Origin of the sequence: Vibrio sp. N418 (assembly GCF_000222565.1) — a bacterium.
Lineage (GTDB): Bacteria > Pseudomonadota > Gammaproteobacteria > Enterobacterales > Vibrionaceae > Vibrio > Vibrio scophthalmi.
This window is the reverse complement of sequence record NZ_AFWD01000039.1, coordinates 1-57,671: the sequence shown is the minus strand read 5'-3', so window position 1 is coordinate 57,671 and position 57,671 is coordinate 1. Positions and strand designations below refer to the sequence as shown.

Below are 57,671 nucleotides of genomic sequence, written 5' to 3'. Positions count from 1 at the left end.
AAGAGGGTTTCAGGCAATGGCATGGGGCTTCCTTGTAATTTACTGGCTGAGATATCTTATCTGAGCTTGATTGCGGCTTTGAAACGCTAGTTATAGCAAACTTTACGCAATAAAAAACGCCTGCTAATTGTTAGCAGGCGTCTATTCACTCAGTCTGTGAGATTACACTCTAAATGCGCTGATCTTCTTATCTAACTCTTCGGCATTTTGCTGCATGATTTCTGAGGTTTCGAGCAACTCTCCCACCACCGTCACCGAGGCTTCAACGAGTTCTCGAACATTGGTCAGGTTTTGGTTCATCTCTTCCGCCACGCTGCTTTGCTGGCCAGCGGCGGTAGCAATTTGGAAGTTCATATCATTGATTTGATTCACTTGCAGAACGATACCATCCAGCTCAGTACCAGCGTTAGTGACCAGTTCAACGCCTTCCGCTGCTTCCACAACGCTTTTTTCCATCAAATCAACAGCTGAACTTGCGCTTGATTGCAGTTGCGAGATCATTTCTTGGATTTCGATGGTCGCTTGTTGGGTGCGTTGAGCAAGATTACGTACTTCATCAGCGACAACAGCAAAGCCACGGCCCGCTTCACCAGCACGTGCCGCTTCAATCGCCGCGTTCAATGCTAGCAAGTTAGTTTGCTCCGAAATACCTTGGATAGTACCCACAACACTACCAATCGCATCAACGCTCTCTTCCACTTCATTTACCGCTTGAGCCGACGCTGAAATATCTTGTGACAGCTCACTGATCTTACTCACGGTATCTTGCACAAAACGTTGACCTGTCGCCGCTTGAGTAGAGGCACTTTCCGTTAATGAAGAAGCGCTTTGCGCATGATCTGCAACAGTTTGCACCGTTGAGGTCATTTCGCTCATTGCGGTTGCCAATTGGTCAATTTCTTCAAACTCTTCTTGAGCTGATTCTTTGGTTTCCGACATGCTCAAAGTCATCACTTCCGTTAGCCCCGCTAACTCTTGCGAAGAACTTAGCTGCACCTTGATTAACTCTTGCAACTGAGAGCGGGTCTTTTCCAGCTCACGCGCCACATCACCATATTCATCTTTGCATTGCAGTAGGATTGGAGAAGAGAGATCGCCACTGGCCATCTTTTTAATCGCTTCATTGAGATAGTGGGTTTGACGTAGCATCACTCTTGCGGCAAACAACAAAATAACGACAAAGACTCCAATTAACAGCATGGTTTGCCATACTACTTGTACTAGGTAGGCTTCATAATGTTCACGAGCAACTTCAGCGCTGTCAGTGACCATCAAAAGTGAGTCGTAGAACGTATTAGCGTCCCATAGCTGCTTGCCGACGATCAGTAAGGTACTGAACACCATCAGCAACGCCATTTTAGGAACCAGTCGAATATCCGTAATCACTCGTTCCCACGGCTTAAATGCCATTGTCGTCATATTAGTTCTCCGCTAAGTCATATATTCTAAATAGAATAAAATTACTGCCGCCCACCTTTTTGGTACTTTTTTACTAGCACCAACAATTTATTTTGAGCCTCGTATGAATACAAATGATACCAAAGACGACACGAAGCCGATGAGCTTGTTATCACTAATTCTTTCTTTTATGGCGTTATTTGTGATCTCTGGCTTATTGTTTATGCCGATCAGTGATGAAACACGTCAGGTTCTTATCGGCCTGGATTTCATCATCTGCAGTATTTTTATACTGCAACTATCGATTGATTTGATCCGCGCCACAGATCGGGTGCAATTTTTGAAACGCCATTGGATCGATTTCCTTGCGAGTCTGCCTATGATCGAACCATTACGTTTTGCTCGCCTCTTTCATATTCTGCGCGTGGTGTTGGTTATTCGCTCCAGTCGTAGCGTGGTTAAGCAACTTTTAAGCAATCGCAAAGAAACCACCATTGCATCGATATTGCTATTGCTGGTGATCTTATTGACGTTAGGTTCTAGCATGATGTTGTTTCTTGAAGGCCATTCGCCGGATGCCAATATCAAAACGGGCGGCGATGCACTGTGGTGGGCTCTAGTGACAATTTCTACCGTCGGCTACGGTGATCACTATCCAGTCACTGATGCAGGTAAAATCCTCGCCTCCGGTGTGATCCTTTGTGGCGTGGGGTTGTTTGGTATGATTTCCGGCTTAATCACTTCGATGATCACCTCGCCAACACGAATGCAAGCGCTAAAAGCGGAACAAAAAGAGCAGCAAATGATCGCACTATTAGAACAACAACAAACGATTTTGACCCGATTAGAAAAACTCGAACGCAGAATGACCCGCGATATCGATAAGCTACATCAAGATAACGACCACAAAAAAGGAGAGCAATAGCTCTCCTTTTCATTTCAGTAAGTCAACAAAAATTATTCTTGCCAGTAAGGCTCAGCTTCAATACTGATGGCACGAGTTTGCTCCATCGCATGTAAGATTGAACTTTCTTGACGAAGCAACCAGCGTTCAAGCTGCTCACGCTCATCACCTTCTAACTTATCCACCAACTGCTTTAATGGTTTCAAGGTTAGTAAGTCATCAATACCTTGTAGCAGATCAGCCCAAGGTAGACGGAAGCGGTTTCGTTCATCGGCATCATATAAACTGGCAAAACCAACACCAGTGTATAAGTTACGCATTAAATGATACTGCTGATCGATGTAATCTTGTGACACCAACTCTTTTTCTGGTGGGAACGCGGCCATTAACTCATGCCACGTACGTTCTAACTGCACGACCGAGAAAGGTAAGATGTTTTGCGAAATCGCACTGCGTGACTTGTCATCCAAGAATGGCTGCCAGCCGCGGGTTAAAATCCAACGACTAAGATCCAGCAACAAAGCGGTGTAACGCGCCGAATTAAATTGCTCAAGCATCTCTTCACGAGAAGGAAGATCTTGTTGCAAGTCAGACAGCTCTTTAATCAAGAACTTGCGAGCATCAAGTTTACGTAACGCATGACCTTTGTCTTCTAACAGATCATCTAAATAGTCGAACTGCTTTATCCATGCCAGATCCTGCTCAAGCCACTTCAGCTCTTGGCGAATCAAAGCGCTCGCTTTACGCGGTACCACATCACCGAAAATGGTAAAGGTTTGACGAATAAAACTGATGGCATTTTTGATCTCATGCAGTGCATCAATCGACTCACGCTCAGAGTAGATCTGTTCGTGGTAATGCCAATGAGACAATGCGTGCTCAAGAGAGTTAATCAGGCAAGATTCTAGTGAGTCATTTTTATCCGTATCCACTAGCGCCATCGGCTTGACTTGATCACCTTGATAGCCCAACGCTAAGCGATAGCCGCGTGCGGCTTTGCTTAAATTGCCCAAACGCATCCCGCCTGCATCACTGAAAGTGCGAGCCAGCGTAAATAAAGCGTCAGTCTGGCCTGATTTAAGCTCCAACTCCACTTCACAGATGGTATCGGTTAGATCACCAGAGATAACCACACCTTGGTCAAAAGCGACTTCAACTTGACTGCCATCCGCCATACAAACCAACCACTGTTCACGCGTGAAGTTGGTCGAAAATAACGGAGATAATTCACTTTGCAGTGTGTCGATACTTTTGCCATTTGGCCAAATATCACTCGGATGCAGGGCAAGCACTGGATCGTTACAGTTATGTTCGGCATTATATTCAGGTCGTTGATGCAAGCCAGCGACGACGCGTCCTGCCGTCTTGACTGTTTGAACATAGACTTCATCGAAGCGACGAATGCGGAGACCAATATCATGCTGTCTCAACCAGTTATCAGGTGTGTCAAAGTAGGTGTTACCTAGCTCTCGACAGCTGTGCTGAAGAACCTTTGTTTCGGAAATCTTATTACGTAAAGTTTCTGAAAATTCTGGAGAAACAAAAAACTTCAGTTCTATCTCGGTTTCCATAGTTATACCTTTCAAAGCAGATAGAGACAGGATATTGCCTAATTTCTCACTCGGCAAGAGCGAAATATCGCTCGAATGATGATCTAAAACAGTTTTAATGACAGATTTAATGCGTTACCATGCGCGCCTTTATAGCCATCGTTCAACATTTCATCTTCAAAAGGGTGTATGTTATTTATAGGTTATATTAATTAGGTTGAATGACCATGCCAGTAAATACAATTATGGGGTTATTTGCAAAGTCCCCTATTAAGCCTTTGCAGCGCCACGTAGTGTGCGTAAATGAATGCTGTTCTCACCTTGTAAACTTCTTCGAAGTTTGTGCGCAAGGAGACTGGGAAAAAGCATCTGAAATTCGTGCTCAAATTTCTCACCTTGAGAAAGAAGCGGATGTGCTAAAGCGCGAAATTCGTCTGAAACTTCCTCGTGGTTTGTTTATGCCTGTGGATCGTAGCGACATGCTGGAGCTACTAACGCAGCAAGACAAACTTGCAAACCTTGCAAAAGACATCGCAGGTCGTGTTTATGGCCGCCAACTGTCTATCCCTGCTCCTCTTCAAGAGAACTTTATCGCTTACGTGAAACGTTGTTTAGACGCGGCACAACAAGCGCAAAAAGTGATCAATGAGCTGGATGAATTGTTGGAGACAGGATTCAAAGGCCGTGAAGTCACTCTGGTTGCAGAGATGATTAATCAGTTGGACATGATTGAAGATGACACTGATGCGATGCAAATCCAACTTCGCCAACAGCTAATGTTGATCGAACAAGATTTGAATCCAATCGATGTGATGTTCCTTTACAAAATTTTAGAATGGGTAGGTGGTATTGCCGATCAAGCACAACGTGTTGGTGCTCGATTAGAAGTAATGCTGTCACGCTCATAACGTTAAGTTAAACTCAATAACGAAGAGTATTTTTTAGCACACCCCAGTTAGGCAATGAATATATCGGCGCCGATGGGGCTTTCTCGTGTCAAAAATTTGCTCCGCTTGTTATCAAACAACTAGGTATTACGATGGATATCCTTGCGAACTACGGCACTGTCCTGATTATTGTTGCAGCTTTATTCGGTTTCATGATGGCAATTGGTATTGGTGCGAATGACGTTGCCAATGCGATGGGTACATCAGTAGGCTCGAAAGCACTGACAGTAAAACAAGCAATCATCATTGCGATGATCTTTGAATTTGCAGGTGCTTACCTTGCCGGTGGTGAAGTAACCGATACAATCCGTAAAGGCGTCATCGAAACGTCTCTTTTCGCTTCTCAACCTGACGTGCTTGTGTACGGCATGATGTCAGCGCTATTAGCCGCTGGTACATGGCTATTACTGGCCTCTTACATGGGTTGGCCGGTATCAACTACACACTCAATTATCGGTGCAATCATCGGCTTTGCTTGTGTATCAGTCGGTACTGAAGCGGTTGACTGGAGCAGTGTTCAAGGCATCGTTGGTAGCTGGATTGTTACCCCTGTTATTTCTGGCTTCTTCGCTTATGTGATTTTTGTCAGCGCACAACGACTGATCTTCGATACTGAGAAACCTCTTCTCAATGCGAAGCGCTTTGTACCTGTCTACATGTTCATTACCACTATGGTGATTGCGCTAGTAACGATTAAGAAAGGTCTTAAACACGTTGGTCTACACCTATCAAACGGTGAAGCGTGGGTCTGGGCTGCTGCGGTTTCAGCATTAGTAATGGTTGGCGGTTACTTCTACATCCAGAAGAAATTTGCTAACCGTGAAGATGACCACGGCTTTGCTGGCGTAGAAGGTATCTTCAGCGTATTGATGGTAATCACCGCGTGTGCAATGGCATTTGCCCATGGTTCAAACGATGTTGCAAACGCAATCGGTCCTCTAGCAGCTGTTGTATCAACGGTTGAACATATGGGAGCGGTTAGCGGTAAGAGCGAAATCGTATGGTGGATCCTTCCACTAGGTGGTTTTGGTATCGTGGTTGGTCTAGCAACGCTAGGTCACAAAGTAATGGCAACTGTAGGTACTGGTATTACCGAACTAACGCCTAGCCGTGGCTTTGCCGCTCAGCTAGCAACAGCCTGCACTGTGGTACTTGCTTCTGGTACTGGTCTACCAATCTCAACCACACAAACACTGGTTGGTGCGATTTTAGGTGTTGGTTTTGCTCGTGGTATCGCGGCGCTAAACCTAGGTGTTATTCGTAACATCGTGGCATCTTGGATTGTAACATTGCCAGCTGGCGCACTATTAGCGGTCGTATTCTTCTACGCTATTCAAGCGTCATTTGGCTAGTCAATAGGTCAGGACTGTGTAAATGCACTGTCATTATTGACTCAAGACCGCAGAAAGGGAGGCTTAGCCTCCCTTCTTTGTTGCACCAGAAAAAAAAACTTCATACTATTTGCAGTTCGGGAGTATCTCCCTCGCTGAAAGCTTGATGACTGTTAAAGGATTTACCGTGAAAAAATTGGTTTTTTTGATCTTAGCATGTGTAATTGCCGTACCTGCTGCAATGGCTAAAGATCGCTTTATCTCTGATAATCTCTTCACCTATATGCATGCTGGTCCAAGCAACCAGTTCCGAATCATTGGTAGTGTCAATGCTGGCGAGAAAGTGAATCTTGTCAGTGTGGACAAAAAGTCGGGCTATAGCCAAGTTGTAGACAGCCGTGGTCGTAAAGGTTGGGTATCCACCAGCTTTATCACCACTCAAGAAGGCATGTCGACTCGCCTACCTAAGCTGGAAAAAGAGCTCTCGGTAGTGAAAGAGAAGCTGGCTAACGCTAACGACATCGCTAACCGCGAAAAAGAAGGTCTGGTCGATTCTCTCAATACCCGTAACAGCCAGATTTCTGAGCTGGAAAAAAATTACGGCGACATGAGCCAGCAGTTAACCGCGTCTCAAACAGAAGTTCGTAACCTACGTGCGAAGCTTGATACGCAAAAAGATGATTTACTGCTTAAGTACTTTATGTATGGCGGTGGTGTTGCTGGTATCGGCTTGCTATTCGGCTTGGTGTTACCTCACCTTGTACCGCGCAAGCGTCGCTCGCCAAACGGTTGGGCATAAGCATTCATTAAAAAAGGTCACGCTGGCGTGACCTTTTTTATTATCTGATGATCGGCAAGCTTTCTTGAACAATGGATGATAACGATTAGCCTTGCCAATCGTATAACGCCGGTACTCGTATCATCTCGCCTTGGAAGTCAATCACACATGCTTGTGGCTCAATCGCAATCAAAGCGACATCATGACCAATTCGATCACCTTGTTTGTACTCGACACCATTAATTTTCACCCAACGTTTCGCTTCATTACTTGAGTAAACATGGGTTTGGAAATTCAACGGCGGTAATCTACCCGCCCACTGACGGCTGTTTTCCGCTAATGCCTGCGCCGCGATACCTTGCTCTACGTCGACCTCCGCCTCTGGAGACGCCATCGCCGCTTGTAGACGCTGAGCGATATCAGGAGATAAGCCGCTTAAATCGAGTCCACTCAGTAAGTCATCTTCACTCACCTCTTGCTCATCAAGTGCTTGCTTGCTCGGTTCCATATTCGATGGGCTACTCACTTGATTCGCCACTTTACTCTCAACTGACTCCGTCGATGAGAACGTGTCATCAACCAGCATGTTATCGTTCACATCGAACTGATGATGAGTCGTCTCCGCCAATTCTAAAAACTGCGGATACGGCAAAATAGCCAAGGGGGCAGAGCGATCCACAATCTCAACCTTACCCTGATTGTTAGCCAACCAAGCCTCTCGCTGAGCTTGATAGTCGCTATAAGCTTGCCAGCCCAGCACCACAACCGGAGGCATTAATAGCAAGCTCAGCATCATTGGCCAGCGACGATGACGAATTGGCGCTGGCTTTAAATGGTATTGCAATGGCGCAGAATGATGACTCTGATAGCCTTGCTGCGACACGCTAAGTTGCTCAATTAGGTTTGCCATTATAATGCCTCACTTAACATCAAAGACGGCGCTTGATCTTGCGATAATAGTTCTAGGCGCTGTAACGTACGCTGCCCAGCAATACCATCAACACTCAACCCCTGCCATTGCTGAAACATAGTGACTTTTTGCTTCAATACTTCGCCGTAGCGCTCCGTCTCGCCCATTGGTAAACCAAGCACTTCAGACAGTTGATAATCTAAACTCGCCACTGGATGACCGCTCATGCCCGGTTTAAGTGCTTGATGCCACAATTTTTGCCAAATCAAATAATATTCACCTGACCAGATTTGATCTAGCCATTGGCGCTCAAATGCCACTCTCTGGCCATCAATCAATAATTCTACCTGTTCATTACTGGCTTTATACAACAACGCATAATGGGTCGCTTGGTCAACGGTTAAGGTTAACACCGCCGGTAAATTAGTCGCTAACAGTTGCTCAAACGAACCCTGAAAGCTCTGACAATGAAACTGGGACTGTGCGTTATCTAGGCACATTGTATCGACCACAGAGGCGCGATATCCCCACACCTTATACAACTCATCTATTTGGCTCGCTAACGGCTTACTGTGACTTAGCAGCGCTGTCAGCTCGCTAGGGAACACCTCTTGTTGCTCCACACGATTTGGTTTAGCTGGGTAGTGTTGTTCAATATAGATTTGAGCTTGCTGCTGAAAAGGCTGTTGCAGATACTGTGGAGCGTAAAACCAAGCACACAATGCCAAAGCTCCACCCAAGGAAGCATACAGTAACGTCGATAAGCCGTAACGCAGCGCAGGTTGGTTATCGCTTACCGCGGGTGAAGCATAACTGGCTTGAAAGCTCATCACCTCTTCACACGCCGCAAGAACGGTTTGCTGAGATGGCTGCGCTTCACCGAGGTGATAAGCGCGCTTGAGCGCGGCATCGCACACCAAATTCACCAACCGCGGAATGCCCAGCGTGGCTTGCGCGATATGTTTAAGTGATTTAGTAGAGAAGAGATCGCGGTTACCACCGGCAAGCTGCAGGCGAAATTGAATGTATTTCGCCGTTTCATCACCATCGAGTGGCAACAAATGATAGCGACCAGTGATCCGTTGCGCGAGTTGACGCAACTGCGGCATTTGTAATTTTTGCTGCAATTCAGGCTGACCAATCAATAGTACCTTGAGCAGTTTTCGTTGCTCCGTCTCTAGATTGGTCAGTAACCTTAGTTGCTCTAACACTTCTGCCGACAGGTGCTGCGCTTCATCAATCAAAAGTAAGGTCTGCTTGCCCTGGGCATAGCTATCGAGTAAGAACTGCTTAATTAGCTGAGTCAGTTGCTTGAGGCTTGCCTGTTCCGGATAGGCTAAACTAAATTCATCACAGATCGCTTCCAACAGTTCACTATTGCTAAAGGTCGGGTTGAGTATACAGCCAGTTTGAGTCGTGCCATCGAGCGCCTTGAGCATCGCTTTTGAAACAGTGGTTTTTCCGGTACCCACTTCCCCTGTCAGCATCGCAAAACCACCACCATCTCCCAACCCAGCTTGAAGGTGATGCATTGCTTCTTTATGACGTTGACTTAAATAGAGAAACCGTGAGTTCGGTACAATGGAAAACGGTAACTCGACAAATCCAAAATGAGTGTTATACATGATAATGGTCGCTGGGAATTTATTGAGAACGAAAGTAACATTGCTGGCAAGAATAGCCAAAGACAATTCAAATAGATAGAGAGGCCATAGTGCGAAGATTCTTAGTTGGCGGCGCGGTTCGCGATCAGTTACTCAATCTGGATGTATACGACCAAGACTGGGTGGTCATCGGTGCAACCCCTGAGCAGATGCTGCAATTCGGCTATACTGCTGTGGGTAAAGACTTCCCCGTATTTCTCCATCCAAAGACCAAACAAGAGCATGCACTCGCGCGTACTGAGCGTAAAACAGGCGCTGGCTATACCGGCTTTGATTGTTACTTTGCCCCTGATGTCACATTAGAAGAAGATCTACTGCGCCGCGATCTGACCATCAATGCGATGGCGCAAGATGAACTCGGCAACATTATTGATCCTTACGGTGGCCAGCAAGATCTGCTCAACCGTAAGTTGCGCCATGTATCAGATGCATTTATCGAAGACCCATTGCGGGTGCTGCGCGTGGCACGCTTTGCAGCCAAGCTCGCTCATTTAGGTTTTACCGTTGCCGAAGAAACCATGATCTTAATGGCGCAAATTGTTGACGATGGCGAACTGGAGCATTTAACGGCAGAACGCGTTTGGCAAGAGTGGCAAAAATCACTGAGTTGCCAAGATCCACAAGTGTTTTTACAAGTATTGCGAGATTGCGGCGCTCTAGCGGTGGTGTTACCCGAAATCGATCGGTTGTTCGGCGTTCCACAACCCGAGCAGTGGCACCCTGAAATCGACACCGGTATTCATACCTTAATGGTGGCAAAACAAGCCGCGTTATTGAGCCACGCAACCACGGTACGCTTTGCCGCCCAAGTGCACGACTTAGGCAAGGGCGTGACACCTGAGAAAGAGTGGCCAAGCCACAAAATGCATTGCCACACTGGCATCAAGCTGATCAAACAACTGGCGGAACGGATCCGAATTCCAAATGAATACCGTGATTTAGCGCTGTTAGTCTGCGAGCAGCACTCCAACATACATCGGGCTGCGGAACTAAAACCGGCTACCAAGCTCAAGATACTCAACAAATTTGATGTTTGGCGCAAAACAGAACGCCTCGACGATATCTTGCTCTGCTGCATGGCCGATAGCCGTGGCCGAACGGGATTTGAAACCATCGATTACCCACAAAAAGGGATTTTTGAGCAAGCGTTTCAAGCCGCTTTATCGGTCGATGTCCAAGCCATCATTGCCGATGGATTCAAAGGTGTCGCGATTCGCGAAGAGATGGAAAAACGCAGAGTGGCCGCGATCGCAGAGGCATAGAGAAGCGAGAAGCGAGAAGCGAGAAGCGAGAAGCGAGAAGCGAGAAGCGAGAAGCGAAAATAGAACACGTTAGGGATCGAGTCAAACAGTTCGAGATCAAAGAAAGATTCCCTACTCCTTCCTTCGTCAGTCTATGGAATGACAAACTAAAACAGACAAAATGAATGAGGCTCTCGCTTCTCGAAAGCGAAGCGTTCTAAACTCTCGATTCTTATTTCGTCAGCCTCAGGCATGACAAACTGATACAGACAAAACGAGTGCCGCTCTCGCTTCTCGAAAGCGAAGCGTTCTCAACTCTCAGCTCTCACCCCCCAACCCTCGATTCTCATTTCTTCAGCCCAAAAAAAACGCCCCACCGAAGTGGAGCGTTTTAAAAAGCTATCTAGCTAAGTTAACTCAATTAAGAATTAAGCTTGACCTTTAACTTCTTTAAGACCGTTGAAAGGAGCGCGCTCACCTAGAGCTTCCTCGATACGGATAAGTTGGTTGTACTTAGCAACACGGTCAGAACGGCTCATAGAACCAGTTTTGATTTGACCTGCAGCTGTACCTACCGCTAGATCAGCGATAGTTGCATCTTCAGTTTCGCCTGAACGGTGAGAGATAACTGCTGTGAAACCAGCATCTTTAGCCATCTTGATTGCAGCTAGAGTCTCTGTTAGTGAACCGATTTGGTTGAACTTGATAAGGATTGAGTTAGTGATACCTTCTTCAATACCACGAGCAAGAATCTTAGTGTTAGTAACGAATAGATCGTCACCAACTAGTTGGATTTTGCCGCCTAGAAGTTCAGTTTGGTGTTTGAAACCAGTCCAATCAGACTCGTCAAGACCATCTTCGATAGAAACGATTGGGAATTGCTCAACTAGACCAGCTAGGTAGTGGTTGAACTCTTCAGCAGTGAACGTTTTGCCTTCACCTTTCAGGTTGTAGATACCTGATTCTTTGTCGAAGAACTCAGATGCAGCACAGTCCATAGCAAGAGTGATGTCTTTGCCTAGCTCGTAGCCAGCAGCTGCAACAGCTTCTGCGATAACTTCTAGCGCTTCAGCGTTAGATTTTAGGTTAGGAGCGAAACCACCTTCGTCGCCAACTGCAGTGTTGTAGCCTTTAGACTTCAATACTTTAGCTAGGTTGTGGAATACTTCAGCACCCATGCGAACTGCTTCTTTAAGAGTTTTAGCGCCAACTGGTTGGATCATGAACTCTTGGATGTCAACGTTGTTATCAGCGTGCTCACCACCGTTGATGATGTTCATCATTGGTAGAGGCATTGAGAACTGACCAGCAGTACCGTTTAGCTCAGCAATGTGCTCGTATAGAGGCATGCCTTTAGCAGCTGCAGCTGCTTTAGCGTTTGCTAGAGAAACCGCTAGGATAGCGTTCGCGCCGAATTTAGATTTGTTTTCAGTACCGTCAAGCTCGATCATTACTGCGTCGATTGCAGCTTGATCTTTAGCATCTTTACCAACTAGTGCGTCAGCGATTGCGCCGTTAACAGCTTCAAGAGCTTTAAGAACGCCTTTACCTAGGAAACGTGATTTGTCACCGTCACGTAGCTCAAGAGCTTCGCGTGAACCAGTTGATGCGCCAGATGGAGCAGCAGCCATACCTACGAAACCGCCTTCTAGGTGTACTTCAGCTTCTACAGTTGGGTTACCACGTGAATCGATGATTTCACGACCTAGAACTTTAACGATCTTAGACATTGAATGTTTCCTTCTCGTTGAATATATAATGTCAAAATTAACGGCAGCAACATATAACTGCTACTGCCTGTATTCCTTACTTCTCTAATTCGCCGCGCTGGAACTGACCAGCTGCTTTTACGAAACCGGCAAACAGTGGGTGACCATCACGCGGTGTCGATGTGAACTCTGGGTGGAATTGAGCCGCAACAAACCATGGGTGGTTCGGGTTCTCAATCACTTCTACCAGTTTCTTGTCCGCTGAAAGACCAGACACTTTTAGGCCTGCTTTTTCAATTTGTGGACGAAGATTATTGTTCACTTCGTAACGGTGACGGTGACGCTCATGAATGGTTGCGCTGCCGTACAGTTCGTGAGCTTTAGTGCCTTTTTCAAGGTGACATAGCTGTGAACCAAGACGCATAGTACCACCTAGATCTGAAGTTTCAGTACGTTCTTCAACTTTACCTTCACCATCAACCCATTCAGTGATCAAACCAACCACTGGGTACTTCGTCTCTTTATTAAATTCTGTTGAGTGTGCACCTTCCATACCCGCAACGTTGCGCGCGTATTCAATCAGTGCCACTTGCATACCTAGACAGATGCCTAAGTAAGGTACTTTGTTCTCACGAGCGTATTGCGCTGCAAGAATCTTACCTTCTACACCACGGTCGCCAAAGCCACCAGGTACTAGGATTGCATCAAGACCTTCTAGGATTTCAACACCTTTGCTCTCAACATCTTGAGAATCAACGTATTGAATCTTAACGCTTAGACGGTTCTTAAGACCAGCGTGTTTTAGCGCTTCGTTAACTGATTTGTATGCATCTGGTAGTTCAATGTACTTACCAACCATACCAATCGTCACTTCACCCGTTGGGTTCGCTTCTTCGTAGATTACTTGTTCCCACTCAGAAAGGTTTGCTGCTGGTGCAGTGATACCAAAACGAGTACATACAAGATCATCAAGGCCTTGAGCATGAATAAGTTGAGGGATTTTGTAGATAGAATCTACGTCCTTCATTGAGATTACTGCTTTTTCTTGTACGTTACAGAATAGAGCAATCTTCTTACGCTCGTTCGCTGGGATCGCACGATCACTACGACAAACTAGAATGTCAGGCTGAATACCGATTGAAAGAAGTTCTTTAACAGAGTGTTGAGTCGGTTTTGTTTTCACTTCACCTGCCGCAGCAAGGTAAGGAACCAATGTTAGGTGCATGAACATTGCACGTTCACGACCTAGCTCAACCGCTAACTGACGAATCGCTTCCATGAACGGTAGAGATTCGATATCACCAACAGTACCACCAACTTCAACGATCGCAACGTCGTGGCCTTGAGAGCCAGCGATTACACGGTCTTTGATCGCGTTAGTGATGTGAGGGATAACCTGAATGGTGGCGCCTAGGTAGTCACCGCGACGCTCTTTTGCTAGAACGTCTGAGTAAACACGACCTGCCGTAAAGTTATTGCGTTTAGTCATCTTGGTACGAATGAAACGTTCGTAGTGACCAAGATCAAGGTCTGTTTCTGCGCCATCTTCCGTGACGAACACTTCACCGTGTTGAGTTGGGCTCATTGTGCCTGGGTCAACGTTGATGTAAGGGTCAAGCTTCATCATGGTCACTTTAAGACCACGAGCTTCTAGAATAGCCGCAAGTGATGCAGCTGCAATACCTTTACCTAGAGAGGATACAACCCCGCCAGTAACAAAAATGTAATTTGTCGTCATGTTTAACCTGAAATTGGTTGAATGAGGGAAATAGATTTCTTCTGGACGGGATAAAAATATACCAGAAGCACCTAACCGCCACAACGTGAAATCTATCACACCACTATTTTTTATTTTTTGCTTCAAATCAAACTGGGTGGATACGACTGCCCCAACCACTTATTAGATGGGTCAATCTTGCCCCAATTTATCACTGAGCGAGAGTTCACCTACGCTCGTCTTGCTTCACTTCATCCCACCAGCCATCCAATTGTGCTAAATCGCACTGCTCAATTTGCAAGCCATTTTGTGCGACTTTTTGTTCAACCAATTGAAAGCGTTTAACAAACTTCAAGTTTGCTTTTGCAAGTGCGACCTCAGGGTTGACCTGCAGATGGCGGGCAAAATTCACCGTCGCAAACAGCAAATCGCCCAGCTCTAATTCCACTTTGTCTTGCGCAACATTAACTTGCAGCGCTTCTTCCATTACTTCATCAATTTCTTCACGAACTTTGTCGACCACCGGGCCAAGCGAATCCCAGTCAAATCCAACGCTGGCGCACTTTTTCTGGATCTTTGTAGCACGCGAAATAGCAGGTAGAGAATTTGGTATTGAGTCTAGAATACTTTGCTCAGATTTGCCCACTCTTGCTTTTTCTTTGGCTTTTTCGGCTTCCCAATTTGCATTAATTGCTTCATCAGAATCAAACTCAACCGCTGAAAAAACATGCGGATGACGACGGGTCAATTTTTCATTGACCGTTTCCACCACCTCAGAAAAATCGAACAAATCTTGCTCTTTGGCAATCTGGCTATAAAAGATCACTTGGAACAATAAATCCCCCAATTCTTCCTTGAGATTTGGCCAATCTTGATTATGGATTGCATCCACCACTTCATAGGTTTCTTCAATCGTATGCGGAACAATTGTTTCAAATGTTTGCTTACGATCCCAGGGACAACCCTTCTTTGGATCGCGCAATGTGGCCATAATCTGTTCTAACTGTTCAATTGGGTGGCTCATTTTCATTTTTTCCTTAAACAAAAAGGTGAGCAGCATAACCACTCACCTTTCATTATTTCTTTTAAATATTGTCGACGCTATCCCAATCTCTTGACTGACATTACATCTTTAATTTGCTCAACTCGCTTCGATACTCGCGCTAACACTTCGACATTATTCACTTCTAAATCAAAGTCTAATATCGATAATTGCGTGCGGTAATCAACACGACTCTTCATGCTGTTTACTTTGACTTTTTCGTTGGCAAACAAGGTGGTGATTTCTTTAAGCAAGCCACCACGTTCCATCGCTTCAACACGCAAAGTCAATAAGTAAGAGCCGGCAAAACCACTGCCCCACACAGTATCGATAATACGCTCTGGTGCGTGGTGACGTAGCTCTTCAAGCTGTTCACAATCAGCACGGTGCACTGAAATTCCGCGACCTTGAGTAATGTAGCCACAGATTTGATCGCCTGGGATCGGTTGACAACAACGTGCCAAATGATTCATCAGGTTATCGACCCCTTCTACCACCACGGCATCTTTATTTGGACGCGTAGGCGTGGACGGTTTGTTTTCCGCTTCGAGGAGTTTTTCAAGCGCCTGCTTGTCTTCTTCTTCCGCGGTTGGTTTGTTCACCAAGGCGTTGATGTGATTGATAATTTGATTAATACGTAAATCACCACTACCAACACCGACATACAATTCATCAGCAGAATTAACGTTAAAACGTTTCAACGCGTATTGCTCAGCGTGTTTTAACGTTGCGCCAATTTTACCCAGTTCATGCTCAAGGATTTCACGCCCCGCTTCGAGGTTCTTCTCACGGCTTTGTTTGCGGAACCAGGCATTGATTTTCGCGCGGGCGCGACCGGATGTAACAAACCCCAGTGATGGATTTAACCAGTCGCGAGAGGGATTTGGCTCTTTCTGGGTGATGATTTCAACTTGGTCGCCCATCGATAGCTTATGGGTGAATGGGACGATACGTCCGCCCACTTTGGCACCGATACAGCGGTGACCGACCATAGAGTGAATGTGATAAGCAAAATCGAGCGGTGTGGCCCCCATCGGCAAATCGACCACATCACCACGCGGAGTAAAGGCATAGACGCGATCATCAAACACTTGGCTACGCAGCTCATCGAGCATTTCACCAGAATCTGACATCTCTTCTTGCCAATCAATTAGCTTACGCAGCCAAGTGATCTTCTCATCGTAACCACTGCGACCAGCGCTGGCACCTTCTTTGTATTTCCAGTGCGCAGCCACGCCCAATTCAGAATCTTCATGCATGTCTTTTGTACGGATCTGAATCTCGATAGTTTTGCCTTCAGGCCCTAAAACAACAGTATGAATCGATTGATAACCATTCGGTTTTGGGTTGGCAACGTAATCGTCAAACTCACTTGGTAAGTGTTTGTATTTCGTATGAACGATACCTAATGCTGCATAGCAGTCTTGCAGTTTGTCGGCGATGATACGCACTGCGCGCACGTCAAACAGCTCGTCAAACTCCAAGCTCTTTTTCTGCATTTTGCGCCAAATGCTGTAGATGTGTTTAGGACGGCCACTCACCTCAGCATTAATGCCGGTGGCTTGCATCTCATTGGTTAGGTCATCGACAAAATCTTTGATGTATTGTTCACGAACAATACGTCGTTCAGAAAGCTGCTTGGCGATCTGTTTGTAGGTTTCTGGTTGCTGGTAACGAAAAGCGTAATCTTCGATTTCCCACTTTAACTGACCAATCCCAAGACGGTTCGCCAGTGGTGCATAGATGTTGGTACATTCTTGCGCGGCGGCTCGACGGACTTCATCCGGTGCTTTTTTTACTTCAATCAGATTACAAATACGTTCAGCCAACTTAATGACCACGCAGCGGAAATCATCCACCATCGCCAGTAACATGCGGCGCACGTTATCTACTTGCGATGATGCCGCGCTGCCTTCAAGGGTGACGTTCAGTTGGCCAAGAGCGGCCATCTCTTCAACGCCATCAATCAGCTTGATAATTTCTTTATTGTATTCTTCTTCAAGTTTCTCACGCTGCAACGCACCACTAGAGACCAATGGAAACAGCTGCGCTGCCACCAGCGTTGGCTTATCCATCGATAAGGTGATGAGAATTTCAATCATCTCACGACCACGCCACAACAACAGTTGTGCGTCATCGTTGTCTTGCAAAAACGTTTCGCACTGACGATACACTTCAGTTAAGCGCTGAGCAGTTTTGACATCTTGCTTCAAGCTAGCGATCCACTTCTCTAGCTCAAACTGTTCATCTTGATTTAAATGCGCGCTTCTTACCGCAACCATCTTTTTTCGTCCTAGTTCTTATTTTTATACCGACTAACCCTGTCTAATAGGCTATTTTACCTAGCGTTAGTTCCTTTATTTATGCTTTTGCATAACAAATAGAGCCATCGACTCTAGATGAGCTGTATGTGGGAACATATCCAACATACCCAACTTTTCCAGCTGGTAGCCTTGTTTCAGCAAGCTTTGGCTATCTCTGGCAAGCGTAGCAGGATTACATGAAACGTAAACCACACGTTGTGCACCCAGTCGAGATAACTGGTCTACTATACCACTTGCACCCGCTCTAGCTGGATCGAGCAGTATCTTATCAAACTTTTCTCTAGCCCACGGCTGAGATGACAAATCTTGTTCTAAATTTGCTTGGTAGAACAGAGCATTATTTAGGTGGTTTAGCGCTGCATTGCTTTGCGCCTTTTCTACCATCGCCTCAACACCTTCAACACCGACAACAGTTTTCACTTGTTTTGCCAGTGGTAAGCTGAAGTTACCCAAACCACAGAACAGATCCAATACGCGGTCATTTTCACTCAATTCAAGCCAGTTAAGCGCCTGTTCAACCATCTGCTGGTTTACTTTCTGGTTCACTTGAATGAAGTTGTTGGGTGCAAAAGGAATGGTTACGCCCGCTTCTAAATAATGCGCTTCATCACCTAACACTAAGTCAAGTTGTTCAGCCTGCGGCATCAAATACAAACTGGTGTTGTGCGCTGCGGCAAACGCTTCAAGTTGCTGCTGTTCTTTGTTGGTCAGAGGTTTTAGATGACGTAAAACCATCACATTGGTGTTATCGCCTTTCACCAATTCAATATGGCCAATGGACTCTTGGCGTGTAAACCCTTGCAATAATTGATAAAGCTCTGGCAACATCACATTCAATTCAGGCGCTAAAACCGGACAGTTCGTCACATCAACAATTTGCTTACTCTGCTTGCGGCGGAAACCAAACTGCAACTGACGCGTTTTTTTATCCACCATCACGCTAATACGCGCTCGACGACGATAGCCTAGACCATCCCCCGAGATTGGCGATTCAAGAGCTAAGCTTTGGCCAGAGAACTTACTCATCAATTCTGACAAAGTTTGTTGCTTATATTCCAGCTGAGACTCCAAACCAAGATGCTGCATATTACAGCCGCCACACTGCTCATAAACCGGACAAAATGGCTTAACTCGCAACTCGCTGGCCTTTTGCACTTTGATTAAGTTCGCGCGCGAAAACTTACTTTTGTCTTCTGTTAGTTGCACCAAAACCTGCTCACCCGCGAGTGCACCATCGATAAACACAGGCTTACCGTTTTGGTAGCAAATGCCAGCACCTTGGTGATCCAATTTATCCACGGTCATGGATTGATGCTTGGTGTTGAGTTGTGTTTTCTTTTTCGGTTGGAAAAAACGCGCCATGCTTTGTGCCTGCTATCTATGTGCTGCAAATAGTCCAGGCGTCACCTTTTAGAGCCTGGATCATTGTGTGAGCCGAGTGAGTTGATTATGCTTAACTCTTCGACGGCTCATTTTATGATGGCTATTTTCCCATATCCACACCACGATGTTTAGACAATAATGACCAGATATGGCTTACGCGCCCGCGTTATTACTCTCACTCTAGCGCCAACCCTAATAATTGGTTTGCTTCTGAGCGCGATTTTCTCTTTCAACCGCTATCACGACTTAGAAAGACAAGTGATCAATTCTGGTCTAAGTATTATCGAACCACTGGCTATCGCCAGTGAAGATGGGCTAAAAAACAATAGCCGTGAATCAGTGCGACGCATTATTGGCTATGCGCACCGAAAAAATTCCAAATTTGTCCGCAGTATTGCGGTGTTTGATTACAACCACGACTTATTTGTTACCTCAAACTTCCATCCGAATTTTGAATCACTGACGTTTCCGCGCAATGAACCAATCCCTTTGTTAGTCACTTCTAACTTAAATGACAATACATTGGTTTTAAGGGCGCCGATCATCAGTGAGTCCGGCATCATTTCTAGTCCACGAGGTCAACAAAACAACCCAGCAATGGGCTATATCGCGATTGAGCTCGACTTATCTTCGCTACGTCTACAGCAATACCAAGAAATTTTCTCCGCGTTTTTAGTGCTGCTTACCGGCTTAGGCCTATCCGGCTTTTTCGCGATGCGCTTAATGCATGACGTCACCCGACCAATTTCGCACATGAAAAATATGGTCGACCGGATTCGTCGCGGCCATCTTGATGTGCGAATTGAAGGAAAGATGCATGGTGAATTGGATCAGTTGAAAAACGGTATCAATGCGATGGCGGTATCACTGTCTGAATACCATGTTGAAATGCAACACAGCATTGATCAGGCCACCTCCGATTTACGTGAAACGCTAGAGCAGCTCGAAATCCAAAACGTCGAGTTAGACATTGCTAAAAAACGTGCTCAAGAAGCCGCGCGAGTAAAATCCGAATTCTTAGCCAACATGTCGCACGAGTTACGCACCCCACTTAACGGTGTCATTGGCTTTACTCGTCAAATGCTCAAAACCAAGCTTTCCAATAGCCAAACCGATTATTTGCAAACCATCGAAAAGTCGGCCAACAACTTATTAACCATTATTAATGACATTCTCGACTTCTCCAAACTGGAAGCGGGCAAACTGGCGCTAGAAAATATTCCATTTGAATTCCAAGAGACCTTAGAAGAGGTGGTGAACTTGCAAGCCACCAGCGCACATGAAAAAGGCTTGGAAATCACCTTGAAGATTGATCCTAAAGTGCCGATTGGTCTGGTGGGCGATCCACTGCGTATTCAGCAAGTCCTCACCAACCTCGTTGGCAACTCGATCAAATTTACCGAGCGCGGCAACATCGACATCAGTGTTGAACTACGTTCGCAAAAAGAAGATGTGGTCGAACTGCAATTTATGGTTCGAGACACGGGCATCGGCATTTCAGAGCGCCAACAGGCGCAGCTATTCCAAGCCTTTAGTCAAGCGGATGCGAGTATTTCGCGTCGTTACGGCGGTACAGGCTTGGGCTTGGTTATCACCCAGAAGCTGGTTAGTCAGATGGGCGGTGAAATTAGTCTCACTAGCCGCCTCCACCAAGGTTCAACCTTCTGGTTCACCTTACGCTTGCATGCTACCGACATGCCGATGAGTGAGCTGATTGAATCACAAGTGCTCAATCAGCGCTCACTGCTCTTGGTGGAGCCAAACATGCAGGCCGCTTCAATTACACGCCAAACTCTGGCACAGCAAGGGCTGGTTGTTACCTATCGCTCTTCCATGCCTGATGAAGTCGAGACGTTTGACTATGTACTGCTTAACCTTGCACCAAACCGTTCTAACGAGGTAGGCAAAGTCGAGAAGCAAGTTGAGCAAGCGCTACTCTGTGCGCCACACGTGGTGGTCGGTACACCAAGTACCGCATTGGCGCTCTCTGATCATTTGATTCAGAAATATCAGATCCACTGTGTTACCAAGCCGCTATCTCGTAAGAAGCTATTGCAAACCTTGGCCGCGAACCAAGAAAGCCTACCTGAGATTGAAATTGAAATACCGATCAATACAGAAACCTTGCCATTAACAGTGATGGCGGTGGATGACAATCCAGCCAACTTAAAACTGATCAGCGCGCTACTTGATGAACGTGTTGAACATGTCATCACTTGTACCAATGGTAAAGATGCCGTCAAACAAGCCGAAGTACGCCATTTCGATATCATTTTGATGGATATTCAGATGCCGCATATGGATGGTGTCACCGCTTGTAATGCCATCAAGAAAACCACCCTCAATGGCAATACTCCCGTGATTGCGGTGACCGCTCATGCGATGAGTGGCGAACGCGATCGCCTGTTGAAAGCGGGTATGGATGACTATCTGACTAAACCAATTGAAGAGCATGTGTTGCAGCAGGTATTGATGCATTGGAGTCCGCACACTAAAGAAGACGAACTGCAAAAGCTGACGATTCCCGCCCAGACAGAAGTGATTCAGCAGCATCTGATCAGTGAGCACAGCAATATGATCATTGATTGGCAAGCGGCATTAAAGCAGTCAGCCAACAAAGAGGATCTCGCTAAAGAGATGCTGCAAATGTTGCTCGACTATATGCCAGAAGTCAGCAGCATCGTAGAACAAGCATTGGAAAATGAAAACTTTGAGGTTGAACAGTTGATTCACCACGTGCACAAGCTGCATGGCAGCTGTTCTTATTGTGGTGTGCCGCGCTTGAAGAACGTCTGCGCCACGATCGAGAAAGCTCTGCGCTCTGGCAACACAATCGAAGATATTGAGCCGGAGTTATTCGAGCTGCAAGATGAAATGGAAAAAGTTACGGCTAGCGCCCAGCCCTACCTGGTGGAAAGCGAGAGCTAGACGCTGACCGCTAAACCCAAGCGAACCAAAACAAAAAAGAGCGCAGAAGCGCTCTTTTTCTTTAGCCACCATCTCTACATCGTTTCGTAAATCACTGTCGCCATAGCGTAATGACGTTCATCTGAGATAGAAAGATGGATATGAGCAACCCCTTTAGTGGTCGCAATCTCAAGCGCTTTACCGCTCAATGTTAATATTGGCTTGCCCAGTTCATCATTCGCGATGGTGAAGTCTTGAAAACTCACGCCCATCGCAATACCGGTACCTAGCGCTTTTGATGCCGCTTCTTTGGCAGCAAAACGCTTAGCCAAATAACGCCCTTGCTGTTTCAGTGAATCAAACACGACAAGTTCTTGCGCAGTTAAGATCCGCTCCGCAAATGCCATTCCGCTACGAGACAATGCTTTTTCTACCCGCTCAATTTCAGCGATGTCTGTGCCTAGACCAATAATCGCCATTGCTTATTTACGCGCTTCAACCATCAAAGCTTTCATATCCGCCACCGCTTTATTCAAACCGTCAAAAGCAGCACGGCCAATAATTGAGTGGCCAATATTTAACTCATAAATCTCTGGAATTGCCGCAATCGCAGCCACATTATGGTAAGTCAAACCGTGTCCAGCATTGACTGTGATGCCCAGATTGTCAGCATAGCTTGCACCTGCGGCAATTTTTTTCAGCTCATCCGCTTGATCGGTTTCACTTTGTGTATCCGCATAATGACCGGTGTGCAGCTCAATAAATGGTGCGCCACACTCTTTCGCCGCATCAATTTGCTCGCGATCGGCATCAATAAACAAAGAAACTTTGATCCCCGCAGCTGAGAGCTTTTGCGTCGCCGCTTTGACTTTTTCTAGCTGACCCGCAACGTTAAGCCCACCTTCAGTGGTTAACTCTTCACGCTTTTCTGGAACCAAACAAACGTATTCAGGTTGAGTTTGCAGTGCAATCTCAATCATCTCATCCGTGACAGCCATTTCTAGGTTCATTCGAGTTTGCAGCGTCTCACGCAGAATACGTACATCACGGTCATTAATATGACGGCGATCTTCACGTAGGTGAATAGTAATGCCATCCGCACCGGCACGCTCTGCAATCTCAGCAGCATGAACAGGATCTGGGTACTTGGTACCACGGGCATTACGTAGCGTTGCAATATGGTCGATGTTAACACCTAGGTAGATTGAGCTCATTTTTCAATACTCCGTGCTCGGGGGGCTCTTGAGATAAAGAGTTCCCTACTTTTTAATGGTTTACCACCAAGATAAGGCTTTAACGCTATACGTGTAAAGCGCTTTGCGGCGTGTAATTGTTGTTTGGTAACAAATCGACGCTCACTGATCGCAATCAGTTCATCGCCTTTGAAAGTGAGATTATCAAAGCGTACCGAGGCTATAAACCCCTTCTGCTCGCGGTAGCGATAGGTCATGTTTGGATCAATCGGCTCACCGGTACCGGCACAATGGAGAAAATCAACACCGTAACCCAATGCAGAGAGCATCGCTAACTCAAAACGGCGCAGTGCTGGCTCAGGGTTATCCGCTTGGGCTAATTCCGTCAACGCATGCAAGTAATCATGAAACAACCCTGGCATTGGCACTTCGGCCATCAACACTCGCCCAATCAACTCGTTTACATACATCGCTGAATAGAGAAAGATGCCCGAAAGTGGCAACCCCAAGCTGATCGGTTCGGCTTGGCGTAAGGTTTTCATTGAGCTATTGCCTGACCACTTGAGTAACAAAGGGGTAAACGGCTGTAATGCGCCTTTCAGGTTCGAACGCTTACTGCGTGCCCCTTTAGACATCAATGTGACACGACCATACTCCTCACTAAATACATCAAGGATCAAACTCGATTCACTGTAAGGGCGGCGGTGCAATACAAAGCAGCGCTGTAAGCCTTCTGAAGACATAGTTTTCTATACGTATTCCATAATAAAAAAGGAGCCATTAAGGCTCCCTTTAAATACGAACTCGGAGCGACACACTATCGCCTAAGCTCGTTACAAATCGTCGATGTAACCAAGTGAACGTAGGGCGCGTTCATCATCCGCCCAACCCGATTTCACTTTTACCCATGTTTCTAGGTAAACTTTACGACCGAACAACTCTTCCATATCAAGGCGTGCTTCGCGACCGATGGTTTTGATTTTCTCGCCACCTTTACCAATCACCATTTTCTTCTGACCGCTGCGTTCAACAAGAATCAATGCATTGATGTGGAAGCCATCGGTGTCTGGGTTGTAATCGAAACGTTCAATCTCAACCGTCACTGAGTAAGGTAATTCCTCACCAGTAAAGCGCATCAATTTTTCACGAACGATTTCAGACGCCATAAAGCGCTGTGAACGGTCTGTCACATACTCTTCAGGGAAGTGGTGCGTCGCTTTTGGCAAGTGCGCACGTACGTGCTTACGCAGTACATCAACGTTCTTACCATGTTTCGCTGAAATAGGCACGATATCGACAAAGTCCATCAACTTCGACAAATCAGCCATGTGCAGCATAACGTCGTTACGATCGTTTACTACATCAACTTTGTTGACACACAACACCACTGGGAAATTCGCGTTGCGTAGCTTGTTAAGTACCATCTCATCGTCGGCAGTCCAATGAGTACCATCGACAAGGAAGAACACCAAGTTCACATCGCTTAGCGATGAGTTGGCCGCACGGTTCATCAAACGGTTGATAGCGCGTTTTTCTTCAATGTGTAACCCCGGTGTATCAACGAAAATCGCTTGGTAATCGCCTTCGGTGTCAACACCCATAATGCGGTGACGGGTGGTTTGTGGCTTACGTGAAGTGATCGAAATCTTCTGACCAAGAATATTGTTCAGTAGCGTCGATTTACCTACGTTAGGACGGCCAACAATGGCGATAAAGCCACAGTGTTGGTTGGTTGGCGAGCTTGTTTTTTTCTCGCCGCCTGATGCGAAGTACGCATCGATATCAAATTCGTTGTTGTCTGTTGAATCAGCCATTGGTCAATTGCTCTAATGCCGTTTCCGCAGCCGCCTGTTCTGCCTTGCGACGACTGGTACCTTTACCAATTACAGGTGATCCAGTACCTGCAACCTCACACGACACAGTAAACTCTTGGTTGTGTGCCTCACCTTTAATATTAGTCACTGTGTAGACAGGCAGCGGTTTTCTGCGACCTTGCAAAAACTCTTGTAGGCGAGTTTTTGGATCTTTCTGTGACGCACCAGGCTTAATCTCATCAAGACGAGTTTGGTACCAGCTCAGCACAATACCGCGAACCACTTCGATGTCACTATCTAGATAGATAGCGCCAATGATAGCTTCGACAGCATCGGCCAGAATAGAATCACGACGGAAACCGCCACTTTTCAATTCACCTGGACCTAATTTTAAGTAATCTCCTAGAACAAATTCGCGTCCTAGTTCCGCCAATGTATTTCCGCGTACCAGCGTTGCACGCATACGGCTCATATCACCTTCGTTTACTTTCGGAAAGCGGTGATACAGTTCATCAGCAATGACAAAACTTAAAATTGAATCGCCCAGAAACTCAAGACGTTCATTGTGTTTCCCATTAGCGCTGCGGTGTGTCAGCGCTAAATTGATAAACTCGGCATCATTAAATGTGTAGCCGAGTTTTTTCTCTAAAATTGCGATTGGAGAATTCATACTCTCTCGATTTGGTTAGTTAATTCCACCGATGCGGTTGAAGCGCACACCAGTTGGGATCCAAGTAGGCAAAACACTATCCTGATCACGCTCAAATTCAAAGCTGATCCAAATAGCGACGGCTTTACCGACTAAGTTGGCTTCTGGAACAAAGCCCCAGTAGCGACTGTCAGCACTGTTGTCACGGTTATCACCCATCACAAAGTATTGACCTTCTGGTACCACCCACTCGGCAACACCGCTACGAGGCTCGTACGCCTCAATGCGATCTTCACGAAGTGGATTGATAAGAATTTGATGATCATGCTCACCCAGTTGCTCGTTCATTTGAATCATGTGCACGCCGCTTTGCATTAGCTTGCTCTTTTCAACATTGAACAGTTTTACTGGCTTACACTCGCCTTCACCTGGCTTTTGAATACAAATCTGTTTATCGGTGCTGTAACGCACGATATCACCCGGTAAACCGACCACACGCTTAATGTAATCAACACTTGGCTGAGGTGGATATTTAAAGACGATTGGATCGCCACGCTCAGGTTTACCTGTTTCAACTAATTGAGTACGCCATACAGGATCTTTTAGACCGTAAGCGTATTTTTCAACCAAGATAAAATCCCCAACAAGCAATGTTGGCATCATGGAGCCTGAAGGGATTTGAAATGGTTCATAAACAAACGAACGCAGTATCAGAACAAAAGCAATTACAGGGAAAATCGACACACTATTTTCAATCCACCATGGCTGCGCGGAGACTTTTTCTCTCGCCGCCGCATCCAAGCCGTTAGTTTGCGCTTCAACTTCAGCCAATTTCTGCTGACGTTTTTTTGCAAAAACCAACTTCTCTAGCACCCATACAATACCAGTAACTAAGGTTACTAGAACTAGGATCAGTGAAAACGTATTCGCCATTGACTTCCCTTACTTTCAAAAACACGAAAGTGAAAGAGCCGAAACCCTTTCACTTATTTTGATCATGATACTGAGCGGTTGCCCAATTTTTTAATCTTTACCAACATGAAGAATCGCTAGGAACGCTTCTTGAGGCAGTTCAACGTTACCGATCTGCTTCATACGTTTCTTACCTTCTTTCTGTTTCTTCAACAGTTTTTTCTTACGGCTGATATCGCCACCGTAACATTTAGCGATTACGTTTTTACGCAACTGCTTAACGGTAGAACGAGCGATAATGTGGTTACCAATTGCCGCTTGAATTGCGATATCAAACATTTGACGAGGGATGAACTCTTTCATCTTCTCAACCAATAGACGACCACGGCTTTGTGATTGATCTTTGTGAGTGATGATAGCCAATGCATCCACTTTGTCGCCGTTCAATAGTACGTCCACACGTACCATATTTGATGCTTCAAAGCGTTGGAAGTTGTAATCCAATGATGCGTAACCACGTGATGTTGATTTCAAACGGTCGAAGAAGTCGAGAACCACTTCTGCCATTGGAATATCGTAAGTCACGGCAACTTGGTTACCATGGTAAACCATGTCAACTTGCATGCCGCGTTTTTCAACACACAAGGTAATGACGTTACCTAAGTAGTCGGCAGGTACTAAGATGTTACAACGAGCAATCGGCTCACGCATCTCTTCAATGTCGTTGATTGCTGGCAGTTTAGCTGGGCTATCAACATACAAGGTTGTACCGTCAGTTTGAATCACTTCGTACACTACCGTTGGTGCGGTAGTGATAAGATCTAGATCGTATTCACGCTCTAAACGCTCTTGAATGATTTCCATGTGCAGCATACCAAGGAAACCACAACGGAAACCAAAGCCTAGTGCTGCTGAGCTCTCTGGCTCATAAAATAGTGACGCATCATTTAGGCTTAATTTGCCTAGTGCATCACGGAAGTTTTCGTAATCATCAGACGATACTGGGAATAGGCCAGCGTATACCTGAGGCTTCACTTTTTTAAAGCCTGGAAGTGCGCTTTCACAACCATTTTTTGCCAGTGTTAGTGTATCACCAACCGGTGCGCCCAAGATGTCTTTAATACCACAAACCACCCAACCTACTTCGCCAGTATTTAGCTCTGTGGTGTCGATTTGTTTTGGTGTGAAGATACCTAAGCGATCAACACCCCAAACTTGGCCAGTGCTCATCACTTTGATCTTGTCGTTTTTCTTGATTGAGCCGTTTTTAATACGAACCAATGAAACAACGCCAAGGTAGTTATCAAACCATGAGTCGATGATCAGCGCTTGTAACGGTGCATCAGGATCACCTTCAGGTGCAGGGATTGCAGCAACGATGTTTTCTAGTACATCTTCCACACCCAAGCCCGTTTTTGCACTACAACGCGTTGCTTCCATCGCGTCGATGCCTACGATCTCTTCAATCTCTTCCGCTACGCGCTCTGGCTCTGCAGCTGGTAAGTCAATCTTGTTTAGGATTGGAACGACTTCTAGATCCATCTCGATAGCGGTGTAACAGTTTGCCAATGTTTGCGCTTCTACGCCTTGACCTGCATCCACTACCAATAGAGCACCTTCACACGCTGCAAGCGAACGAGATACTTCGTAAGAAAAGTCTACGTGCCCAGGAGTGTCGATGAAGTTTAGTTGGTATGTTTCACCATCTTTTGCCGTGTAATCAAGCGTTACACTTTGCGCTTTAATGGTAATACCGCGCTCACGTTCAAGGTCCATAGAATCAAGAACTTGGGCTGCCATTTCGCGATCGGATAAACCGCCACAAACTTGGATCAGACGGTCAGATAGGGTCGACTTACCGTGGTCGATGTGGGCGATAATCGAAAAGTTACGAATGTGCTTCATGGTTTGGTATGACTAAGCTCTTTTAAATAGGACATAAGAAAGCCGTCGTTTGACGGCATTTCAATCAAGTTGGAGGATTCTATCCAATTTTGTTACCCAAGTCACTTGAGTATTTCACTGGATAGGCTCGCCCAATACTCTTAATAATATGACTTGTTGCGAGGATTGTCGCTCGATGCGCAAAGCCAAACGCTTGGCAAGTATGATGCCAAGTGCGGTTGCAAGCATAGAACATAGTATAACAGTGCCCTCACCCAAGCCGAAGGCAGGGGCAATCCACCAATGCGCAACAAGCGCGCCAATGATGAGAGAAAACAGCGGTACTAAATAGACAATTGCCGCCGATTGCAGCAAGCTTTTTTCAGCCATACCGATCTCGACGACTTGGCCGACTTTCAGCAACTGCTGCGTGGCCAAATGCCAATGCAGCACTTTGCTGCCAATGGCTTTGGAGACAATACCGGTGCCGCAATTCTTCTGAGAAGCGCAGCTTGAGCAACTGGTTTTTTGTTCGCAACTGAGTTCAACGTCATAGCCTGATGCACAAGGCGTGACGGCCGACACCGTCGCCAATGCCGTCATCATGGCTTAACTTTCTCTTGCGATTCAGCCGATGGCTTGGTGAAACTTACCGATTGAGCGATGCGCTTCGCCGTTGCTGGAGGGATATCCCCCACCACTGATATTTCCGCGTTATCACGCACAAAGGTATGTAGCGTACGACGCCCTTGACGAACTATCTGACCTTTCAGTGAATGATCGTCTCGCGGCGAAACGTAAATCGAAAAGTTAAACAAACCATCAGTGTACATTTGGCTTTCAACCATGCGTTCAGTGTTCGCCATACGGTAGCGATTCAGCTCTTTAGCTTTAAAGCCTTTCGGGATCCAACCGACCGTCCAGTAAGATTGTTTGACTTCACCTTTTGGCAACGACAACACTTGCGGTAGTTTCACGTCGTTCAAACCCGCGAGGATCTGAGCAATTTTATCATTGACGCTATATGAAATAGTTCGGTACTGCTCGAGCACTTCGCCATCGCGATCAACCAGATCGGCACGCAGTGGTAATTTGCTCTTCTCATCGATCCATAGGATGTAGCTGTAGCGTAAGCCATCTTTTGGCACTACACGCAGCACTTGGCAAGCAACGCCTGCTTCACGCGCACGACCCACTTTAATAAAGTCGTACAATTCGCTGAGCTGTTCTACATCCGAATTAAGCAGTGGGATCGTCGGCGCGACCATATTGCTTGATTCAATCGTAAAAGGATCTGTACCCGGCTCGATATAGCTGATTTCGTCACCACGACGAATCACTTCTCGCACCGGACCACTTAAATAGACCAGGTGTGCGAGTTGTTGTTGCTCATCAATCGCATGACGATACAACAAAGGTTCAATACTGTTTTTCTTAATCAGGATATAAGAGAGTTCATAATTGAGTTGCTGACTGGCTTGGTTCATTTGAAGCAACAAAGCCTCTGCAGGTTTTTCATCTGCAAAGGCTAATGGAGTATTCAAACTGAACAGCGCCAGCGCACTGATCAGAATTTTTTTCATTCAACTACCGTATCTGGATGATCGTTACGATCCATTGAGCTTTCACTATTAAGTCTAAGCTGTAGTTCGTAATCTTGCAGCATCGCGTTAATGCGGCGACGTTGCTCTTGTACGTTGACGCCATTTTTTGGCGCTTGCTCAACCGAATCACGGGTCAAGCTTACTGGCTCAACACTGCCACTAAATGGGATCGTTTGCAGTACGGGAAGTGGATCTGTGCCACTTTCTACGTCTCCACCCGTTTGTTGAACCCCCAGAATCACCGCAAGGGAAACGCAAGCAGCAATACCTACCTGGCCAAATTGCGTAATCCACGCTGGTAGGTTGCGTTTCGCCTGATGCGGTGCTGGTTGAGATTCAATACGCGCCTCGTCAATACTTGTCACATTATGTGCGTCAAGCTGACGGTGAGCCGGTTCATTTTCTAGCGCTAAAGCAACGCTTTCAGCAATGTTCCACTCTGGCTTGTGCGGTGCATCTCCACGTAGTACATCACCAATTAAATGGTAATTTTTCCACGCGTCTAAGCCTGCTTGGTCATTTTCCAACTCTGCAATCAGAGCCTTATCAACCAATTCTCCATCCATGAGTGCTGAAAGTTTTTCTTTGTCAGCCATTATTTTCACCATTAAGTTGCGACTAGCGTTGCAAAAGAGGTTGGATTTTTTTCTCAACCGCTTCGCGTGCACGGAAGATACGCGAGCGTACCGTTCCAACAGGGCAATCCATCACTACGGCAATCTCTTCATAGCTTAAGCCATCCAGCTCTCGCAGAGTCATCGCAGTTTTTAAATCGTCAGGTAGTGCTTCTATCGCACTGAAAACCACACGTTTCAATTCATTGGACAACGTTAAGTTCTCAGGGTTCGATATTTCTTTTAATGCACTGCCTGTTTCGTAATATTCGGCGTCTTCAGTGTCCACATCTTGCGCAGGTGGCCTACGGCTTTGGGCTACTATGTGGTTTTTCGCAGTATTAACAGCGATACGATATAACCAAGTATAAAATGCGCTTTCGCCACGGAAACTAGGTATTGCTCGATAAGCTTTAATAAATGCTTCTTGCGCTACGTCAGGCACATCGCCAGGATTATTAACGTAACGGGAAATAAGATTGCAGACTTTGTTTTGATATCTCAAAACTAATAAATTGAATGCTTGCTTATCGCCACTCTGAACTCGCTCAATTAATACTTGATCGGTCAGCTGCTCGTTCATTCGAGCGGGTACTCCTATCGTTTTACACCCCTATCCAAGCAGATATGAGTATTTATTATGCATAATGTAGTATTGACACCACTGCTTACTTGAGCACTATTGTGACCAAACAAAAAAAAGAAAGTTCAAACAAATTTCATTTTTTTGGTGATTAAGTAATGGGCTACTTCGTCTTTTGCTAGATTGTGAGGACGACAGGCATGAAAAGCAATGACAATAAAACACTATTCCGATGTACAGAGTGTTATTATTGGCATTAATCGTTTTGGGTAGAGTGCTTCCACTCTACGATAACTCAGGATTTTAAAACTTTTATGAACGCAAACCGTGAACATCAGTGTGATGTGTTAGTGATAGGTAGTGGTGCTGCCGGTCTATCGTTAGCGTTGCGTGTTGCCGAACATGGCAAAGTCATTGTGTTAAGTAAAGGACCACGCAGTGAAGGTGCAACATTTTACGCCCAAGGCGGTATCGCCGCGGTGTTTGATGAGTCTGACAGCATAGATTCACACGTTGAAGATACGCTGATCGCAGGCGGAGGCATCTGTGAGAAAGAAACCGTTAAATTTATCGCTGAAAACGCCAAAGAGTGCGTACAGTGGTTAATCGATGGTGGCGTTCCCTTTGACCGTGTTGAAAATGACAGCGATGAAGCGCCTCGTTATCACCTAACCCGTGAAGGTGGCCACAGCCATCGCCGCATTCTGCATGCCGCAGACGCGACCGGGATGGCGATGCAAACATCACTGCAAGATAACGTTCATAATCACCCCAACATTACGGTTCTCGAACGCCACAACGCCCTTGACCTGATCACCGCAGATAAAATCGGTGGTGACCGTGATACCGTCGTCGGCGCTTACATTTGGAACCGTAACGACGAACACGTGGAAACCGTACGTGCAAAATTTGTCGTATTGGCAACCGGCGGTGCTTCGAAAGTGTATCAATACACCTCGAACCCAGATGTCTCATCCGGTGATGGCATCGCGATGGCATGGCGTGCGGGTTGTCGCGTAGCAAACCTTGAGTTCAACCAGTTCCACCCGACCTGTTTGTATCACCCTGAATCGCGTAACTTCCTGCTAACGGAAGCATTACGTGGGGAAGGCGCATTCCTACGCCGTCCAGACGGCACTCGCTTTATGCCTGATTTCGATGAGCGCGCCGAGCTTGCGCCTCGTGATGTGGTTGCTCGCGCTATCGACTTTGAAATGAAGCGCCTTGGCGCAGACTGCATGTATGTGGATATCAGCCATAAGCCCGCAGATTTCATTGAAAAACACTTCCCAACCATTCACGCAAAGTTGATGGAACTCGGGATTGATATGACTAAAGAGCCCATTCCAATTGTGCCTGCGGCCCACTATACCTGTGGCGGCGTGATGGTCGACCAACGTGGTCAAACCGATTTATCGCACCTGTATGCGATTGGTGAAGTGAGCTATACCGGCCTGCATGGTGCTAACCGTATGGCATCAAACTCGCTATTAGAATGTGTGGTGTACGCTTGGTCAGCAGCACAGAACATCATCGACAATATTAATAACGTCGAGCTACCCTCAAGCTTACCTTGCTGGGATGAAAGCCAAGTCACTAACAGTGATGAAGAAGTGATCATCCAACACAACTGGCATGAACTACGTCTGTTTATGTGGGACTATATGGGTATCGTACGTACTGACAAACGTCTTGAACGAGCACTACGTCGCATCCAACTATTGCAACAAGAAACCCACGAGTATTACAGCACATTCCGCGTATCAAACAACCTACTTGAGCTGCGTAACTTACTGCAAGTTGCCGAGTTAATGGTGCGTTGTGCGATGGAACGTAAAGAGAGTCGTGGTTTGCATTACACCCTTGACTACCCAGAACCAGCGGAAGAGAGTGGCCCAACGATTTTGGTGCCAAACAAGCTGAGCGAGTAATCGCATCGCTCATGCTGTGAGATTGTCTAAGGGAGCCTAGTGCTCCCTTTTTAATTGTAAGATCAATTGGCGATACGCCTGCGGATCGATACTATCACGCCATAACACATGCCAATGTTTATCAATGCGCAGCAATAGGGCCCATTCGAGCAATGCAAACACCACGACCCCAATCTTCGCTTGCGAACCCGCCCATTGGATACGCCCATCAGCATAAACCGTCACCGAACCATACAGCGGCTTACGCAGCAAGCCATATTGCCTATTCGCTTCAATCAACAGCACGAGTAGAGACAGACTTGGCACTAAAGGAATGGCGCTAACGCTAATAAAACAACAGGCCAATACCATTAAGATGGCATTGGCCTGTAAGTAATAATGACTGAACTGAACGTTGAAATTAACGTTCGTTGTCGAGTTAACGTACTTTGCTGAGGTTGTGGGCAACAATTTTATCAACCATCGAGGCATGGCTTAAGTTTTCACTACGTGCATGCCCCATAATCCAAGTAAACAAATCTGGATCATCACACTCAAGTAGAGAGACAAAATCACGTTGCTCAGTTTCTGTTAATGCGTCAAAACACTCTTCAAAAAACGGCATCACAACAACATCTAGTTCTAGCATGCCACGACGACATGCCCATTTAATACGCGCTTTTTCTTCCGTGGTGTACATTCTACTTCCTCACCTAAATCGGTTATTTGCCCCGAGTGTAGCAAGCTAGACCTGCAACAACTACTATCTCAGTCACACAACCGTCACACTTTTGCTTGTCTGGAGCATTGTCGCAAAATTGCAAAACCTCTCTGATGTGCAATTCCTCGATCGGACCAGTACTGATTTCAACAGTTGCGCAAAGGCAACAACAAGACTTAACATTAGTGATATCAAATTTTGCAGCGCATCTTCAAGGTACTCATCATGGATTGGCTTAACGACTTCCCCCCACATTCTGTCTCAGCAAGCGACGACTTACCAGCTTTGATGCTGACCCACCTTAAATCTTGGGGCATCATTTCCCTGATTGGCAACGATGCTAAATCTTACCTGCAAGGACAAGTGACTTGTGATGTGGTACAGCTTCCTACCGACCAATCCACCTTTGGTGCGCATTGCGATGCGAAAGGTAAAGTCTGGGCAGCATTTCGCCTGTTTCACCATAATGAAGGCTACGCTTTGTTTGAGCCAAAATCAGCGGTAGAAAAACAGTTGGCTGAATTAAAAAAATACGCCATTTTTTCTAAAGTTGAGATCAGCGCCAGTGAAGAGGTTTTATTTGGCCTATTTGGCGAGCAAGCGCAAACCACCATTGATAGCCTAACCACTGATCGTGGCGATGTTCGCCAACTCAATACGCTGGCGGGCATCAACGGCAGTGCCGTTAAAGTAGATCAACAACGCTGGCTATTAGTGCTTGAACCACAAGGAGCAGAAACGTTGATTAATCACATCGATGCTCTCAAGGTGGAAGAAAGCCTATGGCGACGTTTTGATATTGAAGCAGCCTTACCGATCGTCGGACAAGCGGAACAAAACGAGCACATTCCACAAGCAATTAATCTACAAGCGCTCAATGGCATTAGCTTCAAAAAAGGCTGCTATACCGGCCAAGAAACGGTGGCTCGAGCAAAATACCGCGGTATCAATAAGCGTGCGATGTATATCGTCAAAGGTTATAGCGAGGCTGACATCGGTACAGAAACGGCCCTAGAGCGTGCGGTGGGTGATAACTGGCGTGGTGCGGGTCACCTGATGGCGCACTACCGCTTTAATGACGGTGAAACCATCGGATTAGTTGTATTACCTAATACTCTTGAAGCAGACACTCAACTGCGTCTTAGCGCACAGCCACTAGCTCACTGGACCCTACAACCACTGCCTTATTCACTCGATGACGAATAATTTCCAGCCAACTCCGCTAACGCGCTATTTGGATCAACAGCAGGTGGCCTATCGCCTGCTGATGCATAAAACCCCCTCGGTAAGTATTGAAGATGCGGCCCAGCAACGCGGTATACGTCCCTCACAAATGGTTAAAGCCATCTTGCTACGTGATATGGCCGATCATTATGCTCTGGCTTGTGTGCCTGGCGATCAATCTGTTGATCCAAAGAAAGTCCGCGCACTATTGCAATGTCGCCGGATGACTTGCGTGGATTTGGGTCGGGTTTATGACATTACCGGCTATCAGATTGGCACGGTAACACCACTACTGCTCAAAACGGCTATGCCGATCATCTTTGATCCATTACTCAGTGAAGAACAAGAAGTGACTATTAGCAGTGGATCGAATATGGCAGGAATCGCATTACAATTGCACGATCTTATTAAGCTTTGCCAGCCTCAACTTGCCCCCATCTGCCGATAACCGCCATACACTCGTCATGTAACGACTAATTTTTCAACATTTAAATTCGATACTGGTCGCAAACATTCATGTTGTAGATGTTAATTATTATTCGCATAAAAAGCATAACTAGTCGAGTGCCGTTTTTTTCTCTATTCTGAAAACACTGGTAGATCGAAGCTGTACACAATCGTGCTAGGTATTCCCTAATACGATTCACTCAGCCTTCTCTACCAGTAAAAAGTGAATCCATAGCTATTTTGGATACCCACTTTTTGTGTAATGCATCTGTGACTATTTGCCCGCCCCAAGCGGGCTTTTTTTTACCTTAAAATTTACATTCCCTTAGCAAAGCTAACATTTTTTCAGCTATTCTTAATTCTGTCATACACCAATGGTCAAATAGTCACCCGTTGGACAGGATGTCTCAGTTCCAACAACAGAAGATTAGTGAGGTTAACGTCACATGAAATTGGATTTTGATTTGCTGTTTTGCTCACAACAGCACAATTATCCAATCTAAGGAAAAACAACTGATTATTCCCCCAACAAAGTCACACATTTTAAAGTGGGGAATCTCTATAATCACCAGTGCTTGATAAACATAAGGATAATTCTATGAGACTGTTTAAGCGCTATACACCCAGTATGATTGCTAAACACGTTAGTCGGCTGTTTAAAGGAAGAATCTACATCTATGGTGTCGGAAAGTTTGAGTTCGACAACGGCAAATTGATCTTGCCAGATAGAGCCGAGCAGAAGCATTTTCAAGCAGTAAAAGAAGTCAACAAAGAGATCATGCGTTTACGCTGTGCCTATGCATAACATATCTACGCGTAATCTGTTGCCGTGAATAGCGATGAATATAAAAAGGGTTGGCCAATGCCAACCCTTTTGCTTTATGACTTAACGCAATATTTATTGAATCGATGATTGTGGGTATTTCGCCAAATTAGGTAAATCCCCCTTGAGTCCCAAAGCGCGCTTTAAGATTTCGTCTTTTGCACCCGGCAGTTGACCAACTAATTGCATGCCGATACCACGAACTAATTTTTTCGCCGGATTATCACCTGCAAATAGGTCTCGGAAGCCTTGCATTGCTGCGATCATTTTCGCCGCTTCCGCTTTACGCCAGCGCTCATAACTACGCAAATTACGCTTACTGCCGATGTCTTGCCCTTGCTGCCAAAGTTGCAAGACTTCTTGCGCCAAACACGCCGCATCCAGCAGGCCTAAATTCACCCCCTGACCAGCCAAAGGATGAATAGTATGCGCCGCATCACCAATCAAGGCGACTCGCTCACACACAAAATCTCGCGCATAACGCATTTTCAATGGGAAAGAGAAACGCTCACCAATCACTTCACACATGCCAAGACGAGCATCAAACTCTGCCGTTAGTGCTTTATTAAACGCTTCTTTATCCATCGCGACCAATTGCTCTGCGCGACTAGGATCAGTTGACCATACAATCGAGCTCATCTGGCTACCGCCCATCGGCAAAAATGCCAACGGCCCTTGCGGAGTAAAAATCTGACGAGCGACGTTATCATGCGGCTCTTGTGTCCACACATTTGCCACAATCGCACTGTGGCCGTAATCCCAATGTGTCAGCGGGATATTTTGCTGGCGACGAACCCAAGAATTAGCACCATCAGCACCGACGACAAGCTTCGCCGTGAGAGATTGACCATTCGCAAGCGTTAGCCAAGCTTCGCTTTCCCCCATCGCCATTGACTGACATTGCGCAGGCATAAATAGCGTCACGTTGGCCTGCTTCTTCACTTGCTCTAACAAAGCAAGTTGAATCACGCGGTTTTCAACAATATGACCGAGATCGGGCTGAGCAATTTTCTTCGCATCAAATTCTATGCGCGCAAAACTATCTTGCTCCCAAACTTCCATCGCACTGTATGCCGCTGCTCGACGATCAATAATGCCTTGCCATGCGCCAAGGTTACGCAGGATACTTTCACTAGAGCGGCTCAATGCCGATACGCGAACATCAGAAAGTTCTTGCAGTTCGCTATCCGGAATATGACTCTCAATCAGTGCAATTCTCAAATCACTGTCTTTCATTGCCGCGGCGAAAGCGAGGCCGACCATGCCTCCACCAACAATCGCAATATCAACGCTTTGCATCATCTATTTGCATCCTTCTTGGCACTATCGTGCCACCAAACCTAATGTTCTTTGTAACAGAGGGGTTTTGAGTGACGGAACGTTATCCATCATGGCTAAACCGAGATTACGACCAATACGCAATGATAGGTAATCATTAGAAAAAATATGGACTAATGCGCTCGTCATCGCAATAGTCGTATCGCGATCCGCTTGGCGACGACGACTAAAGGCATTCAATACCTGATAACGACCAACATCGGCTAATGATTGCACTACCTCTTCAGCTAAACTCGCCACATCACGAATACCCAGATTAAACCCTTGCCCCGCAATCGGATGAAGCGTCTGTGCAGCATTACCCACGATGGCAAAACGATGCGAAATGTTTTGTGCTCGATAGCGCAATAACAACGGGTAACTAGCACGCAGGCCGACTTGCGTCATTTGGCCTAAACGCCAGCCAAAAGCTTGCTGCAATTCAGCAAGAAACGCCGCATCATCCAAGTGTAATACCCGCTCGGCAACCTCAGGACGCAGACACCATACCAAGGACATGCGATCATCGCTCATCGGCAATAATGCGACAGGTCCTTGCTCTGTAAAACGTTCAAAAGCGCGCCCTTGATGCGCTTGCTGACAGCGAATATTGGCAATCAGAGCGACTTGGTCAAAATCATGCTGTTTAAGCTCAAAACCAAGCGCTTGGCAGCAAGACGAAATCGCGCCATCCGCCGCCACCAGCAATCGACACTCTAGCTGCTCACCGCTTTGTAACGTCACCACGTTGTGACTAGCGGTACGTTCGATTTCATGCACAGAGTCAGGGCAAAGTAGCGAGATAGATGGACGCTGTTCCAGTTGTGTTTGATAGATACGTCCAACGTCTGCCAGTTCTACCACATAGCCAAGGGCCGCCACGGAAATATCACTATGATCAATATTGGTCATGCCGGCATGGCTGCGATCTGAAACGTGAATGTGTTTTATTGCTGTCGCTACAGGGGCGATCAGCTCCCATAAACCCAAACTTTTTAGAATTTCTACCGTACCAAAAGAGAGGGCTATCGAGCGCGAGTCAAATCCAGGGTGTGCTTGATGATCGACCGTGAAAGGCTCAACTACTGCAATGCGAAGTTGGCTCCTCGAAAGTGTGTCTAAAGCTAAGGCAAGCGTCATACCTGCCATTGCTCCACCGGCAATCACCACATCAAACTGCTTCATCAAACTAACCTAATTAATGAATGGTTGGCGCTGCAGCTGGCTCAGCAGGTTTTTGGCCAAACTCAGCGTGAATAGTCAACACACAGACTTTGACGTGCTCTAATACTTGCTCAAGCAGCATTGCTTGCTCTTGTTGATCTTCATCTTCATCGATACCCAGTTTGGAAATTTCTTCCAAATCTGCCAAAGCTTCTTTGACATTGCTTGAGGCTTTTTTCAAATCCACCGCAACAAGACCTAAGCCAGATATAAAATGGTTTACCCACTCAGCAAGACCATCGGCGATATCAAACAAGCTCGCGCTCGCTTCTTCGTCTGGCATCAACATAGATAACTCCATATCGCTGCCGGTTAACTCTTGAGTGGTCACATCGAGGGTTTGCTGTGCCAATTTCAATGTTCTGTCAGGCCACCCCATCCCTTCGTTGGTGTAATCAAAAATTAGCGGCTGCCAACTTTTATCCGTTAAGCTTAAACCGCCGCTTAGCATACCGGTTAGCAAACCGTGTATTTCAGCCGGATTAACCGCGAGACCTGCTGATTGCAGCTCAGTGGCGAAGGTTAAGTAATCTGGAAGGGTGATGTCACTCATGGATAGACCTAATTTTACAAAAATAATACTTAATCGTACCACTTTGCTGGTTTTGCGAAAATGAACAAGGCAGCAATAATGAGCGGGATTTACACAATTTGCCCAATTACTGTGTTATTTCCCTTTGTTTTGCCCATGTTGCACGGGAAAGACTTGAATCTTAACTGGGCTTTTTCTATAGTTTCCACCTCGGTGATGGTCTGCATTATCACCTTAATACTAAGTGTAGAGTGGATATGAGTAACCAAGCGGTAGACGTTGAAATTTTAGGGAAGTTAACGCGAGTAAACTGCCCACCCGGTCAGGAAGAAGCTTTGCTTCAAGCTGCCAAGCGACTTAGTGATCGTTTGAAAGACATGACCGATAAAACTAAAGTGACCAATGAAGTGCATTTATTGACGATTGCGGCACTCAACTTCTGCTACGAATTAGAGACTCGTGATTCCTCTTCACAAGCGCAAGAGCAGCAGCAAATTCAATTTGCTGAGCGTATGGAAAAGCTCACAGCATCACTTGATGATGCACTAAGTAAAGTACAGCAGGGAAAGCAGTCATCTTAACTTAAAAAATTCTCTGTGCTTGTTGATAGACTAGTGAAGACTAGGTTATCTAACGAGTGTGGAAACCAGTTTACCCTGGAGTGTGCGTTAGTGGGATTAAGTCCCTGAGCCGATAAGCAATCCCAAAGGGTTAGTATTTGAGGGCTATTGAGCAAGCTCGGCTCGTACCGAGAAGCCTACGGTCATCATTGCTGATCCGCCTTGAACCAGCTGGTTCAAGGGTCCAAATCTCCAACGGCACTCTGGGGTATCTCCTTGATACCCCATTATTCGGGTAAATCATCATGCTTTCACGACAGCAGTTTCGGCAACAAATCCGTCAAACCAGACAGCAGCTTAGCGCCTCATTCCAACAACAGGCCAGTTTAAAACTGATCGAGCAATTTTCCCGTCTGCCTGAAATCACGTCAGCACGCCATATCGCCTTATACCTTACCGCAGATGGTGAAGTTGATACTCAACCACTGATTGATTGGCTGTGGCAACAAGGCAAACACGTCTACCTGCCCGTTATTCATCCTTTTTCCAAAGGTCATCTGCTTTTTCTACACTATCAAAGCGATACGCCAATGGTGCTCAATCAATATCGGATTGCCGAACCCAAACTCAACCAGTTGTTGATCCGCCCTGTTGCTCAACTCGACATTATCTGTACGCCTTTGGTGGGATTTGACTCAACCGGTCATCGCCTTGGAATGGGAGGGGGTTACTATGACCGAACTCTTGCACCTTGGTTTAAAGATCATCGTGGGCCAAAACCGATTGGCCTTGCCCATGATTGTCAGCATGTTGAGAAACTGCCAATCGAAGCTTGGGATGTGCCACTACCTAAAATAGTGACGCCGAGCAAAATATGGCAATGGGAATGTCACGGCTGACGTTATATAATCCGCCGCGCAAACGATAACGAACTTCCACCTAGGAGATGAGCATGACTCAAGATGAGATGAAAAAAGAAGCCGGTTGGGCTGCGCTTAAGTATGTTGAGAAAGACAGTATTGTTGGCGTCGGTACTGGCTCTACTGTGAATCACTTCATCGATGCTCTGGCGACTATCAAAGATGATATCAAGGGCGCGGTATCAAGCTCTGAAGCCTCAACAGCGAAGCTTAAAGAGTTGGGTATTGAAGTATTTGATTGTAATGAAGTTGCTCGTCTTGATGTTTACGTTGATGGCGCTGATGAAATCAACTCATACCGCGACATGATTAAAGGCGGTGGCGCAGCGCTAACTCGTGAGAAAATCGTTGCGGCGATCTCAGACAAGTTCATCTGTATTGTTGACGATACCAAAGCAGTCGACATTCTTGGCCAATTCCCACTGCCTGTTGAAGTGATTCCTATGGCACGCTCATACGTAGCCCGCGAATTGGTGAAGCTGGGTGGCGATCCTGCTTATCGTGAAGGTGTCGTGACTGATAACGGTAATGTGATCCTTGATGTACACAACATGCAAATCAGCAACCCTAAAGAGATGGAACGTTCAATCAATGCCATCGCAGGTGTTGTGACTGTCGGTCTATTTGCTGCTCGTGGTGCTGATGTGGTGATCACGGGTACGCCAAACGGCGCAAAAATCGAAGAATAAAAACTAACAGAAACGCCCACTGAATTGAACAAGCTGCGAGCGGACTCCGTATTACGCACAGCTTCAATCACAACGGCGCGATTCTGTCATTTCATTACAAGCGGCTCTCTTTTGGGCCGTTTTTTGTTTTTATCGCTTAAAAATTATTCTTTATTCCGTAATTTTCTTACCCAAACTTTATTTTTTTTGTTAAATTAGTGAGCAGAAGACGCACAAGGAAAACGTTTGCGCTCCAATAAAGAGGTTAGAAAGCTTCTTTTTTAGCCCGCTTTAATGCAATGTGCGCCAGTTTTGCCCCCTTTCCCCACTTTAAGGATGAAGACAATGGCCAAAGTTTCACTGGATAAAGAAAAAATTAAGATACTTCTTTTAGAAGGTCTACACCCATCAACAGTAGAAGTTTTACAAGCAGCGGGTTACACCAATATCGAATATCACAAAGGCTCTTTGTCAGAAGCTGATTTGATGGAAGCGGTAAAAGATGCCCATTTTATTGGTATTCGTTCTCGTACCAACCTAACAAAACAAGTCATTGATGCTGCTGAAAAATTAGTTGCGGTTGGCTGTTTTTGTATTGGTACTAACCAAGTTGATCTTCACGCCACTGCAGTGCGCGGTATTCCGGTGTTCAATGCCCCATTCTCTAACACGCGCAGTGTTGCCGAGCTGGTACTTGGTCAGATCCTACTATTATTGCGTGGTATCCCAGAAAAGAACGCACTTGCGCATCGTGGTATTTGGAAGAAAAGTGCCGATAACTCTTACGAGGCACGTGGTAAACGCTTAGGTATTATTGGTTACGGCCATATCGGTACTCAGTTGGGTATTATTGCTGAAAACTTAGGGATGCGTGTTTACTACTACGATATTGAAAACAAACTATCACTGGGTAATGCCACACAAGTGTTCACCATGAGTGAGTTACTGAATAAATGTGATGTTATCTCACTGCACGTACCAGAAACGCCAGAAACCAAAAACATGATGGGTGCTGATGAATTTGCACGCATGAAGCCGGGTGCTATCTTCATTAATGCCGCTCGCGGTACTGTGGTGGATATCGAGGCACTTTGCCACTCGCTCGAAGCTGGCCACATCTCAGGTGCCGCTGTGGATGTATTCCCAACGGAACCTGCCACCAATGCGGAAGCGTTCGAATCACCGCTGCAAAAGTACGACAACGTTATCTTGACCCCACACGTTGGTGGCTCAACGCAAGAAGCGCAAGAGAACATTGGTGTTGAAGTTGCAGGTAAATTGGCAAAATATTCAGACAACGGTTCAACGCTTTCAAGTGTTAACTTCCCTGAAGTATCGCTACCAGAGCACCGTGATTGCTCACGTCTACTGCATATCCATAAAAACCGTCCAGGCATTTTGACGCAAATTAACACCATCTTCGCTGAAGAAGGGATCAACATTGCAGGTCAGTATCTGCAAACGGCTGCTGAGATCGGCTATGTGGTTATCGATGTCGAAACTGAACGTTCAGAAGAAGCACTGGCGAAACTGAAAACCATCGAAGGGACCATTCGCGCACGTATTCTGCACTAATTGTTAGCATGGTTCGTAAGCGAAACGCGTAACATAAAAAAACCACCGAATTGTCGGTGGTTTTTTGTTATTTATCTTGTCTAGGTGGGGGGCGATTAGGCTTTGAGAGCTCGCTCACCACGCGCAATGCCAACCACACCACTACGCGCCACTTCAATCACTTCTGTCACCTCTGATAACGCTTGGATAAAGGCATCAAGTTTTTCGCTATCACCTGTCAATTGCACTGTATATTGCGATGCCGTGACATCCACGATCTGCCCACGGAAAATATCCGCAGTGCGTTTAACTTCAGCACGAGCAAAGCCACTGGCTTTCACCTTAACCAACATCAACTCACGCTCAATATGCTCAAGCTCAGAGACTTCCTGAACTTTCAATACATCAATCAGTTTGTGCAGCTGCTTTTGAATTTGCTCTAGCACCAAATCGTCTGAGATTGTGGTGATATTCAAACGTGACAAGGTTTCATCATCGGTTGGTGAAACGGTCAATGATTCAATGTTGTAGCCACGCTGTGAAAACAGGCCGACAACTCGTGATAGCGCACCCGGTTGGTTTTCCATCAATAGTGAAATGATATGTCTCATCTTAGGTACGCTCCGTCTTGCTTAACCACATCTTATCCATACCCTCGCCTTTAATCTGCATTGGGTACACGTGCTCTGTTTCGTCAACATTGATATCAACAAACACCAAACGATCTTTCAGTTCAAGTGCCCGTTGTAAACCCGCTTCGAGTTCATCTGGGGTTTCAATGCGAATACCAACATGGCCATAAGCTTCTGCGATCGCCGCAAAATCAGGCACCGAGCTCATGTAAGAATTAGAGTGACGGCCTTGATAAATAATATCTTGCCACTGTTTCACCATGCCTAAGAAACGGTTGTTCAAGTTAATGATCTTCACTGGGATGTCATATTGCATTGCCGTCGACAGCTCTTGGATATTCATCTGAATACTGCCGTCACCCGTCACCACAACAACTTCTTCATCCGGTTTGGCAAATTTAACGCCCATCCCCGCCGGGAGTCCAAAGCCCATCGTGCCTAAACCGCCAGAGTTAATCCAACGGCGTGGCTTATTAAATGGGTAATACAAGGCGGCAAACATTTGGTGCTGACCAACATCGGACGCGACATAAGCATCACCATTAGTCAGTTTATGCAATGTCTCAATCACTTGTTGTGGCTTAATACGCTCAGGTGATTTGTCATACTTCAAACACTCTTTATTACGCCATGTTTGAATTTCATCCCACCATAGGTTCAATGCTTGTTCATCGTTACTACCACCTTGCTCCACCAGCAGACTCATCATTGAAGCAAGGACTTTATCGGCAGAGCCTACGATAGGCAGATCCGCTTTGACGTTCTTTGAGATCGACGAAGGATCGATATCAATGTGCATAATTTTGGCATCTGGACAGTACTTTTCTAGGTTATTCGTGGTGCGATCATCAAAGCGCACGCCAACACCAAAGATCAGATCCGCGCCATGCATCGCCATATTGGCCTCATAGGTACCGTGCATACCAAGCATACCGAGCGAGTTTTTATGAGTACCAGGGAATGCCCCCAGCCCCATTAAGGTGCTTACGACTGGCAAGTTCAGCGCTTCAGCCAGCTTCAATAGTGGCTCATCCGCTTCGGAAATCACAGCACCACCACCGACGTACAGTACGGGCTTTTTCGCCTCTAATAAGGCTTTAAGTGCTTTTTTTATCTGACCTTTATGGCCTGTGGTGGTTGGTTTATACGAGCGCATCGAGATCGTTGCAGGGTACTCGTATGGCAATTTGATTTGTGGATTAAGAATATCTTTAGGTAAGTCGATAACCACAGGACCAGGACGGCCTGTCGTCGCAATGTAGAAGGCTTTCTTAACGGTTTCAGGGATATCTTCGGCTTTCTTTACCAAGAAGCTGTGTTTTACCACTGGGCGTGACACACCGACAATATCGCACTCTTGGAACGCATCATTACCAATCAGGTTATTCGGCACATTACCGGAAATGACGATCATGGGAATCGAATCCATATAGGCGGTTGCAATCCCCGTAATGGTATTCGTTGCGCCAGGGCCTGAACAAACCAACACTACGCCAGGATTTCCCGTTGCACGTGCGTAGCCATCAGCCATATGCGTTGCCGCTTGTTCATGGCGAACCAGAACGTGTTTGATTTGTTCGGTTTTCGCATGCAGCGCATCATAGATATCCAATACTGAACCGCCTGGATAACCGAAAATCTGTTCAACTCCTTCTTCGATGAGAGATTGAACAACCATCTCTGCACCGGACAACATTGCTGTCATATCTTTCTCCTTACCTGCACCAATCAATAGGGTTCATTGCTTGGCCGGTTGCACATAGTTAGGGCTTATTTTTAGCCTAATTGAAATACTTCCACTCTTTCTCTATGCCTTGCGCATGTCATAACAACACGCAAGCAATAGCAACAAATGTAACGTTTTCTTTTCAAAGAATCTATTGCGACTTTTCTCTCATTCCTCACACAATTCTATGAATTCCGAGAATGACGATAAAAAGTGGATAAATACCGTCTAAAAATCAGCATCTTTCCACGAAACCGCGATAAATAAAGCTGAATATTTTTTGTGCACACTTTCTGAGAGTGCCTTGCTAGCTAGTGTAAAAATAAAAAAAATCCCCCATAGCCAAGTGATGACTATGGGGGATTTTTAATCAATCTAAATATTTAGATTGAGAAAAACTACTTCTTAGACGGTTTATCGTCGTACATTTCTTCGATTTCGTCTTGGTATTTATCGTTAATCACTTTACGACGCAGTTTCTGCGTTGGTGTTAACTCACCATCATCCATCGAGAATGCTTTAGGCAGTAATTTGAATTTCTTCACCTGCTCGAACTTAGCCAGCTCTTTTTGCAAGTCGTTCACACGTGATTCAAGCATCTCAACAATTTGATGATGCTTAATCAGCTCTACGCGATCGTGGTATTTGATATTGAGCTCTTTAGCATACTCTTCCAAGCTATCAAAACACGGTACGATCAACGCAGAAACGAATTTACGCGTATCCGCAATCACCGCAATTTGTTCAATGAAATGATCTTTACCGATAGCACCTTCAACCACTTGTGGTGCGATGTACTTACCATTCGATGTTTTCATCAGCTCTTTGATACGATCGGTAATAAATAAGTTACCGTTCTCATCAATATGACCTGCATCACCGGTTTTTAGGAAGCCATGTTCATCAAACGTTTGAGCGGTCTCTTCTGGCATTTTGTAGTAGCCACGCATCACCATAGGACCACGTACTAAGATCTCGTTGTTTTCACCGATCTTTACTTGTGCGCCCGGCATCGACATGCCGATCGAAGCAGGATCAAAACACTTATCATCCCAACAAGAAACGGTCGCCGTGGTTTCGGTCATGCCGTAACCCAACTTAACGTTGATGCCAATGGCATGGAAGAAGCGACCAATGGTCTCATCCAATTTCGCGCCGCCACATGGCATAAAGTTGATTCGACCACCCAGCAGAGCACGTAATTTCGACAACACTAACTTGTCAGCAAGCTTGTACGATTTTTTCAGCATCAACGATGGCTTACGACCATCTTGATGGCATACCGCCATTTTCGCGCCCATATTAACCGCCCAAGTGAACAACACTTTGCGGATAAATGGCGCCTTAGATACTTTCTCATGAATCGCAGAGAAGATCTTTTCGTAGAAGCGCGGCACAGCACTCATCACAGTTGGACGAATTTCGCTTAGCGCATCACGTACTTGCATCGTATCTTGCAGGTAGCAGTTCGTTGCTCCACGGTACAAGACATAGAAAGTCCACGCACGTTCAAACACGTGAGACAGCGGCAAGAAGCACAGTGACACATCTTGATCAGTCAAACTTAAACGCTGATCGTGACCTTGCAACTGCGCACCAATGTTGGCGTAATCAAGCATTACGCCTTTTGGCTGACCAGTCGTGCCTGAGGTGTAGATTAGTGTTAATAGATCGTCGAGGTTTGCATCATCAAGGCGTTGCTGTAGCTCTGCTTGATGTGCTTCATCGCCACGAGCGATAAAATCTTGCCAGCTGATTGCAAACGCATGACCTTGTAGATCAATGTCGTCCGACATCGCTACGATCAATTCAAGTTGCTCACACTGTTCAAAGATAGAGACAGCCATATCAAATTGAGGCTGCTCACCAACAAACAACACTTTTACGTCTGCATTTTGCAGAATATACGCTGATTGTGCAGCGGTGCTTGTTGGGTAAATAGGCACAATCACACCACGCGTTTGTAGCGTAGCGATATCCGCAACGGTCCATTGCGGCATGTTGTTTGAGAAGATCCCTATCTTATCTTGTACTCGTAATCCTTGAGCCAATAACGCCAGTGAAATTGCATCCACTTGCTGACCAAATTGCTGCCAGCTAATACCTTGCCATAAGCCATCTACTTTGTGCTTAAGCGCAGTGCGTTCGCCGCCTTGTGCAATTTGTTCACGAATTCTTTTAACGATATGAAAATCTAAATTGGCCATCTTTTCTACCTTTAGGCTTACACCTGTAAGCCTTTTGCGCGCACAGTGTACATTTCAAGCTAAAAAAGGCAACTGACACGCATCAAACTTATAAGAAAAAGCCTCGGAGACTTTCGCCATCCGAGGCTTTAAATAGAACTATTTCAACCAATTATATTTATACAAATATCATAATAGTTATATTTTAATGATATTTATCATCAGCTTATGAATTATTTTCAGTTGCAACAACTTCTCCGCACACTTGCATAAGCTGATCTCGTAACCAAATATGTCCTTTATCTTTTTCACTCGATTCATGCCAGCTGAGATAACCATTAATCACTGTATTCTCAAAGGGTGAGACAATGATTTGTAACTGTTGTTGATTGGCCGCGTTCTCAACCATCCAGCGTGGTGCTATCGTCACAAGCTCTGACTGACCAACAACATAGAGCACATTGCTCAAACTGGTACCTTCGTAGTAAGCGCAAACATCCAACTCTCTATACGCCTGCTCAGAAAAACTGCGCTGACCATGTACACGAGACAATTTCGCATGGCGCTCTGAACGCAATCCATCCACACTGATTGAACCTTGAATACGTGGATGCGCTTTCGATGCAACGATCACTAACTCATCTTGGAAAATTTCAGTACTCGAGAAGCCCTGCTCGTCAAAGCGAGCATAGTCGATGACAAAATCAATTTCTTGGTAGCGCATACGCTCAGCCAGTTGACGATCAAACTCAGCATCAAGATGCAACTGAACGTATGGCGCACGCTGATGAATCGTATCCATCACTTTGGGTGCAAAACGCATATCGCACGGGCTACACATCGCCAACTTAAACAGGCGAGTTGAACTCTCTGGAGAAAATACTGAGCTTGGCAGCTCATTGCGGATCAATTGCAGAGCCTGACGAACCGGACCAAACAACTGACGAGCACGTTGAGTTGGTTGAATACCCCGCCCTTGACGCATAAACAGCTCATCATTAAACATCACTTTTAGACGCGCAACCGCATTACTCACTGCAGGTTGAGACATACTTAAATTGTGTGCGGCACGAGTAATATTTTGCTCTTGCATCACCGCATCGAACACTGTGAGTAAGTTCAGGTCAACACCACGTAGTGTGCTTTCCATTCGGTAGCTGGCAATTGCGCTCATTGGTTCTTTAGCTTCAGTCATCGGTCTCTTCTCTAAAAATGGAATCATGGGGCAAAACACAATCTCGCTGTGCTATACCGATTTAATCGCGGCTTTTTATAGGCTGCTTATTTATTTGCGATTTAGATGAGTAGTAACGAAAAGAGACTATCGACTAATCAATCAATCGAGCGCAACTGGATTGATAATTAATCAGTATTTTTTAGCCATTAACAATTAAAGTCATTAAAAAACAGTTGGATAACGACATCATAAAAAAAGCTAAATTGGTTTTTTTTAGCTGATTGATAAACAATTCACTCTAGCTATGAATCATTAACATCATTAATTGACCGGATAAATAAGCAGCAGAAGATGTTTTGTTATCTGTGAATAAAAACAATCACTTCATACACTGAGCAACAAACAACCACGCATACTTTCAATTACACTACTCATTAAAAGCATAATTAGGGAAGTCAACTTGGCTCCATAGCTGATTGGTAAGCTGCTCGGTATCATCCCAATTACCTTGTAGAAGCCACTCCACGATCGCGCTGGCTACATCCGGATAGACTACCCTCTCACCCGCTTCCTCATCGAGCCAATTACGCACAATCGCGGCATCCAACATTTCCATGCTACTCGCCAAACCTAAGCTCTCCAGCGTGGCGACATTGGAGAGTTGCTCAAACTGCCCAGCAAGTGGTTTCAACAATAACTTTTTGCCAAGAGCAAGGGCCTCGGAGGGCAGTTCAAAACCACCATTAGCGATAATGCCCGCGCAGCGTTGCAAATAATAATGAAACTCAGACAAACTCAACGGGAAGAATTGAATATTGTCGATCTGGCTTACGCTGATGATCTGCGGATGGAAACAGACGAAAGTTTGGCTGGTAAAACGCAATAATAAGTCGGTGATATCGTCCAAACTCTCGAAAGGAAGATAAACCAAAACATAGTCTTGATTGTCCACCTTCTCTTTTGTCATATGGACAATTGGCGGCAAAATCGGTTGATTAAAATGATGCCAATGCAAACCAAGGTAGTGCGAACTGGGTGCAAAATAGCGAATCACTTGTTTATCTAACCAATCCGCTCCCTTGAGTGGCACTGAGTAACGAAAAGCATTTTGATGACTAATACTAATCAAAGGGACATTCTGCTTTTTCGCCGCCCATGCAGTGACCGGTTCAAAGTCGTTTAGCACCAAATCATAGCCCGACAGATCTAACTCCGCGACGTCACGCGCAAACTCAGTCAGGCTATTCTTAAACAAGGTTTTACGATAATTAATCTGCCCTTTCTCACAAATAAAAGTAAGGCCGCGACGAGTTTGATAATCACCAAAACACTCCATCGAAAAGTACTTATCGACTTCTCGACCCGAAAACAAAAAATCAACCTCAACCTGATGCGCCTTTAAGGCATGACACATCGCTCTCGAACGTGCGATATGGCCATTACCGGTACCTTGTACCCCATAGAGAATTTTCATCGCCTTATCCTCCAAACCACTGCAAGGCAAACGTAGCGCAGGCAATACCAAGACAAGCGCCCAACAACACATCGGTAAGAAAATGCACACCAAGCAGTATGCGCGACAATGCAATAGCAGCCGCCCATATAAGAGCAAACAAGGCATAATCCAAATAGTAATGCGCTAGCACAGTGGCAAGCAGAAAGGCGGCCGCCGTATGCCCTGAAGGTAGACTGTAGCGATCAGATGGAGTAATAAAGGAGGGAATGAGCGGGCTAAACTCCGCAGGGCGACGCCGCTTAAAGAGGTTTTTAGCCATCCAGTAAATCGGTAACTCCACAACAAATGCCAGCAAACCAGCGGCTAGAAACTGTTTTCCATTTTCACCATCTAAATGCCAAGCTAGGCAACCAAGCAGCACATACAAATGGCCATCCCCCGAATGAGAAACAACTCGGCTGATTTTAGATAACGGTAAGCAGAATCTATGTTGTAAGCAAAACAACGAAAACGCGAGGTCAAACTTAGCAATTGGGGCAATAGTACGCATGGCACTCTCCAGTAATTCGCACAATGTGGTAGTGTGCTTATATTCAAATTAGAGGGCCGATATGACACTGAGTTGACGTTTTTTTGTTGAGTTAGTGACAGCATGATCGTGTGGCTTTTTGGAGCAATAAACGATCTTCCATGGTTCAAATAGAGTGATACGTTTTCAAATTTGCAAAAAACTTATCGAGTGAAAATCGTTTCTTATGGCTAAAATTTCTTCCAATTGAATAAAAAAACAACTTTATGGTTGACGTTCCGAGCTGAGTACGGTACTAATCTATTAACTTATTTATGTGGTTTCATTAACTCTCTTAGGAAGTAGTTAACAATGACAAGAACATTTTCTCGCCAACTGAACCTCCTCCTGATCGTGAATCAATCGCGCGGGTAGGCTGTGGAAGAGAAATAACCACACAGATTTACAACAAACCCGCACCGAGATGCGGGTTTTTTTATGATCAAATACTGGAAGTAATCGTTTAAATCCCCTCTCTAAGCGGATAAACGGATCAAAAAGGAAGCACTTATGAACGATCAAGTCATTATTTTCGACACCACCTTGCGTGATGGCGAACAAGCGTTGTCAGCCAGTTTGACAGTAAAAGAAAAACTGCAAATTGCGTATGCACTTGAACGTCTCGGTGTGGATGTGATTGAAGCAGGCTTCCCGGTTTCTTCTCCAGGCGATTTTGAATCGGTGCAAACCATTGCTCGTCACATTAAAAACAGTCGCATCTGCGCTCTTTCTCGCGCAGTACCACAAGATATCGATGCCGCAGCCGAAGCGCTAAAAGTAGCAGAAGCATTTCGTATCCATACCTTCATTTCAACCTCAACGGTGCACGTGCAAGATAAGTTGCGCCGCAGCTATGACGACGTAGTCGAAATGGGTGTAAGAGCAGTAAAACACGCACGCCAATATACCGATGATGTTGAGTTTTCTTGTGAAGATGCAGGCCGAACGCCGATTGATAATCTTTGCCGCATGGTCGAAGCCGCGATTAACGCTGGCGCGACGACAGTAAATATTCCCGATACCGTTGGCTACACGGTACCAAATGAATTTGGTGGCATTATCGAAACGCTGTTTAACCGTGTTCCTAACATCGATAAAGCGATCATTTCCGTCCACTGCCACGATGATTTGGGCATGTCAGTGGCGAACTCAATTGCCGCAGTCCAAGCGGGAGCACGCCAGATTGAAGGAACCATCAACGGCATCGGCGAACGTGCGGGGAACTGTGCGCTAGAAGAGATCGCGATGATAATCAAGACTCGCCAAGAGCTGCTTGGCGTTCATACCGCTCTAAAGCATGAAGAAATTCATCGCACCAGTAAGCTTGTTAGCCAGTTGTGTAACATGCCAATCCAAAGCAACAAAGCAATTGTCGGAGCGAATGCCTTTAGCCACTCTTCCGGTATTCACCAAGATGGCATGCTAAAGAATAAAAACACCTACGAAATCATGACTCCTGAATCGATTGGTTTGAAAAATCAATCGCTCAATCTAACCAGTCGTAGCGGTCGTGCCGCGGTTAAGAGCCATATGGACTCAATGGGTTATAAAGAAGAAGAGTACAACTTGAACGCCTTGTATGACGCCTTCTTGAAACTTGCTGACCGCAAAGGCCAAGTGTTCGATTACGACCTAGAAGCATTGATGCACTTCTCTAACTTACGTGATGAAGATGACTTCTACAAATTGAATTACCTTAGTGTGCAATCAGGCAGCGTAATGGCGACGACCAGTATTCAATTGCAGTGCGGCGATGAAGAAAAGTGTGAAGCGGCTGTCGGCAATGGGCCGGTAGATGCACTTTATCAGTGTATTTATCGTGTAACCGGGTACGATATTGTATTGGATAAATTCGATCTTACCGCCAAAGGCGAAGGTGAAGATGGTTTAGGTCAGGCCGATATCATTGCCAACTATAAAGGGCGTAAATATCACGGAACGGGAATTTCCACTGATATTGTCGAAGCGTCAGGACAAGCACTACTGCACGTAATCAATAGCATTCATCGCGCCGATAAAATTGCTGAGATTAAGCAGAAGAAAATCGCCACCGTATAGGATAACCATCAAACGCGATCTTCGCGTTTGATAAATGAATACAGCAAAACAACGCTAAGCCCATCAATGCAGTCGTGTGTTCTCGATGGGCACAAAAATTAAAGGACTAACATGACAGACAAAACCTACAAGATCGCAGTTTTAGCCGGTGATGGCATTGGCCCAGAAGTAATGGCTCAAGCGAACAAAGTATTGGACGCCATAGAAACCAAACGTGGTATTACTTTCCAACGTGAAGCACACGATGTCGGTGGTATCGCGATCGATAACCACGGTACTCCGCTGCCTCAATCGACCATCACAGCTTGTGAACAATCCGACGCGGTTCTATTTGGCTCGGTTGGTGGCCCAAAATGGGAACATCTGCCACCGAATGACCAGCCAGAGCGTGGCGCTCTACTGCCGTTGCGTAAACACTTCCAGCTATTTTGTAATCTTCGACCTGCACAGATTCATGCCGGCTTAGAAGCGTTCTCACCGCTACGCGCGGATATCTCTAAACGTGGTTTTGATATTGTCGTTGTGCGTGAACTTACTGGTGGCATCTACTTCGGCCAACCAAAAGGTCGTGAAGGTGAAGGTCCAAATGAGAAAGCCTTCGATACTGAGATTTACCACCGTTTTGAGATCGAGCGCATTGCAAAGATTGCCTTTGAATCCGCTCGCCTGCGCGATAAAAAAGTATGCTCGGTAGATAAAGCAAATGTACTGCAAAGTTCAATTCTATGGCGTGAAGTCGTGGAAGAGATTGCTAAAGATTACCCTGATGTTGAGCTTTCACACATCTACATCGACAACGCAACCATGCAGCTAATCAAAGATCCGTCTCAGTTTGATGTCATGTTGTGCTCCAATATTTTTGGCGACATTATTTCTGATGAGTGTGCCATGATCACCGGTTCAATGGGCATGCTACCTTCTGCCAGCCTTAACGAGAGTAAGTTTGGTCTGTATGAACCAGCTGGCGGCAGCGCTCCAGATATCGCAGGAAAAAATATCGCCAACCCAGTCGCTCAAATCCTGTCAGCGGCATTAATGTTACGCTATAGCCTGGGCGAAGAAGAAGCCGCGTTAGATATTGAAAATGCCGTTTCTAAAGCGCTTTCTGCCGGTGAACTGACTGGCGATCTTGCCGGTGACAAACCAGCACTCTCAACATCTGAGATGGGCGATAAGATCGCTGAGTACATTTTGAACTCTTAACAATATTGAATTTATAACAATTAGAGACAGTCGTCTCACAACAGTAGCAGCGCGCCAATGAGTCGGAGTGATTTCTTAAACCTTGGTACGACGCAACCGGTGAGTAACACCTATGTCATCACTGTTGAAATAGCGAAAGACGACGAGGAAAGGAAGCAATGGGCAAAACACTGTATGAAAAGGTCTACGACGCACACGTAGCCGTCGCCGCTGAAGGTGAAACACCGATTTTGTATATCGATCGCCACTTAGTGCATGAAGTGACCTCTCCACAAGCTTTTGATGGATTACGAGAAAAAGGTCGCAAAGTTCGCCAAGTGAATAAAACCTTCGCCACAATGGATCATAACGTTTCCACCACGACGAAAGACATCAATGCTTCGGGTGAGATGGCTCGTATCCAAATGGAAACGTTATCAAAAAACTGTGAAGAGTTTGGCGTTACCTTATATGACATCAACCATAAATATCAGGGTATCGTACACGTTATGGGCCCTGAGCTAGGAATTACCTTACCGGGCATGACCATTGTTTGTGGTGATTCACACACCGCAACTCATGGCGCTTTTGGTTCACTGGCCTTTGGTATAGGCACTTCGGAAGTCGAGCACGTGTTAGCCACACAAACGCTAAAGCAAGCCCGTGCCAAAACGATGAAGATCGAAGTGAAAGGCAAGGTCGCTGAAGGCATTACCGCCAAAGATATTGTACTGGCCATCATTGGTAAAACGACTGCCGCTGGCGGTACTGGCTATGTGGTTGAATTCTGTGGAGAGGCGATTACCGATCTTTCAATGGAAGGCCGCATGACGGTATGTAATATGGCGATTGAACTGGGTGCCAAAGCAGGCCTTATCGCGCCTGATGCCACAACGTTCGATTACATTAAGGATCGTAAGTTTTCACCAAAAGGTGACGACTTCAACGCCGCCGTTGAATATTGGTCGACGCTAAAATCTGATGATGACGCGCAATTTGATGCGGTTGTGACGCTTAATGCTGCAGAGATCAAACCACAAGTGACTTGGGGGACTAACCCAGGCCAAGTGATAGCGGTTGATGCTCCAATCCCATCACCAGCCAGCTTTGCCGATCCCGTCGAAAAGGCTTCAGCAGAAAAAGCACTGGCATACATGGGACTAGAAGCAGGTAAAACGCTATCAGATTACACCGTGGACAAAGTATTTGTCGGCTCTTGTACTAACTCTCGCATTGAAGACATGCGCGCTGCAGCTGAAATCGCCAAAGGCCGTAAAGTCGCTTCCCACGTGCAAGCACTGATCGTTCCAGGTTCTGAGCAAGTGAAAGCGCAAGCAGAAGCTGAAGGATTAGATACGATTTTCAAAAATGCCGGTTTCGAATGGCGCTTACCCGGTTGCTCAATGTGCCTAGCGATGAACAATGACCGTTTAGGTCCACATGAGCGCTGTGCATCAACCTCAAACCGTAACTTTGAAGGTCGCCAAGGTCGTGATGGGCGAACCCATCTAGTCAGCCCTGCAATGGCTGCTGCTGCTGCGATAGCGGGCCGCTTTGTTGATATTCGTGAATTGGATTAAGGAGTAACAAGATGTCGGGTTTTAAACAACATACAGGCTTGGTTGTTCCTCTTGATGCCGCCAATGTCGATACAGATGCGATTATCCCAAAACAGTTTCTACAAAAAGTCTCTCGTTTAGGTTTTGGTAAACACCTATTCCATGACTGGCGTTTTCTTGATGATGCCGGTCAACAAACGAATCCTGAGTTTGTGATGAACGCCCCTCGCTATCAAGGTGCTTCAATCCTACTTGCACGAGAAAATTTTGGTTGTGGTTCATCCCGCGAGCACGCACCTTGGGCACTGGCTGATTACGGCATTAAAGCGATGATCGCACCAAGTTTTGCTGATATTTTTTATGGCAACTCCATCAACAACCAAATGGTTCCAGTGCGCTTAACAGAGCAGGAAGTGGATGAGATTTTCCAATTCGTTGAAGCGAATGAGGGAGCACAGATAGAGGTCGACCTAGAAGCAATGCGTGTTCGAGCTAACGGCAAAGAGTACGCTTTTGAGATCGACTCATTCCGTCGTCATTGCTTACTCAACGGCTTAGACAATATTGGTCTAACTTTGCAGCATGAAGCGAAAATCACCGAATACGAAAGTAAAATACCCCGCTTTCTCGCTTAACAGATAATAAAAAGGTTGGCTTAATCGCCAACCTTTTTTGTTCCCGCTGAATGAGGGTTTCATTCGTGTATTAGGAAAGTTTTATTTGGCTGACACGGTCTTATCATTAAGTTCTATCCGCTTGAGTCTAAACATGAAAACAAGATTTGTTTTATACGCCACCTTAGCGAGCCTACCTTTTGCTACTTTTTCTACGGTAGCAGCACCAAAATCGGATCTTTGGGCCTACTGGCAGCAAAGCAATGAAACCAATCAAGCCACAATTAATCATCAAACTTGGCAAGATATACTCGAACAATATGTCGTGGTTTCTGGGCAGAATCATCTGTTCGCCTATCAAGCCGTGACGCCCATAGATAAGCAGAGACTGGATAGCTACATCGAACAGTTGAGCCAACTTAATCCAAAAGAGTACTCACAAGCGGTCCAATACGCCTATTGGGTTAACCTTTACAACGCCGTCACCGTTGATCTTATTCTCGATGCTTATCCGGTTAAATCAATTACCAAATTGGGCGGATTTTTCAGCTTCGGCCCTTGGGATGAAGAGGTTGTGACGATCGAGGGCAAAGCCCTAACGCTGAATGATATTGAACATCGGATACTGCGCCCAATTTGGAATGATCCTCGAACTCATTACGCGGTTAACTGTGCCAGCCTTGGCTGTCCCAATTTACAAACTCAAGCCTTCACAGCGCAAAACACAGACCAATTATTAGAGCAGGCAGCAAAAGCTTTTATTAACAGCCCTAAAGGCGTAGAACTCAACGAGAAAGGTTTAAAGCTCTCTTCAATTTATGATTGGTTTGCCAGTGATTTTGCCGTTGATGGCGGCGTAATAAACCATATTAAGCGCTATCGCCCAAACCTGAACGCTACTTTAGATAATGTCCAGTATGATTATGATTGGACGCTGAACCAACAGTAAACACTGTTGGCTTGCCGAACATAGATAATAAAACGCCCCGAGCAGATAATCTGCTCAGGGCGATTATTTTTTTGCTGATACGAAAAAGCCCCGACCAAATGGTCAGGGCTTTCGGAAATAAAACCTGGCGATGTCCTACTCTCACATGGGGAGACCCCACACTACCATCGGCGCTATTGCGTTTCACTTCTGAGTTCGGCATGGAATCAGGTGGGTCCGCAACGCTATGGTCGCCAAGCAAATTCTTTAATAAATGGTGCTGATACCCAGAATCGAACTGGGGACCTCATCCTTACCAAGGATGCGCTCTACCGACTGAGCCATATCAGCACACAAAATCTTTTTGTCCTTCAGGACTAAAAAAGCCCGCTCTTAAACGGGCTCTTTTAACAGTTGTCTTCACCTTTAAAAAGGTAAAAACGAAATTAAAGCCTGGCGATGTCCTACTCTCACATGGGGAGACCCCACACTACCATCGGCGCTATTGCGTTTCACTTCTGAGTTCGGCATGGAATCAGGTGGGTCCGCAACGCTATGGTCGCCAAGCAAATTCTTTCTCTCTATTTCTAGAGAATAATCTGGAAAGCTGTCTTTGAAGTTCTACTT

51 protein-coding genes, 1 tRNA gene, 2 rRNA genes and 1 other RNA gene (1 of these 55 running past the window's edge) are annotated in these 57,671 nt (G+C 45.8%); 20 read left to right on the top strand and 35 right to left on the bottom strand.

The window, feature by feature from the left end; genetic code table 11:
- Positions 1-23 carry the start of a bifunctional [glutamate--ammonia ligase]-adenylyl-L-tyrosine phosphorylase/[glutamate--ammonia-ligase] adenylyltransferase gene (glnE, locus tag RH86_RS07390; RefSeq protein WP_009385770.1) on the bottom strand. Its footprint begins 2,818 nt before the window's first position, so 23 of the gene's 2,841 nt are visible here — the first part of the coding sequence; the start codon lies at positions 21-23; the stop codon falls past the left edge of the window.
- A gap of 139 nt (positions 24-162) precedes the next feature.
- Entirely contained in the window at positions 163-1,419 is a 1,257-nt protein-coding gene (locus RH86_RS07385; protein WP_009385769.1) for a methyl-accepting chemotaxis protein, read from the bottom strand.
- A 103-nt stretch (positions 1,420-1,522) separates the two neighbouring features.
- Between RH86_RS07385 and RH86_RS07380 the strand changes: the two genes are divergently transcribed.
- A complete protein-coding gene (locus RH86_RS07380; RefSeq protein ID WP_009385768.1) occupies positions 1,523-2,323 on the top strand; it encodes a potassium channel family protein in 801 nt (266 codons plus the stop codon).
- A gap of 32 nt (positions 2,324-2,355) precedes the next feature.
- Here RH86_RS07380 and RH86_RS07375 read toward each other — a convergent pair whose 3' ends face one another.
- Positions 2,356-3,873 (bottom strand): inorganic triphosphatase, encoded by a 1,518-nt coding sequence (locus tag RH86_RS07375; protein ID WP_009385767.1) that lies wholly within the window; start codon positions 3,871-3,873, stop codon positions 2,356-2,358.
- 206 nt (positions 3,874-4,079) lie between these two features.
- On the opposite strand from RH86_RS07375, the gene RH86_RS07370 reads away from it, so the two are divergent.
- The 3 genes from RH86_RS07370 to RH86_RS07360 all read left to right on the top strand — a co-directional run bounded on the left by RH86_RS07370 (position 4,080) and on the right by RH86_RS07360 (position 6,929).
- Entirely contained in the window at positions 4,080-4,760 is a 681-nt protein-coding gene (locus tag RH86_RS07370; protein ID WP_005599225.1) for a TIGR00153 family protein, read from the top strand.
- 131 nt (positions 4,761-4,891) lie between these two features.
- Positions 4,892-6,151: an inorganic phosphate transporter gene (locus RH86_RS07365; RefSeq protein WP_009385766.1), complete on the top strand. Its 1,260-nt coding sequence runs from the start codon at positions 4,892-4,894 to the stop codon at positions 6,149-6,151.
- A gap of 166 nt (positions 6,152-6,317) precedes the next feature.
- Positions 6,318-6,929, top strand: coding sequence for a TIGR04211 family SH3 domain-containing protein (locus RH86_RS07360; RefSeq protein ID WP_005599222.1), 612 nt, complete (start codon positions 6,318-6,320; stop codon positions 6,927-6,929).
- A gap of 85 nt (positions 6,930-7,014) precedes the next feature.
- On the opposite strand, the gene RH86_RS07355 is transcribed toward RH86_RS07360, so the two are convergent.
- Positions 7,015-7,818, bottom strand: a complete 804-nt coding sequence (locus tag RH86_RS07355; RefSeq protein ID WP_009385765.1) for a general secretion pathway protein GspB — start codon at positions 7,816-7,818, stop codon at positions 7,015-7,017.
- Positions 7,818-9,443, bottom strand: a complete 1,626-nt coding sequence (locus RH86_RS07350) for an ExeA family protein (protein ID WP_038219420.1) — start codon at positions 9,441-9,443, stop codon at positions 7,818-7,820. Before RH86_RS07350 ends, RH86_RS07355 begins: the two co-directional genes overlap by 1 nt.
- An 89-nt stretch (positions 9,444-9,532) precedes the next feature.
- Between RH86_RS07350 and RH86_RS07345 the strand changes: the two genes are divergently transcribed.
- Positions 9,533-10,744: a multifunctional CCA addition/repair protein gene (locus RH86_RS07345; RefSeq protein WP_009385763.1), complete on the top strand. Its 1,212-nt coding sequence runs from the start codon at positions 9,533-9,535 to the stop codon at positions 10,742-10,744.
- A gap of 407 nt (positions 10,745-11,151) precedes the next feature.
- Here the strand turns inward: RH86_RS07345 and eno are convergent, their stop codons facing one another.
- The 5 genes from eno to rlmD all read right to left on the bottom strand — a co-directional run bounded on the left by eno (position 11,152) and on the right by rlmD (position 18,877).
- The gene (gene eno, locus RH86_RS07340; RefSeq protein ID WP_009385762.1) at positions 11,152-12,453 is read right to left on the bottom strand and encodes a phosphopyruvate hydratase; all 1,302 of its coding nucleotides are present in this window, start codon (positions 12,451-12,453) and stop codon (positions 11,152-11,154) included.
- Positions 12,454-12,529: 76 nt separating this feature from the next.
- The gene (locus RH86_RS07335) at positions 12,530-14,170 is read right to left on the bottom strand and encodes a CTP synthase (RefSeq protein WP_005593068.1); all 1,641 of its coding nucleotides are present in this window, start codon (positions 14,168-14,170) and stop codon (positions 12,530-12,532) included.
- 205 nt (positions 14,171-14,375) lie between these two features.
- Positions 14,376-15,173 (bottom strand): nucleoside triphosphate pyrophosphohydrolase, encoded by a 798-nt coding sequence (gene mazG, locus RH86_RS07330; protein WP_038219418.1) that lies wholly within the window; start codon positions 15,171-15,173, stop codon positions 14,376-14,378.
- A gap of 77 nt (positions 15,174-15,250) precedes the next feature.
- Entirely contained in the window at positions 15,251-17,473 is a 2,223-nt protein-coding gene (gene relA, locus RH86_RS07325) for a GTP diphosphokinase (protein WP_009385760.1), read from the bottom strand.
- 75 nt (positions 17,474-17,548) lie between these two features.
- A complete protein-coding gene (gene rlmD / locus RH86_RS07320) occupies positions 17,549-18,877 on the bottom strand; it encodes a 23S rRNA (uracil(1939)-C(5))-methyltransferase RlmD (protein ID WP_009385759.1) in 1,329 nt (442 codons plus the stop codon).
- A 159-nt stretch (positions 18,878-19,036) separates the two neighbouring features.
- On the opposite strand from rlmD, the gene barA reads away from it, so the two are divergent.
- Positions 19,037-21,826: a two-component sensor histidine kinase BarA gene (barA, locus tag RH86_RS07315; RefSeq protein WP_009385758.1), complete on the top strand. Its 2,790-nt coding sequence runs from the start codon at positions 19,037-19,039 to the stop codon at positions 21,824-21,826.
- A gap of 74 nt (positions 21,827-21,900) precedes the next feature.
- Here barA and acpS read toward each other — a convergent pair whose 3' ends face one another.
- The 11 genes from acpS to rpoE form a co-directional block, all read right to left on the bottom strand.
- Entirely contained in the window at positions 21,901-22,284 is a 384-nt protein-coding gene (gene acpS / locus RH86_RS07310; protein ID WP_009385757.1) for a holo-ACP synthase, read from the bottom strand.
- A gap of 3 nt (positions 22,285-22,287) precedes the next feature.
- On the bottom strand, positions 22,288-23,019 hold the full coding sequence (gene pdxJ, locus RH86_RS07305) for a pyridoxine 5'-phosphate synthase (RefSeq protein WP_009385756.1): 732 nt from the start codon (positions 23,017-23,019) through the stop codon (positions 22,288-22,290).
- A complete protein-coding gene (recO, locus tag RH86_RS07300) occupies positions 23,016-23,741 on the bottom strand; it encodes a DNA repair protein RecO (protein WP_009385755.1) in 726 nt (241 codons plus the stop codon). Before recO ends, pdxJ begins: the two co-directional genes overlap by 4 nt.
- 90 nt (positions 23,742-23,831) lie before the next feature.
- The gene (gene era / locus RH86_RS07295) at positions 23,832-24,812 is read right to left on the bottom strand and encodes a GTPase Era (protein WP_009385754.1); all 981 of its coding nucleotides are present in this window, start codon (positions 24,810-24,812) and stop codon (positions 23,832-23,834) included.
- A complete protein-coding gene (gene rnc, locus RH86_RS07290) occupies positions 24,805-25,482 on the bottom strand; it encodes a ribonuclease III (protein ID WP_006710221.1) in 678 nt (225 codons plus the stop codon). The genes era and rnc overlap by 8 nt, the downstream gene beginning before the upstream one ends.
- Positions 25,483-25,497: 15 nt before the next feature.
- The gene (lepB, locus tag RH86_RS07285; protein ID WP_009385753.1) at positions 25,498-26,394 is read right to left on the bottom strand and encodes a signal peptidase I; all 897 of its coding nucleotides are present in this window, start codon (positions 26,392-26,394) and stop codon (positions 25,498-25,500) included.
- A 90-nt stretch (positions 26,395-26,484) separates the two neighbouring features.
- The gene (gene lepA / locus RH86_RS07280) at positions 26,485-28,278 is read right to left on the bottom strand and encodes a translation elongation factor 4 (RefSeq protein ID WP_005593055.1); all 1,794 of its coding nucleotides are present in this window, start codon (positions 28,276-28,278) and stop codon (positions 26,485-26,487) included.
- A 114-nt stretch (positions 28,279-28,392) separates the two neighbouring features.
- Positions 28,393-28,863 (bottom strand): SoxR reducing system RseC family protein, encoded by a 471-nt coding sequence (locus RH86_RS07275; protein ID WP_009385752.1) that lies wholly within the window; start codon positions 28,861-28,863, stop codon positions 28,393-28,395.
- Entirely contained in the window at positions 28,860-29,840 is a 981-nt protein-coding gene (gene rseB / locus RH86_RS07270; RefSeq protein ID WP_009385751.1) for a sigma-E factor regulatory protein RseB, read from the bottom strand. The genes RH86_RS07275 and rseB overlap by 4 nt, the downstream gene beginning before the upstream one ends.
- Positions 29,837-30,469, bottom strand: a complete 633-nt coding sequence (locus RH86_RS07265; RefSeq protein WP_241270819.1) for a sigma-E factor negative regulatory protein — start codon at positions 30,467-30,469, stop codon at positions 29,837-29,839. The genes rseB and RH86_RS07265 overlap by 4 nt, the downstream gene beginning before the upstream one ends.
- Before the next feature lie 10 nt (positions 30,470-30,479).
- On the bottom strand, positions 30,480-31,058 hold the full coding sequence (gene rpoE, locus RH86_RS07260) for an RNA polymerase sigma factor RpoE (protein WP_005593048.1): 579 nt from the start codon (positions 31,056-31,058) through the stop codon (positions 30,480-30,482).
- A 314-nt stretch (positions 31,059-31,372) separates the two neighbouring features.
- Between rpoE and nadB the strand changes: the two genes are divergently transcribed.
- Positions 31,373-32,989, top strand: a complete 1,617-nt coding sequence (gene nadB, locus RH86_RS07255; RefSeq protein WP_009385749.1) for an L-aspartate oxidase — start codon at positions 31,373-31,375, stop codon at positions 32,987-32,989.
- Positions 32,990-33,025: 36 nt separating this feature from the next.
- Here nadB and RH86_RS07250 read toward each other — a convergent pair whose 3' ends face one another.
- Both RH86_RS07250 and RH86_RS07245 read right to left on the bottom strand, forming a co-directional pair.
- Positions 33,026-33,439 (bottom strand): protein YgfX, encoded by a 414-nt coding sequence (locus RH86_RS07250; protein WP_223296330.1) that lies wholly within the window; start codon positions 33,437-33,439, stop codon positions 33,026-33,028.
- Complete coding sequence (locus RH86_RS07245; RefSeq protein WP_005593045.1) at positions 33,408-33,668, bottom strand: succinate dehydrogenase assembly factor 2; 261 nt, start codon at positions 33,666-33,668, stop codon at positions 33,408-33,410. The genes RH86_RS07250 and RH86_RS07245 overlap by 32 nt, the downstream gene beginning before the upstream one ends.
- A gap of 246 nt (positions 33,669-33,914) precedes the next feature.
- Here RH86_RS07245 and ygfZ point away from each other — a divergent pair, with 246 nt between their 5' ends.
- The 3 genes from ygfZ to RH86_RS07230 all read left to right on the top strand — a co-directional run bounded on the left by ygfZ (position 33,915) and on the right by RH86_RS07230 (position 36,165).
- Positions 33,915-34,895: a tRNA-modifying protein YgfZ gene (gene ygfZ, locus RH86_RS07240; RefSeq protein ID WP_009385747.1), complete on the top strand. Its 981-nt coding sequence runs from the start codon at positions 33,915-33,917 to the stop codon at positions 34,893-34,895.
- The gene (locus tag RH86_RS07235; protein WP_009385746.1) at positions 34,885-35,361 is read left to right on the top strand and encodes an aminoacyl-tRNA deacylase; all 477 of its coding nucleotides are present in this window, start codon (positions 34,885-34,887) and stop codon (positions 35,359-35,361) included. Before ygfZ ends, RH86_RS07235 begins: the two co-directional genes overlap by 11 nt.
- Positions 35,362-35,958: 597 nt before the next feature.
- Entirely contained in the window at positions 35,959-36,165 is a 207-nt protein-coding gene (locus RH86_RS07230; RefSeq protein ID WP_009385745.1) for a DUF1107 domain-containing protein, read from the top strand.
- Positions 36,166-36,258: 93 nt separating this feature from the next.
- On the opposite strand, the gene RH86_RS07225 is transcribed toward RH86_RS07230, so the two are convergent.
- From RH86_RS07225 to RH86_RS07215, 3 genes are read right to left on the bottom strand one after another with little or no spacing between them, the layout of a single operon-like run.
- Entirely contained in the window at positions 36,259-37,485 is a 1,227-nt protein-coding gene (locus RH86_RS07225; protein WP_009385744.1) for an FAD-dependent 2-octaprenylphenol hydroxylase, read from the bottom strand.
- Between the two features lie 21 nt (positions 37,486-37,506).
- Positions 37,507-38,685, bottom strand: coding sequence for a 2-octaprenyl-6-methoxyphenyl hydroxylase (gene ubiH / locus RH86_RS07220; RefSeq protein WP_009385743.1), 1,179 nt, complete (start codon positions 38,683-38,685; stop codon positions 37,507-37,509).
- Positions 38,686-38,698: 13 nt separating this feature from the next.
- Complete coding sequence (locus RH86_RS07215; protein WP_009385742.1) at positions 38,699-39,277, bottom strand: YecA family protein; 579 nt, start codon at positions 39,275-39,277, stop codon at positions 38,699-38,701.
- A gap of 236 nt (positions 39,278-39,513) precedes the next feature.
- Here RH86_RS07215 and zapA point away from each other — a divergent pair, with 236 nt between their 5' ends.
- From zapA to serA, 5 genes are all read left to right on the top strand, one after another.
- Complete coding sequence (gene zapA, locus RH86_RS07210) at positions 39,514-39,837, top strand: cell division protein ZapA (protein ID WP_005593035.1); 324 nt, start codon at positions 39,514-39,516, stop codon at positions 39,835-39,837.
- Positions 39,838-39,906: 69 nt separating this feature from the next.
- Positions 39,907-40,090: non-coding RNA, 6S RNA (ssrS, locus tag RH86_RS20115), on the top strand.
- 31 nt (positions 40,091-40,121) lie between these two features.
- Positions 40,122-40,715: a 5-formyltetrahydrofolate cyclo-ligase gene (locus tag RH86_RS07205; RefSeq protein WP_009385741.1), complete on the top strand. Its 594-nt coding sequence runs from the start codon at positions 40,122-40,124 to the stop codon at positions 40,713-40,715.
- 53 nt (positions 40,716-40,768) lie between these two features.
- Positions 40,769-41,425, top strand: a complete 657-nt coding sequence (gene rpiA / locus RH86_RS07200) for a ribose-5-phosphate isomerase RpiA (RefSeq protein ID WP_005593032.1) — start codon at positions 40,769-40,771, stop codon at positions 41,423-41,425.
- Between the two features lie 324 nt (positions 41,426-41,749).
- Positions 41,750-42,979 (top strand): phosphoglycerate dehydrogenase, encoded by a 1,230-nt coding sequence (gene serA, locus RH86_RS07195; protein ID WP_009385740.1) that lies wholly within the window; start codon positions 41,750-41,752, stop codon positions 42,977-42,979.
- A gap of 95 nt (positions 42,980-43,074) precedes the next feature.
- On the opposite strand, the gene ilvN is transcribed toward serA, so the two are convergent.
- From ilvN to RH86_RS07165, 6 genes are all read right to left on the bottom strand, one after another.
- Positions 43,075-43,569 (bottom strand): acetolactate synthase small subunit, encoded by a 495-nt coding sequence (gene ilvN, locus RH86_RS07190; protein WP_005593030.1) that lies wholly within the window; start codon positions 43,567-43,569, stop codon positions 43,075-43,077.
- Position 43,570: 1 nt separating this feature from the next.
- A complete protein-coding gene (locus tag RH86_RS07185; RefSeq protein WP_009385739.1) occupies positions 43,571-45,295 on the bottom strand; it encodes an acetolactate synthase 3 large subunit in 1,725 nt (574 codons plus the stop codon).
- 419 nt (positions 45,296-45,714) lie between these two features.
- Positions 45,715-47,523, bottom strand: coding sequence for an AMP-dependent synthetase/ligase (locus tag RH86_RS07180; protein WP_009385738.1), 1,809 nt, complete (start codon positions 47,521-47,523; stop codon positions 45,715-45,717).
- A gap of 205 nt (positions 47,524-47,728) precedes the next feature.
- The gene (gene leuO, locus RH86_RS07175) at positions 47,729-48,697 is read right to left on the bottom strand and encodes a transcriptional regulator LeuO (protein ID WP_005593027.1); all 969 of its coding nucleotides are present in this window, start codon (positions 48,695-48,697) and stop codon (positions 47,729-47,731) included.
- Positions 48,698-49,106: 409 nt separating this feature from the next.
- Complete coding sequence (locus RH86_RS07170) at positions 49,107-50,153, bottom strand: MJ1255/VC2487 family glycosyltransferase (RefSeq protein WP_009385737.1); 1,047 nt, start codon at positions 50,151-50,153, stop codon at positions 49,107-49,109.
- A 4-nt stretch (positions 50,154-50,157) separates the two neighbouring features.
- On the bottom strand, positions 50,158-50,685 hold the full coding sequence (locus RH86_RS07165; RefSeq protein WP_009385736.1) for a phosphatase PAP2 family protein: 528 nt from the start codon (positions 50,683-50,685) through the stop codon (positions 50,158-50,160).
- Between the two features lie 528 nt (positions 50,686-51,213).
- Here RH86_RS07165 and leuA point away from each other — a divergent pair.
- The 5 genes from leuA (at position 51,214) to RH86_RS07140 (ending at position 57,065) form a co-directional block, all read left to right on the top strand.
- Positions 51,214-52,761, top strand: coding sequence for a 2-isopropylmalate synthase (gene leuA, locus RH86_RS07160; RefSeq protein ID WP_009385735.1), 1,548 nt, complete (start codon positions 51,214-51,216; stop codon positions 52,759-52,761).
- Between the two features lie 111 nt (positions 52,762-52,872).
- A complete protein-coding gene (leuB, locus tag RH86_RS07155) occupies positions 52,873-53,964 on the top strand; it encodes a 3-isopropylmalate dehydrogenase (protein ID WP_009385734.1) in 1,092 nt (363 codons plus the stop codon).
- Positions 53,965-54,122: 158 nt separating this feature from the next.
- Complete coding sequence (gene leuC / locus RH86_RS07150) at positions 54,123-55,523, top strand: 3-isopropylmalate dehydratase large subunit (protein ID WP_009385733.1); 1,401 nt, start codon at positions 54,123-54,125, stop codon at positions 55,521-55,523.
- Positions 55,524-55,534: 11 nt separating this feature from the next.
- Positions 55,535-56,137 carry a 3-isopropylmalate dehydratase small subunit gene (gene leuD, locus RH86_RS07145; RefSeq protein WP_009385732.1) on the top strand — a complete coding sequence of 201 codons (603 nt, stop codon included), beginning with the start codon at positions 55,535-55,537 and terminating at the stop codon, positions 56,135-56,137.
- 133 nt (positions 56,138-56,270) lie between these two features.
- Positions 56,271-57,065, top strand: a complete 795-nt coding sequence (locus tag RH86_RS07140) for a DUF547 domain-containing protein (RefSeq protein ID WP_038219412.1) — start codon at positions 56,271-56,273, stop codon at positions 57,063-57,065.
- A 122-nt stretch (positions 57,066-57,187) separates the two neighbouring features.
- Here the strand turns inward: RH86_RS07140 and rrf (RH86_RS07135) are convergent.
- The 3 genes from rrf (RH86_RS07135) to rrf (RH86_RS07125) all read right to left on the bottom strand — a co-directional run bounded on the left by rrf (RH86_RS07135) (position 57,188) and on the right by rrf (RH86_RS07125) (position 57,611).
- Positions 57,188-57,303: ribosomal RNA gene (gene rrf, locus RH86_RS07135) — 5S ribosomal RNA — on the bottom strand.
- A gap of 16 nt (positions 57,304-57,319) precedes the next feature.
- Positions 57,320-57,395, bottom strand: a tRNA-Thr gene (locus tag RH86_RS07130).
- 100 nt (positions 57,396-57,495) lie between these two features.
- Positions 57,496-57,611: ribosomal RNA gene (gene rrf, locus RH86_RS07125) — 5S ribosomal RNA — on the bottom strand.
- Between the last annotated feature and the right edge of the window lie 60 nt (positions 57,612-57,671).

Bases quoted from the DNA above. Each gene is read 5' to 3' on its own strand.
- RH86_RS07385 (WP_009385769.1), bottom strand. From the start codon at position 1,419: ATGACGACAATGGCATTTAAGCCGTGGGAACGAGTGATTACGGATATT.
- RH86_RS07380 (WP_009385768.1), top strand. From the start codon at position 1,523: ATGAATACAAATGATACCAAAGACGACACGAAGCCGATGAGCTTGTTA.
- RH86_RS07375 (WP_009385767.1), bottom strand. From the start codon at position 3,873: ATGGAAACCGAGATAGAACTGAAGTTTTTTGTTTCTCCAGAATTTTCA.
- RH86_RS07370 (WP_005599225.1), top strand. From the start codon at position 4,080: ATGCCAGTAAATACAATTATGGGGTTATTTGCAAAGTCCCCTATTAAG.
- RH86_RS07365 (WP_009385766.1), top strand. From the start codon at position 4,892: ATGGATATCCTTGCGAACTACGGCACTGTCCTGATTATTGTTGCAGCT.
- RH86_RS07355 (WP_009385765.1), bottom strand. From the start codon at position 7,818: ATGGCAAACCTAATTGAGCAACTTAGCGTGTCGCAGCAAGGCTATCAG.
- RH86_RS07350 (WP_038219420.1), bottom strand. From the start codon at position 9,443: ATGTATAACACTCATTTTGGATTTGTCGAGTTACCGTTTTCCATTGTA.
- eno (WP_009385762.1), bottom strand. From the start codon at position 12,453: ATGTCTAAGATCGTTAAAGTTCTAGGTCGTGAAATCATCGATTCACGT.
- RH86_RS07335 (WP_005593068.1), bottom strand. From the start codon at position 14,170: ATGACGACAAATTACATTTTTGTTACTGGCGGGGTTGTATCCTCTCTA.
- mazG (WP_038219418.1), bottom strand. From the start codon at position 15,173: ATGAGCCACCCAATTGAACAGTTAGAACAGATTATGGCCACATTGCGC.
- relA (WP_009385760.1), bottom strand. From the start codon at position 17,473: ATGGTTGCGGTAAGAAGCGCGCATTTAAATCAAGATGAACAGTTTGAG.
- rlmD (WP_009385759.1), bottom strand. From the start codon at position 18,877: ATGGCGCGTTTTTTCCAACCGAAAAAGAAAACACAACTCAACACCAAG.
- barA (WP_009385758.1), top strand. From the start codon at position 19,037: ATGACCAGATATGGCTTACGCGCCCGCGTTATTACTCTCACTCTAGCG.
- acpS (WP_009385757.1), bottom strand. From the start codon at position 22,284: ATGGCGATTATTGGTCTAGGCACAGACATCGCTGAAATTGAGCGGGTA.
- pdxJ (WP_009385756.1), bottom strand. From the start codon at position 23,019: ATGAGCTCAATCTACCTAGGTGTTAACATCGACCATATTGCAACGCTA.
- recO (WP_009385755.1), bottom strand. From the start codon at position 23,741: ATGTCTTCAGAAGGCTTACAGCGCTGCTTTGTATTGCACCGCCGCCCT.
- era (WP_009385754.1), bottom strand. From the start codon at position 24,812: ATGGCTGATTCAACAGACAACAACGAATTTGATATCGATGCGTACTTC.
- rnc (WP_006710221.1), bottom strand. From the start codon at position 25,482: ATGAATTCTCCAATCGCAATTTTAGAGAAAAAACTCGGCTACACATTT.
- lepB (WP_009385753.1), bottom strand. From the start codon at position 26,394: ATGGCGAATACGTTTTCACTGATCCTAGTTCTAGTAACCTTAGTTACT.
- lepA (WP_005593055.1), bottom strand. From the start codon at position 28,278: ATGAAGCACATTCGTAACTTTTCGATTATCGCCCACATCGACCACGGT.
- RH86_RS07275 (WP_009385752.1), bottom strand. From the start codon at position 28,863: ATGATGACGGCATTGGCGACGGTGTCGGCCGTCACGCCTTGTGCATCA.
- rseB (WP_009385751.1), bottom strand. From the start codon at position 29,840: ATGAAAAAAATTCTGATCAGTGCGCTGGCGCTGTTCAGTTTGAATACT.
- RH86_RS07265 (WP_241270819.1), bottom strand. From the start codon at position 30,469: ATGGTGAAAATAATGGCTGACAAAGAAAAACTTTCAGCACTCATGGAT.
- rpoE (WP_005593048.1), bottom strand. From the start codon at position 31,058: ATGAACGAGCAGCTGACCGATCAAGTATTAATTGAGCGAGTTCAGAGT.
- nadB (WP_009385749.1), top strand. From the start codon at position 31,373: ATGAACGCAAACCGTGAACATCAGTGTGATGTGTTAGTGATAGGTAGT.
- RH86_RS07245 (WP_005593045.1), bottom strand. From the start codon at position 33,668: ATGTACACCACGGAAGAAAAAGCGCGTATTAAATGGGCATGTCGTCGT.
- ygfZ (WP_009385747.1), top strand. From the start codon at position 33,915: ATGGATTGGCTTAACGACTTCCCCCCACATTCTGTCTCAGCAAGCGAC.
- RH86_RS07235 (WP_009385746.1), top strand. From the start codon at position 34,885: ATGACGAATAATTTCCAGCCAACTCCGCTAACGCGCTATTTGGATCAA.
- RH86_RS07230 (WP_009385745.1), top strand. From the start codon at position 35,959: ATGAGACTGTTTAAGCGCTATACACCCAGTATGATTGCTAAACACGTT.
- RH86_RS07225 (WP_009385744.1), bottom strand. From the start codon at position 37,485: ATGATGCAAAGCGTTGATATTGCGATTGTTGGTGGAGGCATGGTCGGC.
- ubiH (WP_009385743.1), bottom strand. From the start codon at position 38,685: ATGAAGCAGTTTGATGTGGTGATTGCCGGTGGAGCAATGGCAGGTATG.
- RH86_RS07215 (WP_009385742.1), bottom strand. From the start codon at position 39,277: ATGAGTGACATCACCCTTCCAGATTACTTAACCTTCGCCACTGAGCTG.
- zapA (WP_005593035.1), top strand. From the start codon at position 39,514: ATGAGTAACCAAGCGGTAGACGTTGAAATTTTAGGGAAGTTAACGCGA.
- RH86_RS07205 (WP_009385741.1), top strand. From the start codon at position 40,122: ATGCTTTCACGACAGCAGTTTCGGCAACAAATCCGTCAAACCAGACAG.
- rpiA (WP_005593032.1), top strand. From the start codon at position 40,769: ATGACTCAAGATGAGATGAAAAAAGAAGCCGGTTGGGCTGCGCTTAAG.
- serA (WP_009385740.1), top strand. From the start codon at position 41,750: ATGGCCAAAGTTTCACTGGATAAAGAAAAAATTAAGATACTTCTTTTA.
- ilvN (WP_005593030.1), bottom strand. From the start codon at position 43,569: ATGAGACATATCATTTCACTATTGATGGAAAACCAACCGGGTGCGCTA.
- RH86_RS07185 (WP_009385739.1), bottom strand. From the start codon at position 45,295: ATGACAGCAATGTTGTCCGGTGCAGAGATGGTTGTTCAATCTCTCATC.
- RH86_RS07180 (WP_009385738.1), bottom strand. From the start codon at position 47,523: ATGGCCAATTTAGATTTTCATATCGTTAAAAGAATTCGTGAACAAATT.
- leuO (WP_005593027.1), bottom strand. From the start codon at position 48,697: ATGACTGAAGCTAAAGAACCAATGAGCGCAATTGCCAGCTACCGAATG.
- RH86_RS07170 (WP_009385737.1), bottom strand. From the start codon at position 50,153: ATGAAAATTCTCTATGGGGTACAAGGTACCGGTAATGGCCATATCGCA.
- RH86_RS07165 (WP_009385736.1), bottom strand. From the start codon at position 50,685: ATGCGTACTATTGCCCCAATTGCTAAGTTTGACCTCGCGTTTTCGTTG.
- leuA (WP_009385735.1), top strand. From the start codon at position 51,214: ATGAACGATCAAGTCATTATTTTCGACACCACCTTGCGTGATGGCGAA.
- leuB (WP_009385734.1), top strand. From the start codon at position 52,873: ATGACAGACAAAACCTACAAGATCGCAGTTTTAGCCGGTGATGGCATT.
- leuC (WP_009385733.1), top strand. From the start codon at position 54,123: ATGGGCAAAACACTGTATGAAAAGGTCTACGACGCACACGTAGCCGTC.
- leuD (WP_009385732.1), top strand. From the start codon at position 55,535: ATGTCGGGTTTTAAACAACATACAGGCTTGGTTGTTCCTCTTGATGCC.
- RH86_RS07140 (WP_038219412.1), top strand. From the start codon at position 56,271: ATGAAAACAAGATTTGTTTTATACGCCACCTTAGCGAGCCTACCTTTT.